51 protein-coding genes, 3 rRNA genes and 2 riboswitches (2 of these 56 cut by a window edge) are annotated in these 57,671 nt (G+C 30.6%); of the genes, 37 read left to right on the top strand and 17 right to left on the bottom strand.

The annotated features are described in order from the left end of the window. The 6 genes from pstB to treR form a co-directional block, all read left to right on the top strand. Positions 1 to 517: the 3' portion of a phosphate ABC transporter ATP-binding protein PstB gene (pstB, locus tag JWYL7_RS08910; protein WP_066071977.1), read on the top strand. It extends 236 nt beyond the left edge of the window; the window shows 517 of its 753 coding nt (coding positions 237-753); its start codon lies off the left edge, out of view; its stop codon occupies positions 515 to 517. A 15-nt stretch (positions 518 to 532) separates the two neighbouring features. Continuing rightward, positions 533 to 1,183 (top strand): phosphate signaling complex protein PhoU, encoded by a 651-nt coding sequence (gene phoU / locus JWYL7_RS08905; RefSeq protein WP_083528376.1) that lies wholly within the window; start codon positions 533 to 535, stop codon positions 1,181 to 1,183. Positions 1,184 to 1,531: 348 nt separating this feature from the next. Next, positions 1,532 to 3,040: an IS1182 family transposase gene (locus tag JWYL7_RS08900; RefSeq protein WP_066071974.1), complete on the top strand. Its 1,509-nt coding sequence runs from the start codon at positions 1,532 to 1,534 to the stop codon at positions 3,038 to 3,040. A 98-nt stretch (positions 3,041 to 3,138) separates the two neighbouring features. Then, complete coding sequence (gene treP, locus JWYL7_RS08895; RefSeq protein WP_066071972.1) at positions 3,139 to 4,572, top strand: PTS system trehalose-specific EIIBC component; 1,434 nt, start codon at positions 3,139 to 3,141, stop codon at positions 4,570 to 4,572. 61 nt (positions 4,573 to 4,633) lie between these two features. Beyond that, entirely contained in the window at positions 4,634 to 6,298 is a 1,665-nt protein-coding gene (gene treC, locus JWYL7_RS08890) for an alpha,alpha-phosphotrehalase (protein ID WP_066071969.1), read from the top strand. Between the two features lie 34 nt (positions 6,299 to 6,332). Beyond that, the gene (treR, locus tag JWYL7_RS08885) at positions 6,333 to 7,061 is read left to right on the top strand and encodes a trehalose operon repressor (RefSeq protein ID WP_066071966.1); all 729 of its coding nucleotides are present in this window, start codon (positions 6,333 to 6,335) and stop codon (positions 7,059 to 7,061) included. Here treR and JWYL7_RS08880 read toward each other — a convergent pair. Both JWYL7_RS08880 and JWYL7_RS08875 read right to left on the bottom strand, forming a co-directional pair. After that, on the bottom strand, positions 7,051 to 8,388 hold the full coding sequence (locus JWYL7_RS08880; protein ID WP_331722139.1) for a PTS transporter subunit EIIC: 1,338 nt from the start codon (positions 8,386 to 8,388) through the stop codon (positions 7,051 to 7,053). The two genes, treR and JWYL7_RS08880, sit on opposite strands and share 11 nt — an antisense overlap. A gap of 8 nt (positions 8,389 to 8,396) precedes the next feature. Next, entirely contained in the window at positions 8,397 to 9,572 is a 1,176-nt protein-coding gene (locus tag JWYL7_RS08875; protein WP_083528374.1) for a family 4 glycosyl hydrolase, read from the bottom strand. A gap of 176 nt (positions 9,573 to 9,748) precedes the next feature. On the opposite strand from JWYL7_RS08875, the gene JWYL7_RS08870 reads away from it, so the two are divergent. Genes JWYL7_RS08870 through JWYL7_RS08860 form a run of 3 tightly spaced genes read left to right on the top strand, consistent with a single transcriptional unit; the run spans position 9,749 to position 12,470 of the window. Then, positions 9,749 to 10,741, top strand: coding sequence for an ABC transporter substrate-binding protein (locus tag JWYL7_RS08870; protein ID WP_066071960.1), 993 nt, complete (start codon positions 9,749 to 9,751; stop codon positions 10,739 to 10,741). A 14-nt stretch (positions 10,742 to 10,755) separates the two neighbouring features. Next, positions 10,756 to 11,721 carry a FecCD family ABC transporter permease gene (locus JWYL7_RS08865; RefSeq protein WP_072280219.1) on the top strand — a complete coding sequence of 322 codons (966 nt, stop codon included), beginning with the start codon at positions 10,756 to 10,758 and terminating at the stop codon, positions 11,719 to 11,721. Further along, a complete protein-coding gene (locus JWYL7_RS08860) occupies positions 11,718 to 12,470 on the top strand; it encodes an ABC transporter ATP-binding protein (RefSeq protein WP_066071957.1) in 753 nt (250 codons plus the stop codon). Before JWYL7_RS08865 ends, JWYL7_RS08860 begins: the two co-directional genes overlap by 4 nt. 12 nt (positions 12,471 to 12,482) lie before the next feature. Here the strand turns inward: JWYL7_RS08860 and JWYL7_RS08855 are convergent, their stop codons facing one another. After that, positions 12,483 to 12,722 carry a hypothetical protein gene (locus tag JWYL7_RS08855; protein ID WP_066071954.1) on the bottom strand — a complete coding sequence of 80 codons (240 nt, stop codon included), beginning with the start codon at positions 12,720 to 12,722 and terminating at the stop codon, positions 12,483 to 12,485. Between the two features lie 212 nt (positions 12,723 to 12,934). Here JWYL7_RS08855 and JWYL7_RS08850 point away from each other — a divergent pair, with 212 nt between their 5' ends. The 8 genes from JWYL7_RS08850 (at position 12,935) to JWYL7_RS08815 (ending at position 22,068) form a co-directional block, all read left to right on the top strand. Then, on the top strand, positions 12,935 to 13,849 hold the full coding sequence (locus tag JWYL7_RS08850; RefSeq protein WP_066071951.1) for a M15 family metallopeptidase: 915 nt from the start codon (positions 12,935 to 12,937) through the stop codon (positions 13,847 to 13,849). Positions 13,850 to 13,934: 85 nt separating this feature from the next. Beyond that, complete coding sequence (locus JWYL7_RS08845) at positions 13,935 to 14,855, top strand: AAA family ATPase (RefSeq protein ID WP_066071948.1); 921 nt, start codon at positions 13,935 to 13,937, stop codon at positions 14,853 to 14,855. 11 nt (positions 14,856 to 14,866) lie between these two features. Next, positions 14,867 to 15,988, top strand: a complete 1,122-nt coding sequence (locus tag JWYL7_RS08840) for a DUF58 domain-containing protein (RefSeq protein ID WP_066071945.1) — start codon at positions 14,867 to 14,869, stop codon at positions 15,986 to 15,988. Further along, a complete protein-coding gene (locus JWYL7_RS08835; RefSeq protein WP_066071942.1) occupies positions 15,975 to 17,228 on the top strand; it encodes a hypothetical protein in 1,254 nt (417 codons plus the stop codon). The genes JWYL7_RS08840 and JWYL7_RS08835 overlap by 14 nt, the downstream gene beginning before the upstream one ends. A gap of 56 nt (positions 17,229 to 17,284) precedes the next feature. Continuing rightward, a riboswitch (cobalamin riboswitch) is annotated at positions 17,285 to 17,460 on the top strand. A 96-nt stretch (positions 17,461 to 17,556) separates the two neighbouring features. Next, positions 17,557 to 18,471: an ABC transporter substrate-binding protein gene (locus JWYL7_RS08830; protein ID WP_331721917.1), complete on the top strand. Its 915-nt coding sequence runs from the start codon at positions 17,557 to 17,559 to the stop codon at positions 18,469 to 18,471. Between the two features lie 31 nt (positions 18,472 to 18,502). Beyond that, positions 18,503 to 19,573: a FecCD family ABC transporter permease gene (locus JWYL7_RS10815; RefSeq protein WP_331722129.1), complete on the top strand. Its 1,071-nt coding sequence runs from the start codon at positions 18,503 to 18,505 to the stop codon at positions 19,571 to 19,573. Beyond that, positions 19,574 to 20,356, top strand: a complete 783-nt coding sequence (locus JWYL7_RS10810; protein WP_066071932.1) for an ABC transporter ATP-binding protein — start codon at positions 19,574 to 19,576, stop codon at positions 20,354 to 20,356. An 80-nt stretch (positions 20,357 to 20,436) separates the two neighbouring features. After that, the gene (locus JWYL7_RS08815; RefSeq protein WP_149683759.1) at positions 20,437 to 22,068 is read left to right on the top strand and encodes a flavin monoamine oxidase family protein; all 1,632 of its coding nucleotides are present in this window, start codon (positions 20,437 to 20,439) and stop codon (positions 22,066 to 22,068) included. Positions 22,069 to 22,079: 11 nt separating this feature from the next. Here JWYL7_RS08815 and JWYL7_RS08810 read toward each other — a convergent pair whose 3' ends face one another. Continuing rightward, positions 22,080 to 22,946 carry a tRNA 2-thiocytidine biosynthesis TtcA family protein gene (locus tag JWYL7_RS08810; RefSeq protein WP_066071926.1) on the bottom strand — a complete coding sequence of 289 codons (867 nt, stop codon included), beginning with the start codon at positions 22,944 to 22,946 and terminating at the stop codon, positions 22,080 to 22,082. A 203-nt stretch (positions 22,947 to 23,149) separates the two neighbouring features. On the opposite strand from JWYL7_RS08810, the gene JWYL7_RS08805 reads away from it, so the two are divergent. The 6 genes from JWYL7_RS08805 (at position 23,150) to JWYL7_RS08780 (ending at position 29,109) form a co-directional block, all read left to right on the top strand. Further along, on the top strand, positions 23,150 to 24,736 hold the full coding sequence (locus JWYL7_RS08805) for a GGDEF domain-containing phosphodiesterase (RefSeq protein WP_066071923.1): 1,587 nt from the start codon (positions 23,150 to 23,152) through the stop codon (positions 24,734 to 24,736). A gap of 90 nt (positions 24,737 to 24,826) precedes the next feature. Next, positions 24,827 to 26,359, top strand: a complete 1,533-nt coding sequence (locus JWYL7_RS08800) for a spore germination protein (RefSeq protein ID WP_066071920.1) — start codon at positions 24,827 to 24,829, stop codon at positions 26,357 to 26,359. A 1-nt stretch (position 26,360) separates the two neighbouring features. Beyond that, positions 26,361 to 27,521, top strand: coding sequence for a Ger(x)C family spore germination protein (locus JWYL7_RS08795; RefSeq protein WP_066071917.1), 1,161 nt, complete (start codon positions 26,361 to 26,363; stop codon positions 27,519 to 27,521). Positions 27,522 to 27,530: 9 nt separating this feature from the next. Then, positions 27,531 to 27,749 carry a hypothetical protein gene (locus tag JWYL7_RS08790; RefSeq protein WP_066071915.1) on the top strand — a complete coding sequence of 73 codons (219 nt, stop codon included), beginning with the start codon at positions 27,531 to 27,533 and terminating at the stop codon, positions 27,747 to 27,749. After that, complete coding sequence (locus JWYL7_RS08785) at positions 27,746 to 28,831, top strand: GerAB/ArcD/ProY family transporter (protein ID WP_066071912.1); 1,086 nt, start codon at positions 27,746 to 27,748, stop codon at positions 28,829 to 28,831. Before JWYL7_RS08790 ends, JWYL7_RS08785 begins: the two co-directional genes overlap by 4 nt. 71 nt (positions 28,832 to 28,902) lie before the next feature. Then, positions 28,903 to 29,109 (top strand): cold-shock protein, encoded by a 207-nt coding sequence (locus tag JWYL7_RS08780; RefSeq protein ID WP_066071910.1) that lies wholly within the window; start codon positions 28,903 to 28,905, stop codon positions 29,107 to 29,109. Between the two features lie 25 nt (positions 29,110 to 29,134). Here the strand turns inward: JWYL7_RS08780 and JWYL7_RS08775 are convergent, their stop codons facing one another. The 9 genes from JWYL7_RS08775 to ribD form a co-directional block, all read right to left on the bottom strand. Next, the gene (locus JWYL7_RS08775) at positions 29,135 to 29,881 is read right to left on the bottom strand and encodes a peptidylprolyl isomerase (protein WP_066071907.1); all 747 of its coding nucleotides are present in this window, start codon (positions 29,879 to 29,881) and stop codon (positions 29,135 to 29,137) included. Between the two features lie 107 nt (positions 29,882 to 29,988). Further along, positions 29,989 to 30,561, bottom strand: coding sequence for a manganese catalase family protein (locus tag JWYL7_RS08770; RefSeq protein WP_066071905.1), 573 nt, complete (start codon positions 30,559 to 30,561; stop codon positions 29,989 to 29,991). Between the two features lie 12 nt (positions 30,562 to 30,573). Then, the gene (locus JWYL7_RS08765) at positions 30,574 to 30,822 is read right to left on the bottom strand and encodes a spore coat protein CotJB (protein ID WP_066071902.1); all 249 of its coding nucleotides are present in this window, start codon (positions 30,820 to 30,822) and stop codon (positions 30,574 to 30,576) included. Positions 30,823 to 30,837: 15 nt separating this feature from the next. Beyond that, positions 30,838 to 31,002: a spore coat associated protein CotJA gene (locus tag JWYL7_RS10215; RefSeq protein ID WP_072280218.1), complete on the bottom strand. Its 165-nt coding sequence runs from the start codon at positions 31,000 to 31,002 to the stop codon at positions 30,838 to 30,840. A 108-nt stretch (positions 31,003 to 31,110) separates the two neighbouring features. After that, entirely contained in the window at positions 31,111 to 31,620 is a 510-nt protein-coding gene (locus JWYL7_RS08760; protein WP_066071898.1) for a ferritin, read from the bottom strand. Positions 31,621 to 31,709: 89 nt separating this feature from the next. Further along, a complete protein-coding gene (gene ribH, locus JWYL7_RS08755) occupies positions 31,710 to 32,171 on the bottom strand; it encodes a 6,7-dimethyl-8-ribityllumazine synthase (RefSeq protein ID WP_066071895.1) in 462 nt (153 codons plus the stop codon). Between the two features lie 2 nt (positions 32,172 to 32,173). Beyond that, positions 32,174 to 33,382, bottom strand: a complete 1,209-nt coding sequence (locus tag JWYL7_RS08750) for a bifunctional 3,4-dihydroxy-2-butanone-4-phosphate synthase/GTP cyclohydrolase II (RefSeq protein WP_066071892.1) — start codon at positions 33,380 to 33,382, stop codon at positions 32,174 to 32,176. A 13-nt stretch (positions 33,383 to 33,395) separates the two neighbouring features. Further along, positions 33,396 to 34,037, bottom strand: a complete 642-nt coding sequence (locus JWYL7_RS08745; protein WP_066071890.1) for a riboflavin synthase — start codon at positions 34,035 to 34,037, stop codon at positions 33,396 to 33,398. Between the two features lie 27 nt (positions 34,038 to 34,064). After that, the gene (ribD, locus tag JWYL7_RS08740) at positions 34,065 to 35,153 is read right to left on the bottom strand and encodes a bifunctional diaminohydroxyphosphoribosylaminopyrimidine deaminase/5-amino-6-(5-phosphoribosylamino)uracil reductase RibD (RefSeq protein WP_066071887.1); all 1,089 of its coding nucleotides are present in this window, start codon (positions 35,151 to 35,153) and stop codon (positions 34,065 to 34,067) included. A gap of 106 nt (positions 35,154 to 35,259) precedes the next feature. After that, positions 35,260 to 35,376: riboswitch (FMN riboswitch) on the bottom strand. 148 nt (positions 35,377 to 35,524) lie between these two features. Between ribD and JWYL7_RS08735 the strand changes: the two genes are divergently transcribed. Then, on the top strand, positions 35,525 to 36,391 hold the full coding sequence (locus tag JWYL7_RS08735) for a class I SAM-dependent methyltransferase (RefSeq protein ID WP_066071884.1): 867 nt from the start codon (positions 35,525 to 35,527) through the stop codon (positions 36,389 to 36,391). Between the two features lie 25 nt (positions 36,392 to 36,416). On the opposite strand, the gene JWYL7_RS08730 is transcribed toward JWYL7_RS08735, so the two are convergent. Together JWYL7_RS08730 and JWYL7_RS08725 are read right to left on the bottom strand one after the other, a co-directional pair. Next, complete coding sequence (locus tag JWYL7_RS08730; protein ID WP_331722128.1) at positions 36,417 to 37,877, bottom strand: alanine/glycine:cation symporter family protein; 1,461 nt, start codon at positions 37,875 to 37,877, stop codon at positions 36,417 to 36,419. A gap of 182 nt (positions 37,878 to 38,059) precedes the next feature. After that, positions 38,060 to 38,944 (bottom strand): TMEM165/GDT1 family protein, encoded by an 885-nt coding sequence (locus JWYL7_RS08725; RefSeq protein ID WP_066071878.1) that lies wholly within the window; start codon positions 38,942 to 38,944, stop codon positions 38,060 to 38,062. Positions 38,945 to 39,043: 99 nt separating this feature from the next. Between JWYL7_RS08725 and JWYL7_RS08720 the strand changes: the two genes are divergently transcribed. Next, positions 39,044 to 39,742 carry a peptide arginase family protein gene (locus tag JWYL7_RS08720; protein ID WP_066071875.1) on the top strand — a complete coding sequence of 233 codons (699 nt, stop codon included), beginning with the start codon at positions 39,044 to 39,046 and terminating at the stop codon, positions 39,740 to 39,742. A gap of 58 nt (positions 39,743 to 39,800) precedes the next feature. Next, the gene (locus tag JWYL7_RS08715) at positions 39,801 to 40,295 is read left to right on the top strand and encodes an SEC-C metal-binding domain-containing protein (protein ID WP_066071872.1); all 495 of its coding nucleotides are present in this window, start codon (positions 39,801 to 39,803) and stop codon (positions 40,293 to 40,295) included. A gap of 81 nt (positions 40,296 to 40,376) precedes the next feature. Here JWYL7_RS08715 and JWYL7_RS08710 read toward each other — a convergent pair whose 3' ends face one another. Beyond that, complete coding sequence (locus tag JWYL7_RS08710) at positions 40,377 to 41,255, bottom strand: sensor domain-containing diguanylate cyclase (RefSeq protein ID WP_331722127.1); 879 nt, start codon at positions 41,253 to 41,255, stop codon at positions 40,377 to 40,379. Positions 41,256 to 41,748: 493 nt separating this feature from the next. Here JWYL7_RS08710 and JWYL7_RS08705 point away from each other — a divergent pair. The 3 genes from JWYL7_RS08705 (at position 41,749) to rrf (ending at position 46,568) form a co-directional block, all read left to right on the top strand. Then, positions 41,749 to 43,362 (top strand): 16S ribosomal RNA (locus tag JWYL7_RS08705). Between the two features lie 136 nt (positions 43,363 to 43,498). After that, positions 43,499 to 46,416, top strand: a 23S ribosomal RNA gene (locus JWYL7_RS08700). A gap of 35 nt (positions 46,417 to 46,451) precedes the next feature. Beyond that, a 5S ribosomal RNA gene (rrf, locus tag JWYL7_RS08695) occupies positions 46,452 to 46,568 on the top strand. The 16S, 23S and 5S rRNA genes sit together here, the layout of an rRNA operon. 588 nt (positions 46,569 to 47,156) lie before the next feature. Here the strand turns inward: rrf and JWYL7_RS08690 are convergent. Further along, entirely contained in the window at positions 47,157 to 48,338 is a 1,182-nt protein-coding gene (locus JWYL7_RS08690; RefSeq protein WP_066071865.1) for a pyridoxal phosphate-dependent aminotransferase, read from the bottom strand. 326 nt (positions 48,339 to 48,664) lie between these two features. On the opposite strand from JWYL7_RS08690, the gene JWYL7_RS08685 reads away from it, so the two are divergent. The 8 genes from JWYL7_RS08685 to JWYL7_RS08650 form a co-directional block, all read left to right on the top strand. Continuing rightward, positions 48,665 to 50,995 (top strand): anaerobic ribonucleoside triphosphate reductase, encoded by a 2,331-nt coding sequence (locus JWYL7_RS08685; protein ID WP_066071862.1) that lies wholly within the window; start codon positions 48,665 to 48,667, stop codon positions 50,993 to 50,995. A 14-nt stretch (positions 50,996 to 51,009) separates the two neighbouring features. Then, entirely contained in the window at positions 51,010 to 51,528 is a 519-nt protein-coding gene (gene nrdG / locus JWYL7_RS08680) for an anaerobic ribonucleoside-triphosphate reductase activating protein (RefSeq protein WP_066071860.1), read from the top strand. 120 nt (positions 51,529 to 51,648) lie between these two features. Then, positions 51,649 to 52,758 carry an ABC transporter ATP-binding protein gene (locus JWYL7_RS08675; protein WP_066071857.1) on the top strand — a complete coding sequence of 370 codons (1,110 nt, stop codon included), beginning with the start codon at positions 51,649 to 51,651 and terminating at the stop codon, positions 52,756 to 52,758. Positions 52,759 to 52,823: 65 nt separating this feature from the next. After that, complete coding sequence (locus tag JWYL7_RS08670; protein WP_066071854.1) at positions 52,824 to 53,579, top strand: PucR family transcriptional regulator; 756 nt, start codon at positions 52,824 to 52,826, stop codon at positions 53,577 to 53,579. An 84-nt stretch (positions 53,580 to 53,663) separates the two neighbouring features. Further along, positions 53,664 to 54,677, top strand: coding sequence for a LacI family DNA-binding transcriptional regulator (locus JWYL7_RS08665; protein ID WP_072280216.1), 1,014 nt, complete (start codon positions 53,664 to 53,666; stop codon positions 54,675 to 54,677). A 65-nt stretch (positions 54,678 to 54,742) separates the two neighbouring features. Next, entirely contained in the window at positions 54,743 to 56,002 is a 1,260-nt protein-coding gene (locus JWYL7_RS08660; RefSeq protein WP_066071848.1) for a sugar ABC transporter substrate-binding protein, read from the top strand. Positions 56,003 to 56,047: 45 nt separating this feature from the next. Next, entirely contained in the window at positions 56,048 to 57,256 is a 1,209-nt protein-coding gene (locus JWYL7_RS08655) for a carbohydrate ABC transporter permease (RefSeq protein ID WP_066071845.1), read from the top strand. A gap of 12 nt (positions 57,257 to 57,268) precedes the next feature. After that, on the top strand, positions 57,269 to 57,671 hold the start of the coding sequence (locus tag JWYL7_RS08650) for a sugar ABC transporter permease (RefSeq protein WP_066071842.1). It continues 434 nt past the right edge of the window; 403 of the gene's 837 nt are visible here — the first part of the coding sequence; the start codon lies at positions 57,269 to 57,271; its stop codon lies off the right edge, out of view.

The following is a 57,671-nucleotide window of genomic DNA, read 5'->3' as shown; positions in this document are numbered from 1 at the left end:
GGTTGCTTTAAGAAGTAGAATAGGTATGGTATTTCAAAAGCCAAATCCATTTCCAAAATCTATTTATGAAAATGTAGCATATGGTCCTAGACGCCATGGAATAAAAGATAAAAATAAATTAGATGATATAGTAGAAAAGAGTCTTAAAAAAGCTGCTCTATGGGATGAGGTAAAAGACAGATTAAATAAGTCTGCATTAGGTCTTTCAGGAGGTCAACAACAAAGACTTTGTATAGCAAGAGCTCTTGCTATGGAACCAGAAGTACTATTAATGGATGAGCCAACATCTGCGCTTGACCCGATAGCAACTGCTAAGATAGAAGAACTTGTTACTGAACTTAAAAATGATTATACAATAGTAATTGTTACACACTCAATGCAACAGGCTGCAAGAATATCAGATGAAACTGCATTTTTCTTAATGGGAGAACTAATAGAAATGGACAACACTCAAAAGATTTTTACAGCCCCAAGAGATCAGCGTACAGAAGATTATGTAACAGGAAGATTTGGTTAAAAAGGGGTGAATGTAGTGAGGACGCAATTTGTTAATGAAATGAAAAATCTAAACGAAAAACTTATCACTATGGGAAAAATGGTTGAAGATATAATTGAATTTTCAGTAAAAGCTTTAGCACGCCAAGATTTAGATGCTGCTAAAAAAGTATATGAAATGGATGATAAAATAGATGAAATAGAGCTTGATATAGAAAATCAATGTATGAGACTTATAGCTCTTCAACAGCCAATGGCAAAAGATTTAAGAGTAATTGGAACTATAATGAAAATAATTACAGATTTAGAACGAATGGGAGATCACGCAGTAAATATTGCTAAAGTGACATTACAAATAGGGGATGAACCACTTATAAAACCGTTGGTAGATATACCTAATATGGCAAGCTTATCTCAAAGTATGGTTAGAAAATGCCTTCAAGCTTTTACCAATGAAGATGTAAGACTAGCAAGAGAAGTTGCTTGCGATGATGAGGCTGTTGATGAAATATATGAAGATATATATACTGAATTATTAGAAATGATGATCAAAGATCAAAAAATTATAAACCAAGCTACTAGATTATTGTTTATAGCTAGATACTTAGAGCGTATTGCAGATCATGCAACTAATATAGGAGAAAGAATAATTTATATGGTAACAGGAGAAAGAGTAGAGATAAATTAAGAACTTAGATAATTATCTAAGTTCCAGACTGTTGACAAATTCAACTCAGGAAAGCTTTTTTGAAAATTTTTCAAAAAGCTTTCTTTATTTTTATGCTAAAATATAAATTAAGGCTAAAGCGTCCTCTAATGGAATGAGCGGCCTTTAAATTTCACCTTGAGATTTCTATAATCTCCATACATCCTGAATTCTAGAAACTTTGAAACTCGCAAGCTCAAACATTCAAAGTTTCTATAGCCTTCAGGATGTATGTCGATAAGAAATCTTTCAAGGTTCATTAAATCAGGCCTATCCATTCCATTTAGAGTCCGCTCTCTAAAAATACACATTTATATTGGAGTGATTTTTATGTTGCGAAAGCAAGATATGACAAATAGAGATCAACTTGTTTTTTTCTCTATTGATGAGCTTGTTCCTAAAGATCATCTACTAAGAAAAATTGATGCAGTCATGAATTTTGACTTTATATATGAACTTGTTAGTGAAATGTATTCTGAAGATAAAGGAAGACCTAGCATAGATCCTGTTGTACTTATCAAACTAGTTTTTATTCAATATCTGTTTGGTATTGGATCTATGAGAAAGACAATAAGAGAAGTAAATATGAACATCGCTTACAGATGGTTCTTAGGATATGGAATAAAAGATGAGATACCTCATTTTTCAACATTTAGTAAAAATTATGCTAGAAGATTTAAAAATTCGAATGTATTTGAAGAGATATTTGCTAAAATACTCAGCGAAGCTGTTGAAGCTGGATTTGTAGATCCGAAAGAAGTTTTTATAGATTCAACTCACATAAAGGCAAGTGCTAATAAGAAAAAAACTTATAAAGAAGAAGTTGTTAAAGAAGCAAAAATATATAGACAGCTTCTTGATGAAGAGATCGAAAAATCAAGAGCTATCCATGGTCAAAAACCTTTTAAAAAAAAACAAAACCAAGAAACAAAGTTAATTACAAAAAGTATAGTAGATCCTGATTGTGGTATGTTTCATAAAGGAGAGAAAGAAAGAGTTTTAGCTTATTCTGTTCATGCGGCATGTGATAAAAAAGGATTCGTATTATCGAGTATAGTTAGTGCAGCTAATGTACATGATAGTGTAGTATTTAAAGAACTATATGAAAATGTGAAATCAAAATTTACAGAAATATCTGCTGTCGCAGTAGATTCAGGATATAAAACACCATATATATGTAAAATTTTGCTAGATGATAATGTTACTCCAGTTATGCCGTATAAACGACCTATGACTAAAAAAGGCTTTTTTAAAAAGCATGATTTTGTTTATGACGAATACTATGACTGTTATATATGTCCAAAGGAAGAGATTTTAACCTATTCAACTACGAATAGGGAAGGTTACAAAGAATATGTATCAAATCCGCAAGTTTGTTTAAAATGTGAGTTTTTACATAAATGCACTTGTAGTAAAAATAATAAAAAGGTAGTATGTAGGCATGTTTGGGAAGAATACCTAGAAGAAGCAGAGCATTTAAGACATACTACTTACAATAAAAGTATATATGCACTCAGATCACAGACTATCGAAAGAGTGTTTGCTGATTTAAAAGAAAAGCATGGACTGCGTTATACAACCCTTAGAGGAATAGATAAAGTGCGAATGCAGACCCTGCTTGCTTTCGCATGTCTAAATTTAAAAAAGCTGGCAAATTGGAAGTGGAAAAACTCCAAAAACCAGCTCATTTTTTCAATTTTTCTTAGCATAAAATATGTTTTTTCCAAATTAAGGGATAAATCATATGCAAGATTAAAAATTTGCCCTTTCGGGCAGATTGTTTTGTCTACAAACTGGAACTTAGATAATTATCTAAGTTCTTTTTTTGTTGTTGACTAACCTGTACGAACAAGTTATAATATAAATAAACATGTACGTACAGATGATGAAAACGAGAAAAGGTTTTCAAAGATAAAAAATATAAAGGAGGTCAGACTATGGCTAAGTTTTCTAATGAAGTAAAGCAGCTATTAGAATATGTTGGTGGCAAAGAAAATATAGCTGCAGTATCTCATTGTATGACTCGTATGAGATTTGTTCTTAATGACACAAGCAAGGCAGACGTAAAGAAAATAGAAGAAATGAAGATAGTAAAGGGAAGCTTTACTCAATCAGGTCAGTTTCAAATAATAATAGGAAATGAAGTATCTACATTCTATAATGAATTTGTATCTTATGCAGGTATAGAAGGAGTAAGTAAAGATGTAGCAAAAAAGGTTGCAACTAAGAACTTAAATCCTCTTCAAAGGTTAATTGCACATTTAGGAGAAATATTTGCACCACTTATTCCAGCGATAGTAGTTGGAGGTTTAATATTAGGTTTTCGTAATGTAATAGGAGATATAAAGTTATTAGAAGAAGGAACAAAGACATTAACAGAAACTTCACAGTTTTGGGCTGGGGTTCATCACTTTTTATGGTTAATAGGAGAAGCTATATTCTTCTTCCTTCCAGTTGGAATAACATGGTCTATATCTAAAAAGATGGGAACTACACAAATATTAGGAATTATACTTGGTATTACTTTAGTTTCTCCTCAGCTGTTAAATGCTTATGCAGTAGCAGGAGGGGCAGAAGCACCAGTTTGGGATTTTGGATTTGCTCAGATCAAAATGATTGGTTATCAAGCACAAGTTATCCCTGCAATGCTAGCTGGATTTGTTTTAGCAAATTTAGAATTAAAACTTAGAGATAAGGTTCCTTCATATATATCAATGATAGTTGTACCGTTTTTATCTTTAGTTCCAACTGTTTTATTAGCTCACGTAGTGTTAGGACCTTTGGGATGGAAAATAGGATCTTTTATTTCTGATATAGTATATACAGGACTTACTTCATCTTTTGGTTGGTTATTTGCAGCAATATTTGGTTTTGGTTATGCTCCACTTGTTATAACAGGTCTTCATCATATGACAAATGCTATAGACCTTCAATTAATGGGTGAGTTTGGTGGAACTAATCTTTGGCCAATGATAGCTTTATCAAACATAGCTCAAGGATCAGCTGTTTTAGGAATGATATATATTAATAGAAAGAATGAAGAAGAAAAACAAGTATCTATACCAGCTGCAATATCTTGTTATCTTGGAGTAACAGAACCAGCAATGTTTGGTATTAACTTAAAATATGTTTATCCATTCCTTGCAGCAATGATAGGATCTTCAGTAGCAGCTGTAATTTCAGTAGGTTCTGGAGTTATGGCCAACTCAATAGGAGTTGGAGGTCTTCCTGGAATATTATCTATTCAGCCACAACATATGCTAATGTTTGCAGTTGCAATGTTAGTAGCAATAGTAGTTCCATTTGTGCTTACTTTAGCATTTTCTAAAAAAAAATTAGCATCTAAAGAAGAAAATAAAGCTTTATCATAAAAAGGAGATTTTTATCTCCTTTCTTTTCTGTTTTGACATCTTAGTAAAAGGAGTAGATATTATGAAAGATTTTAGAAAAAGTGTAGTATATCAGATATATCCAAAGTCATTTAAAGATTCTAATAAAGATGGAATAGGAGATTTAAAAGGAGTAACACAAAAGCTTGATTATCTAAAAAACTTAGGAGTTGACTATATATGGCTTACTCCATTTTATATTTCACCTCAAAGAGATAATGGATATGATGTTGCAGATTACTACAACATAGACCCAAGATTCGGAACTATGGAAGATTTTGAAGAAATGGTTAAAAAGGCAAATGAACTTGGCATAGATATAATGCTTGATATGGTATTTAACCACACATCAACAGAACATGAATGGTTTAAAAAGGCGCTAAGTGGAGATGAAAAATATAAAAACTATTATATATTCAAAAAACCTAAAGATGGTAAAGAACCAACTAATTGGATATCGAAATTTGGAGGATCAGCTTGGGAGTATGTAAAAGAGTTTGATGAATATTATCTTCACTTATTTGATAAAACCCAGGCAGATCTAAACTGGAAAAATGAAGATGTAAGAAATGAAGTTTACGATATTGTGAACTTTTGGATAAAAAAGGGAGTAAAAGGATTTAGATTAGATGTTATAAATCTAATATCAAAACCGGATGAGTTTATAGATGATAATGAAGGAGACGGAAGAAGATTTTATACTGATGGACCATATATCCATGAGTATCTAAAAGAACTAAATAAGAATACTTTTGGAAAATATGAGGATATAATTACAGTTGGAGAAATGTCTTCAACAACAATAGATAATTGTATAAAATATTCAAATCCAGATGAAAAAGAATTATCTATGGTTTTTAATTTCCATCACTTAAAAGTTGATTATAAAGATGGAGATAAATGGACTTTGATGGACTTTGACTTTAAGAAATTAAAAGAAATCTTTAATACGTGGCAAACTCAAATGCAAAAAGGAAATGGTTGGAGTGCAGTATTTTGGTGTAATCACGATCAACCAAGAATAGTTTCAAGGTTTGGAGATGATAAAAAGTACCATAAAGAATCCGCAAAAATGCTTGGAACTTGTATTCATATGTTAAGGGGAACCCCTTATATTTACCAAGGTGAAGAATTTGGAATGACAAATGCCTATTTTGATGAAATAGATAAGTATAAAGATGTAGAATCTATAAATTATTACGATATATTAAAAGAAAATAATATACCAGAAGAAGAAATAATAAAGATACTTCAGGCAAAATCTAGAGATAACTCAAGAACGCCTATGCAGTGGGATAGTTCATCAAATGCAGGATTCACAGAAAAAGAGCCTTGGATATCAGTATGTAAAAACTATAAAGAAATAAATGCAGAAAATGCTCTTAAAGATACTGATTCTATATTCTATCACTATAAAAGATTAATACAACTTAGAAAAGAATATGATGTTGTAGCTTATGGAGATTTTAAAATGATACTTGAAGATCATGAAGATATTTTTGCGTATATAAGAGAATATAACAATGAAAAGTTACTAGTTATAAATAATTTCTATGGTAAAGAAACAAAATTTAATCTTCCTTTAGATTTAGATTTTAGTGATTACAAAGTTTCAATTTTAATATCCAACTATAAAGATTCAAAGTTAGATTTTACAAAAATGACATTAAGACCTTTTGAATCTATTGTATATCATCTTGAAAAATAAAATATGAGTTGCTAAAATATTCTCAGGTGATAATATGAACGCAAAATATCTGAACATTTATAATGAAATAGTAAGTCAAATTCAAAGTGGACAGCTTAAAAAAGATACTAAACTTCTTTCAGAAAATGACTATATGAGACTGTATGATGTATCTAGAGATACAATAAGAAAAGCTTTAAATCTCCTAGAACAAGAAGGATATATTCAAAAAATAAAAGGAAAGGGATCTTTTGTATTAGATATAAACAAGTTTGATTTTCCTGTAAGCGGAATAGTAACTTTTAAAGAGCTAGCCAAAATGATGAATGAAAAATCAAGGACGATTCTTGTAAGTTTAGACCTTGATTTAGCAGATTCATTTACTATGAAAAAGTTAAACATATCTAGTGAAGATAAGGTATGGAAAGTAGTAAGAGTAAGAGAAATAGGTAAAAACAAAGTTATATTAGATAAAGACTATATAAGTGAAAAGTTTGTTCCTAATCTTACTAAAGAAATATGTGAAGATTCTATATACGAATATATAGAAAATAGTTTAGGTCTAAAGATAAGCTTTGCTAAAAAAGAGATAACTGTAGAAAAGGCAACTAAAGAAGACAAAAAAAATTTAGATTTAAAAGAATATGACATGGTAGTTGTAGTTAAAAGTTACACATACTTAGATGATGCAAGTTTATTTCAATATAGTGAATCAAGACATAGACCAGACAAATTTAAATTTGTTGATTTTGCAAGAAGAAAAACACTCTATCCTAATGGATAGAGTGTTTTTGACTATTCATTAAATTTTCTATTTCTCCTCGAACTTGGGAAACTCTAAGACCAACTATAACTTGAAGATTATCTTTGGCTCTTACCACTCCTGAAGCACCTATTTCTTTAAATTTATTATCGTCAGCAACAAGAGAAGTATCTTTTACTTTAACTCTTAATCTAGTAGCACAGTTAGTTATACTTTCTATATTTGAGCTTCCACCTAATGCATCTAGGTATTCTCTAGCTAAATCTTTATCTATAGATTGTTTATTTTGTTTATAGTCTTTCTTAGTTGTAAGCTTAATTTCATTATCTCCTCTACCAGGTGTAGGATAGTCAAACTTTAATATTAAAGTTTTAAATAAGATTACATAAATTGCTGTAAAAGATAATCCTATAATAATTTGCATAATATATGTTCCGAAATGATTAGCTCCTAATGGAAGCCAGTTTTGGAATATAAAATCAATAAGACCTGTTTGGAAGTTTCCTGAAAGCCCAAATAAAAATGCTATTGAAGCCATAGTAGCTGATAAAACAGCGTGAAGAGCAAATAATAACGGAGCTACGAATAAAAATGTAAATTCAATTGGCTCTGTAATTCCAGTTAAAACAGCAGTTGCAACAGCTGGAACTATTAATCCTAAAACTTTTTTTCTGTTTTCTTCTTTAGCAGTCATATAAATTGCAATCCCAGCACCTGTAGCTCCAAAAACTTTCCCCATACCTGTTAGCATTAATCCGCCTTGAGGGAATAAAACAGATAACTTTTCAGTTGATGCTGCAAATTCAGGTAAGTTTTGTATCCAATAATTTATAGTACCACCATCTACAGCAACTGGTCCATAAAAAACAGGTCCATATATAAAGTGATGTAACCCAGTAGGGATAAGTATTCTTTCTAAAAATGTAAAGAACCAAACTCCTAAAACTCCTGAATTAACCATAAACACTTGCATACTGTAAATTCCACTTTGAATAATAGGCCATACAATAACAGTTATAATAGCGGCTACAATTGTTATTGGGAATAAAATAATAACAACTAAAGGAGTACCTCTAAAAATTTGAAGCATATTAGGAAGTTCTTTATCGTAATACTTGTTGTGAATCCATACAGCTAAAGAAGCACAAAGTATAGCACCAACAAGATTTGTATCAAGAGTTAAAACTCCCCCTATTTCAGTAAGTCCAAGAACTCCAGATTCATATACATCCACTCCAAATCTGCTACCAAAATGCTGTAAAATTCCACCTATAAAATAATTAAAGGTATAATATGTTATAAAACTAGTCAAACAAGCTCTACCAGATTCTTTTCTAGCAAGAGTAATAGGAATTCCTAATACAAAAATAGTTGGTTTTCTAAAAGACCTTTATAGAAAGTAGGTATTTTTCCTATAGCAAAAGGTTTAGGTCCATTTTTAGTAATCATAGCAGGAACTTCAACCATTGCATCATCAGGTAAATTAGAAATAATTCCGTTATTTTCAGTTATTACTATATAAATATCACAATTATTATAGGCAAGAGATGCTGCAACTTTAATCATATATCTTCCGTGTATATCAACTTCTAAGTGAGCGTTTTGGGTAGATTGATCAGCTATTATTTGATTACATAAGTTTTTAACCCTTTTTTCTCTACCATCGATTACCTGATTTGCTCTTGTATAATTTATATCTTCTTTTTTTACCATGTCTTGAGGATATAAATAGTATTGTAAATAAGTATTAGGAAGATATTCAGGAAAATCTTTTAACATTATTTGTACTTGTTTAAAAGTTTTTATCCAAGAAGGATCGTTTACAATTTCAGAATCCTCAGGAACAAATCCTTTGTTTAAAATACTATTTTTTATATCATCTGTAAGATCATTACCTTCTTTATCATATATTTTTGTAAACCATCCAAAATGATTTAACCCGAAATATTCTGGAACTAAGTCCCAAATTTCTTTTCCTAATATAGATGCATAACTTACCATGATTGCTGCAGGCATATCACAAATATTTAGGATCTTCTTATCATTTGGGAAAACTCTTCTTAGAGCCTCAGCAACTATTGCAGCAGGATTAGTATAATTTAAAATCCATGCATCAGGAGAATATTTACGTATATCATTTACAAGTTCTATCATATCAGATATTGATCTCATTCCGTAAGCCATACCTCCAGGGCCACAAGTTTCTTGCCCAACAACTCCATATTTTAGAGGTATTTTTTCATCTTTTTCTCTCATTGAAAGGCCACCTGTTCTAATTTGAACAAATACAAAATCTGCATCCTCAAAAGCTTCTTTTTTATCAGTAGTATATTTGAACTGCTTAAGCTCAGGATATTTCTCTTTAAGTATAACTTCGGTAGCTTTAGAAACCTTTTCCTGACGGTCATGATCAATGTCATAAAAAGTAAGACATTCTAGTGGAAAATTATCTTTTTCGGCTATTAAACTCATAACCATTCCTAGGGTATAGGTACTACCAGCTCCAGCTATTACTAGTTTTTGTCTTTTCATATTTATCCTCCTTTAATCATAAAAATTAAATCAATATGTATTATATTTGTATTAATATTTATATTACAAATTTAATACATTTATGAAACAATGTCAACAAAAATAAGTATATATATTGAAAAAAGTGCAAATATTGATTATTCTTTTTTAGAAAAATAATTTTAAGGGGTGAAGGTATGAAAAAAATATTGATATTATTTATTACAATTAGTATGGTGGTATTTTCAGGGTGTCAAAATGAAAGTGTAGTTAATGAAAAAGATGAACCAATAAGGGTAGTAGATTTTAGAGGAAAAGAAATAGTTTTAGAAAAAGAAGCCAAAACAATTGCAGCTATGCTAGATAGTGCTCTTACTACATTACATATGTTAGGAATTAAAGATGAAGTTGTGGCAGTTGATAAATGGACTTATGATAGTCCTGGATTTGAATATACAAAAAAGATAGATGAAAGATTTGAAAAAGGACAGGTAGAAGCTGTTACATCAAATATAGAAAAAATAGTATCTTTAAAGCCTGATATAGTAATAATATGGGCAGAGCATGAAGATATAAAGGCATTAGAAAATGCAGGACTTAAAGTTTATGGAGTACAAATAAATTCATTTGATCAAACTTTTAAAATGGTAGAAGATTTAGGAAAGATTACAGGAAAAAATGAAAGAGCAAGAGAAATTATAGAATATACAAAATCTGAGATAAAAAAGATAGAAGATATAGTTAAAACTATAAATGAAGAAGATAAACAAAGGGCGTTATTTATATGGGGACCTACATTTTTAGATATAGCAGGAGGAGACAGTACAGGAAATGATATTATAGTTTCAGCAGGAGGAATAAATGTTGCAAAAGATATAAACTTAGAGCACCCAATAGCAAACATTGAACAATTAATATCGTGGAATCCAGATGCCATTATAATGTGGTATTCAAAAGCTTTAAGTGAAGATGATGTAATAAATTCAAATCAATTAAAATCAATTGAAGCAATAAATACAAATAGAGTATATATGCTTCCAAACTTTTTTTACTGTGACCTTTGGACTGTAAAGTATCAATATTCAGTTAAAGCAGTTGCAAAATGGCTATATCCAGAACTATTTAAAGATATAGATCTTGAACAAGAAAAACAAATAATGTTAGAAAAACTATATAACTTTAAGTTTTAGGCGGATGATATAAATTGAAGTTAAAATATATACTTATAATTTTATCTCCTATTCCAATAATGGCAGCATCATTAATGGTAGGGCCTTATTCTTTATCTTTTAAAGATATACTATTATTATTTCAAGGCAAATTATTAGATAATCAGGCACATATAATTTTATTTCAAGTTAGGCTGCCAAGAATCTTATTAGCTTTTTTATCAGGTATGGCTTTTTCAGCGTCAGGAGCAGCATTTCAAGCTATATTTCACAATCCTTTAGTAGATTCGTATATTCTTGGATTAGGCTCAGGAGCAGCATTTGGTGCAGCTTTAGCCATTACATACTTAAATATACCAGCACAGATAGGGGCATTTATATTTGCACTTTTAGCAGTTGTATTAGCTTACTTTGTTTCTAATAAAGGAAGCTTAGTATCACTTATATTATCTGGAATGATGATTTCTTCAGTTTTTACAGCAATGTTGTCTATAATTCAAATATTTGCAGATCCATTGAAAGTTCAAAGTATAGTATACTGGATGATGGGAAGTCTGCATACAGCTAATTGGGAAAAAATATATTCTTCTTTGCCATTTATGATAATAGGAGTTTTTATTTTAATAAATAAAAGGTGGAAGCTAAATATTTTATCACTAGGAGATAGAGAAAGTAAAAGTCTTGGGCTTGATTATAAAAAAGAAAAAATAATAGTAATAATAGCAGCTACAATGCTTGCATCTTCAGCAGTATCTGTAAGTGGAATTATAGGACTTGTAGGACTTATGATTCCTCATATTATTCGAATGATAATAGGGCCAGATAATAGATTAGTTATTCCCTTAGCTATATCATTTGGAGGTGCCTTTTTAGTTTTAGTGGATACTATATCTAGAAACATAGCTTCATATGAAATACCAATAGGAATATTTACTACAATATTAGGGGCACCATTTTTTATATATCTTTTAAGAAAAACTAAACTAGGTGGATGGCAATGATAACTTTTGAAAATGTAAGTTTATCTTATGGGAAAAAAGAAATACTAAATAATTTAAATTTTTCTATAACAAAAGGGAAAATTACATCTATATTAGGTCCAAACGGGTGTGGTAAAACAACTTTACTTTCATCTTTTCAAGGAAATGTAGATATTAAGGGAAAGATATATATAAATGGGATAGATATAAAAAAATATAAATTTAAAGATCTAGCAAAAATAATTTCATTTGTTCCTCAAACATACCCAATATCGTTTCCGTATTTAGTAAAGGATATGATACTTAGTGGTAGAACAGCACATATAAAAAATATACCAACTCGAAAAGATGAAGATATAGCAAAACAATATATCAATATGCTAAACCTTTCTGATATAGAAAATGTACCATATACACAAATAAGTGGAGGCCAAAGGCAATTAGTATTTATAGCAAGAGCATTGTGCCAAGAAACAGATATAATAATACTTGATGAACCTACTTCATATCTAGACATAAAAAATCAAATCCTAGTTATGAGTATAATAAAAAAATTACAAAAAAAACTAAATAAAACTTTTATAATGACATTACATGATCCAAATTTAGCATTATCTTATAGTGATGAAGCTTTAATGTTTCAAGAACAAACAATAATCAAAGGAATATCAAAAGAAATAATAAATCCGTTAAACATAAAAAAATCATATGGTATAAATGCTCAAAAAATAGAAATAGACAAGATTACATTTTTATATTATAAGCCATAGAAAAACTATGGCTTATAATATTTTTCTTAACTTGTCATGACTAAATTCTTTTATCAACTTATTTTTATGCTCATCTACATAAAGCAATCTAATATTATCATCTTTAATTTTTAAAACTCTACCCTTTATTTTACTTCCTATAACATTTACAGGTGAATTTAAGCTTAGTTTTTTAATATTTGATGAACTACAGTATGTACACTTTTCAAAGTCACTAAAAATTCTTTTACATTCAATGCAATAATAAAACATACTAAACCCTCCATTTCATTTTTTATAACACATAGGAAATTATATACTTTAATAAATTGTAAAAAAGTTATAATTTCCGTAATGTGTTTAAACAAAGACTTTGTTTATAAATATATATTCCATAAAAATAGTTAAATACCAATATTTTTAGAATATATCATTAAAATTAAGTGGAAAAACTAAGAAAAACACATAAAAAGGAGTTATAAACTATGAAAAAAGTAATTATATTTTTATGTTTAATTTTCTTAAATGGATGTAACTCAAGAGAAGCTATAAAAAATATAGATAACATAGAAGATAAGCAATACAAAACTACTATGAAACAAGATATATTATCTATAATGATGGCGTATCCTGGATATATAGTCGATATAAAAGTAGAAAACGACAATGTATACTTAATAACTAAGGGAAATCAAAAGATAATATATGATCACAAAACACAAAAAAGTGATGAAGAAAAACTGAATAATCCATCTATTAAAGACGTTCTAGAACAAATATATCCCCTCAACGACATAGATACCTTGCCTGAGCAGAATTTTAATCCAGGAAGAGTAAGGCTATACTCTTTATTAAAAGAAGTTTATGGACATACAAAAGAGCAAATAGAATCAAACCTAGTAAATGTAAAATGTGGATATAGAAATTATCCATTTAACAGCAAAAATAATGCTGCAAAGTCACTAGAAAAAGCAATGAAAGAAGTTTCTCTTCTTGCAGAGCAATCTTATCACATAAGAAACTGTTTATATCCGATAAGTGGAACGTATAATTTTAGATATATTGCAGGAACTAATAGATTAAGTCCTCATGCATTTGGAATAGCAATAGATCTTGCCAGAGATAATAGAGATTATTGGAAATGGGCATCTCGAGAACAAGGGCAAGCTAGGTTAAGCTCTTATTCTAAAGAGATAGTTAGAATATTTGAGAAAAATAATTTTATATGGGGTGGAAAATGGGGTTATTTTGATATACTCCATTTTGAGTATAGGCCAGAGCTTATAATAAAGTCTAGATACTTTAGCAAGAAAGAATCTAATGGTATTTGGTATGAAGGTGTTCCTTTAAATGAAGAAATTAAAAAATATATACAGCTGATAGATAGTAAACTAGAATAAATTGCCCGAATTTTTCGGGCAATTTTGATTTAAAAAAATATTCAAAAAGACTATAATAAAACTATAAGTTTAAGGGGGGGGAAAAATGAGTGTATTTAAATTGATAAAAGAGAATGTAAGTAAAGTTATAGTTGGAAAAGATGATATAATTGATTTAATTTTGGTTTCATTGATAAGTGGTGGGCATGTCTTGCTTGAAGATGTTCCGGGAGTAGGAAAAACTACTCTAGCAAAGACTTTAGCAGGTTTGATAGATTGTAACTTTAAAAGAATACAATTTACTCCAGATCTCTTACCATCTGATTTAGCTGGAATAAATTTTTTTAATCAGAAAACATGTGATTTTGAGTTTAGAAAAGGGCCTATATTTACAAATATACTCTTAGCAGATGAGTTGAATAGGGCAACTCCAAGGACACAATCAAGCCTTTTAGAATGTATGGAAGAAAGACAAGTTACAGTTGATGGAAAAACCTATAACTTAGATAAATTATTTATGGTAATAGCAACTCAAAATCCAATAGATACATATGGGACATTTGTTTTACCTCAAGCCCAACTTGATAGATTTTTTATGAAAATAAAGATGGGGTATCCAAATAAGACTGAAGAATATAGAATATTAGAATTGTCTAGAGGAGAACAAAAAAAAGATATAAAACCTATATGTAATAAAAGTGATATCATAAATATGCAGTTAGAGTTTGAAAATGTATTTTTAAGTGAAGATATAACTAATTATATATTAGAAATAATATCTTCAACTAGAAATCATGAGTTAATAGAACTAGGAGTAAGCCCTAGAGGAACTATAGCTCTTTATAAGGCTTGTAAAGCTTATGCATACATAAATGAAAGAAACTATGTAATTCCAGATGATGTAATATATTTATCTAAGTATGTACTTTCTCACAGAATACAAACTAAAAAGCACAAAAGCATAGATGAATTTGCATTAATAGAGGATATAGTATCAAAAATACCAGCCCCTGTAGAAACAATATAAGGAGAAAATATATGGTAAATATATGGCTTATTATAATTTTATTTTTATTTATACTATTTCAAAAATATTTATATTCAAAGTATATATTCAGTAACATAGACATAGATAGAAAATTTAAAGATAATCATATATTCTGTGAAGAAACTACAGAGTATGCTTTGTCTATAAAAAACAATAAGCTGTTACCTGTTACATACCTAAATGTTATTGAAAGGTTTCCAAAGGAAATTCAGTTTGAAAAGTCAAATATTAATTCTAAAGGTGATAAATTAAAGTATAAAAGAGAAAGTGTGTTTTCAATTATGCCTTTTGAAAAAGTAACTAGAAGATATAATATAAAAGCTACAAAAAGAGGATATTATGAATTGTTTGATAAAATAACATTAATATCTACTGATATATTTGGAAGTAATGAATATGTAAAAGATATATATTTTTACGAAAGATTAATCGTCTATCCTAAAATAATAGATATAAAAAACATATTAAACTCTTTAAATACGCTTCAAGGAGAATATATAGTAAAAAGGTGGATAATAGACGATCCGTTAATGATATCAGGTATAAGAGATTATACAAGTGTAGATTCTATAAAAAATATAAACTGGAAAGCAGTAGCTAAAAACCAAAAGTTAAAGGTCAATACATATGACTATACGTCTGATAAAAAGATAATTTTAGCATATATATTAGAAGTTCACGATTATATAGCAAGTAAGGAAGATCTAGAAAATATTGAAACAGGAATACAAATAGTAGCTTCAATAGGAATAGAATTTATAAATCAAGGAATAAAAGTCGGTTTTACTACAAATGCCTTTTGTAAAGAAGATGAAAATATTTTTATATATCCAAGCAATAATAAAAGTCAAATATCAAATATCCTTACAGCATGCTCGAAAATAACAGATTATAAAAAATATAGTGTAAAGGAAACAATACAAAAAATACAAAACCAATTTAACTTTATGTATGATTTAATTCTTGTTACAAATAACTGTACACAAAGATTATTAAGTGAATTAGAATCATTTAATGATAAAAAGTTTACAGTAATAACAGTAGATAACAAAGAAAATATTGAAAAGAGCAACATAAACTTAATTTCATATAGAGGTGATGATTATTTGTAGAATTTTTTCTGTTTTATCAGAATCTATTTTTTATTATATAGTATTTGTATTTTTAAGTTTATTTTTAAATTTGAACATAGAAAGTGTAAATATAGTGTATTTTATATTTTTTTCATATATATCTTTTATAAGTTTTAGATTAAATAAATATGCAGCAGCTATAATAGGCCTGATTTTTAGCATTATTATAAGTTTTATTTTTTTAGATAACTTTAACCTAGCAAACAAGATATTGATTTTCTTTGTATTTTATATACTTTGGTATTTATCAGTGAAAAATATGTATTCTAAATTAGAAGATATACATTCAGTACAAAAATTTAATATTAAAACATACATACTTATTTTTTTAAATTTTCTAGTATCGATACTTGATAAAAATATATCACCAGATATAGTAACTTTAAGCACTGTATATATAATCATAAGTCTTATTGTTTTAAATATATTGAAAAGTATAAAGTACAAAATAAATAAAGTTAATAGAGCAATAGATATATCATTAGTATTTTTTATTATTCTTTTGTCATTTTTAAGCAAAAACTTTCTGATAAAGATTACAAGATCAACCTTTATGATAATTTTTAATATTTTGTCATATTTTTCATATTTTCTAAGAGCTATTTTAATAGATTTTGCTACATTCATCTCTAAGTATCTATTTTTCTTTTTAGAGTCAAAACAAGATATACAAAGTCATCACACAGAAAATATATATAATAATGATGTTATTTTAAATAATAACAAATCTGAAATATATGTGTTATTTTTAAATATACTCATTTTAATAATAATAATTTTAGTTATTTTAATTATTTTTTATCTCATAACTAAATTAATAAAAAACATACAAAAAGATGATAGACAAAGTTATAAAGAAGATAGAGAATTTTGCTTTGATATAAAAACTATAAAATTTTTAGATATTAAAAATACTAAAGATTCATTAAAAAGAAAACTAAGCAGAATATTAACATCAGACATAAACGAAAAGGTTAGATATGAATATTATAAATTAATAAAAATGCTTTACAAAAAAAATTTTATAACAAGTACATATACGGCTAGAAATATAAAAAAAGTACTAGATTCATTAATGCCCGATAATATTGAAGACATACAATGGATTACTACTATGTATGAACAAATAAGATATGGATCTAAAAATCCTACAAATAAAGAAGTTGTGATGTTTAAAGAAAAAATAAATATTATACTCAAAAATTTAACAAACATTTAAAATATGGTAGAAAAAAGATAAAAATCTGATATAATAAAATTGAAAATATTTAAAAAATTAATAGGGTGGTATATGGTGCCCTAGAGGGTTAAAAGGGAAAGTGGTGAAATTCCACTACAGCCCCCGCTACTGTAATTGGTGATGAAATCCAAAAAAGCCATTGGGAAACCGAGAAGGCTGGAGAGTAAGATGATCCATAAGTCAGGAAACCTGCCATATACTTTTGAGCCATAATCTTCGGAGGGAGGATGATAGGAATATATAAATGTTTCTTCACACCCCTGGTGTGTTTTTTTATGTTTAAATAAACTATAAGGAGGAGTTTGATTTGAAAAAACTTGTAAGCATTTTGTTAACGTTTTTTGTATTGGTATCATTTGTTGGATGTTCTCAGGTACAGGAAAATAATAGTGAAACTAGTTCGAAATATCCTATGAAAATAGTAGATAATTATAATAGAGAAGTTATATTAGAATCAGAACCTGAAACTATAGTATCTATAGCTCCTAATATAACAGAAATTATATTTGCACTTGGAGCTGAAGATAAATTAGTAGGAAGAACAGACTATTGTGATTATCCACAAAAGGTAAGTGAAATAGAATCAATAGGAGGTCTTGCAGATCCTAATATAGAAAAAATAGTGGAACTAAATCCAGATTTAGTTATAGCATCTACCCATTTTAGAAAAGAAGACTTAGAAAAATTAGAAGAAGTTGGGATAAAGGTTGCAGTTTTATATGGACAAGATAATATTGAAGGTGTATATGATATTATAAAAAGAGTAGCTCAAGTTGTAAATAAAGAAGAAAAAGCACAACAAATAGTAAGCTCTATGAAAGAAAAAGTTGAAGATATCGCAAATAAAGTTAAAGATAAGGAAAAACCAACTGTATATTACGTAGTAGGATTTGGGGAATATGGAGATTATACAGCTGGTAAAGGAACTCTTATAAGTCAATTAATACAAATAGCTGGTGGAGAAAATGTTGCAGATGACGTTGAAGGATGGCAATACAGCATAGAAAGACTTTTAGAGCATGATCCAGATATTTTAATATGCTCAAAATATTTCGATTCGAAAAAAGGAATACAAGAGGCTAATGGATATAAAGATCTTACAGCTGTAAAAGAAGGAAGACTATTTGAAATAGATAATAATTTACTTGATAGACCAACACCAAGGATTGTAGATGGACTTTATGAGCTTGCAAAAATTATGCATCCAGATTTATTTAAATAAGGAATCTTTTAAAGATTCCTTTTAAATATTTTTGAAAAGAGGAATTTTTATGGCATTTATAAATAAAAAGAAACATTATAAGGCTTTATTTTTAATATGTTTAGTAATGCTTTTTTTCCTTATTATATTATCAAGTACATTAGGTGTAGCTGATATATCAATAAAACAGGCTGTTTATATTCTACTGAGTAAAGTACCTGTAGTTAGAAATTTTATTAACCTAGAAAGTATAAAGCCAAATCACATAATAATAATACACAATATAAGATTACCTAGAATACTACTATCTTCTTTAGTAGGTATGGGACTTTCGGTTTCTGGAGTTGCATTTCAAGGAATGTTTAAAAATCCTATGGCAGATCCATATATATTAGGGGTATCTTCTGGAGCAGCTTTAGGGGCTACAATAGCTATAATATTGAATTTTCAATCATTATTTATGGGATTTAACTTAGTAACTACTATGGCTTTTATTGGAGCTATCAGTTCAGTTTTTATAGTTTATAGTATAGCAAGAACAGGGAATAAAATTTCTACAGTAACTCTTTTACTAGCAGGTGTAACTTTAAGTTTTTTGATATCATCTATAATATCAATAATTATGATATTTAACAGGCAACAAGTAGATAAAATAGTATTTTGGATAATGGGGAGCTTATCGTCTGCAAGTTGGAAATATGTAGGAACAATACTACCATTTGTTATACTAGGATATTTTGTAATTTATTTGTTTTCTAAAGATCTCAATGTTATGTTAACAGGAGATGATAGCGCAAGAAGTTTAGGAATAGAAGTTGAAAAAACAAAAAAAATAATTCTTTTCACAACATCTTTGGTAGTAGCAGCAAGTGTGTCTGTAAGTGGAGTTATAGGATTTGTAGGACTTATAATTCCACATGCAATAAGAATTTTGATAGGTCCAGATCATAGAGTATTAGTTCCGTTTAGTGCATTAGGAGGAGCTATATTTATGATAATTTCAGATACTCTTTCAAGGACTTTAATTCCACCAAATGAAATACCTGTAGGAGCTATAACATCTTTATTTGGAGCACCATATTTTATATATCTTTTAATTAAAAGCAAAAAGCAGGTGAAGTAGATGGTTAATATAGACAATTTAAGTTACAGTTTTGAAGATACAAAAGTATTAGATAATATAAATTTAAATATAGAAAAAGGAAAATTTTATAGCATAATTGGGCCTAATGGATCGGGAAAGACAACTTTATTTAAGAACATATCTAAAGCATTACAGGTACCAAGAAATACTATATTTATAGAAAATAAAGATATAACAAGAATTGCTAGTAAAGATATGGCAAAGAAAGTTTCGTGTGTGCCTCAAGATACTAATATCGAATTTGATTTTTCTGTTATAGATATAGTTTTAATGGGAAGAACTCCATATCTTAGAATGTTTCAAGATGAAACAGATGAAGATATACAAATAGCAAAAATGGCAATGGAAATGACAAATACATGGCACCTTAAAGACAAAAAAATAAATCAAATAAGTGGTGGAGAAAGGCAAAGAGTAATAATAGCAAGAGCAATAGCTCAAAGTACTCAGATTATTCTTCTAGATGAACCTATATCAAATCTTGATATACACAATCAGATAGAAATACTAGATACAATAAAAAAATTAAACAAAGAAAAAAATTTAACAGTAATATCAATACTTCACGATCTAAACCTTGCATTAGCATATAGTGATGAGATATTTTTATTAAATAAAGGGAAAATAGTATCAAAAGGAGATCCTCATAAAGTATTAACAGAGGAAAATATAAAGAATGTTTACAATATGAAAGTTAATATAATAAAAAATCCTTTAACAGGAAATCCATATATAATTCCTGTGTTTAACCAATTTATATAGAAATTTTAATATTTTCTCGAATAAATTTATCATCTTTCCTATATATATTAGTTGAAAACCATATAGGGGGGATGTATATTATGAAAGATAATATTCAAGTATTAAATCCAACCAAAAGACAAAGACACAAAATACTTAAGAATGCACTTAAAAATGCTAATAGATTAGAAGACTTTGAAAATATTATAAAATTGCTAGATATACCTGAAGATATTAAAACAATAGGAAAAATAGGTCAATTTAAAGATGTAAAGGTAGGAATAATAGGAGCAGGACTTGCAGGATTATCGTGTGCATTTGAGCTTAGAAAACTAGGATTTAATATAACTATATTTGACCCAATAGAAGATAGAGTAGGGGGAAGGGTTTATACTTATTATTTTGATAAAGAAAAAAGACTTTATGGCGAACTAGGGCCTATGCGCATTCCTATAAGTCACGAAGCTACATGGCATTATATAGATTTATTCAATTTAAATACACGTCCATTTATACAGTATAATGAAAATGGATTTATATATGTAAAAAATACTAGAGTTAGAAATGATCCAAGTGGTAAAAATGTAAAACAAAAAATATATCCAAAATTTAATCTTAGAAATTGGGAAAGAAATAGCCCTTGGACAGAACTTGCAGAGCGTGGACTTGTAAAACCTTTATATACTATACATCCTAACAATAGAAAAGATATATTAAGAGTAAAAAAACAATATAATCCACAAGTTTTATATTGGGATAGTCTAAATATACGCCAAGTACTCCAAATGTCAGGATTAAGCCAAGATGCTATAGATCTTTTAGGAAGATTAATGCCGCTTGCAGGATCGTTTTATTATATAAATTATATAGAAGTTTTAGAAGAAGAATATCCTCTTTATTTTAGTAGTCTTTACGAAATAGTAGATGGACTTTCTAAGTTACCAAATGCTTTTTATAAATCTTTAATATCTAAAGAGCCAAAGGAATATAATATAGATCCTAAATATTTAGGCAATGTAAATTTTAAGTTAGGAAACTATGTAGATGGAATATATAAATCAGATAAAGGTGATAAGGTTATATTAAGATTTAAAAATAAATCAGGAGATTGTCAAAAAGAAGAATTTGACTATGTTGTATGTGCAATTCCTTTCTCAACACTTAGAAATGTTCAGATATATCCGTCGTTTACAAATAGAAAAATGCAAGCTATAAGAGAGGTTAATTATTCTAATGCTCAAAAGACATTATTTCTTTGTAATAAAAGATTTTGGGAAGAAGATAAAATAGTAGGTGGAGGATCTTTTACAGATTTACCTATTGCATCGATATGGTATCCATCTTATGAAAGCAATGTCTTATTAGCATCATATAACTTTAATTTAGAATCTACTAGATTAGCAAATTTAGAAGAAAAAATAAGATTTGAAAGTATAAAAAGGCAAGTTGAAGAAGTTCATGGAAAAGATACTGGATATTTAGATGATATAGTTTATGATTATAAAACAATACAATGGGATAAAGAGCCTTGGTTTAGAGGTGGATTTTGTAGACTTACACCTGAACAAAAGAGAATATTTTCATATAGTGCAGCATCCCCTGAATACAACAACAGAATATTTTTTGCAGGAGAACATATATCACCAAATCATGGATGGATGCAAGGGGCACTAAGTACAGGTATGAAAGCTGCTAATGATATAGCAAAACAAATCAAAAAAGGATTAAGCTAGCTTAATCCTTTTTAAGTTTCATCATAAAAATCTAAATACGAATATTTTTGTCCATCTTTTTCCCATCCCAAGATAGCGTTCATATTTACATTTTGAGCTGCTTTAAATATAGACTTATCAACTTCACTAAAATTATCTTTAAGTTGCTTTATCATTTGCTTTATTTCATTACGTTTGCTACCTGTCTTTTTAGCTGCAACCATACAAGCACAGTTAAGTGGCCAGATACCACTGTTTTGCGTGAAACGTTCAATATCTTTTTCGCGTACATAATAAAGAGGACGTATAAGCTCAAGGCCTTCAAAATTTGAAGATTTTAGTTTAGGAAGCATAGTTTTAAAACTTCCTGCATATAAGATATTTAACATAGTAGTTTCTATAACATCGTTAAAGTGATGGCCTAATGCCAACTTGTTACATCCAAGTTCCTGAGCTTTTGAATAAAGAGCACCTCTACGCATTTTTGCACACATATAACAAGGATAATCACTAGCTATATTATCTATAATTTTGAATATATCAGATTCAAACAAATGAATAGGTATATTTAAGTAATTACAGTTATCTATTAGTAACTCTTTTATATTTGGATGATACCCAGGATCCATAGCTATAAATTCAAGCTCAAACTTTATTTGACCATGACGTTTTAACTCTTGAAATAGCTTTGCCATAAGGATACTATCTTTTCCACCAGATATACCAAGAGCTATTTTATCTCCGTCTTTAACAAGCTCAAAATCTTTTATAGCCTTAATAAATCTTGACCATAATTCTTTTCTATAGCGTTTTATAATACTTTTTTCTATTTCTTTAAGTGGCTTTCTTTCATTAAAAGGAACTAATATATCACAACCACTTCCAGCAATATTACTCATAAATATCACCTCACTTATCAGAAAATATTATAACACCTTTTAATCATTTTGTCTTTTAAAACTATTCATGAAACTTTATACCTAAGGTCTATAAAGGATTAAGTATGAATAATTTACTATATGTATTTTAGTAATTTATATATGTCTTGATCAATGGTAAAATATACTTAAAGACGATGACACAACCTAGGGAGGCGTAAAGGGTGAAAGACATTAATGGATTTATGTCTAATATTAAGAAAAAAGATTCAAAAAATATTTTAAAGACAGCCTTATTTATAGGGCTATTGTTAGTTGTTCAACTTGTAATTATACATTTTTCTAAAGAAAAATCTAAAGATTATATTCATTTTATTTATATTCCTATTATGGTATTAAGTTTAAAATATGGGTATTTAGGAGCTATATTAGGGATAGTTCTTGTATTGATTAATACTCAAGATCCTTTAGTAAATATATCTTTTGCTTTATTTGGACTAGCATCTTCAACATTTTCAAATCATATAGATAGTTCTAAAAAAGGTTTTGAAAAAGAAAATGAAGTTGGTTTAAGAAATTTTAATCTTATGTCTTATAGAATAAAACAGCTAAGCAGTGAAAATAAAAAATTTACTTTATTTTCAGTTGCACTACATAATCACAACAGCGTTGCTCTTACATTTGGAATAGAAAAAAGCGATGAATTTATAACTAGAGCTTTTAATATAATAAAAAAGAATTTACCTGAAAATTTAGATATATATAGGTTTTATACAAATAGATTTTATATACTATCTGAAAATACAAGCAAAAGCTTTACAGAATTTATAGTTAACACTATAACATCTAATTTACAACAACCAGTTCTTATAGATGATATACCAATATCGTTTCATCCACATATAGGAATAGCTTACAGTTTAACAAAAGAAGATGCACTAGATATATCTAGAAAAGCTACAATAGCATCAGAAAAAGCGATAGAAAAAGGAAAAAACTATGTTATATATAACAATACTCAGGATACTTTCCATAAAGAGAATTTTCAGTTGCTTTGGGATTTCCAAAGAGCATTAGAAAGAAAAGAGCTAAAGGTATATTATCAGCCTAAAATAAACCTTAAAACATTAAAATGTGAAGGATTTGAAGCCCTCATAAGATGGGAGCACCCAAAGAAAGGATTTATTTCTCCTATGGTGTTTATTCCATTGATAGAAAATACAACTTTAATACAAGATCTTACAAAGTTTGTTATAGAAGAAGTATTCAAAAAACTAGCACAATGGAAAAAGTCAGGAATAAATAAAAGCATAGCTGTAAACCTTTCATCTAATAATATAGAGGACGACTCAATACTTTTACATATAGAAAGTTTGTTAAATAAGTATGATATAAATTTAGATAATTTTCATATAGAAATAACAGAAAATACAATAATAAATGATTTTAACACAGCTTTAGCATTTCTTGAAAATGTAAGAAATAAAGGAATAAAGGTTTCTATAGATGATTTTGGTACTGGATATTCATCATTAAATTATCTAAACTTACTGCCTGTTGATTATATAAAGATAGATCATAAGTTTACTAAAGAATCATTGAAAAACAGTAAAAAGAAAAAAATAATAGAACACATAATAACACTCTCGCATGACCTTGATATGAGAGTAGTTGTTGAAGGAGTAGAAAACGAAGAATTACTAGAAAATATACATAAAATGAGAGCAGACTTTGCTCAAGGATATTATTTTAGCAAACCTATACCAGAAGAAGAAATGGATATTTGGCTACAAGAAAAGGCATTTGCATAAAGCTTTGGGATTTTCCCAAGGCTTTTTTGTTTATCTTTTTTTAAAGTTGTCAACAATAAAGTTTAGATTATTTCGAAAAGAGGTGATAAGTTGATTAGAAAAATAAGAGAAATGTTAAACAAAATCAACGAAAGTCCTAATAAAGATAAACAAATTATAGAATATATACCTAACGATATAGAAAAGATACAGGAAATATTAAATGACTTATTTGAAAATTGTGCTGATTTTGTTTTAAGACAAGTAACACTAGCTAATAATATAAAAGCTATAATAGCATTTATGGATGGAATTTCAAATAAACAAATTATAAATGAGAACATATTAAAAAGGCTAATGTGTATAGAAACTGAGAGATTTTGTATAGATAATATAAATGAAAGTATAGTAAATATAAGTCAATTCAAAAAAACTGAGTCTTTTCAAGAAACCATAAATGCAATTCTTTCAGGAGATACAGTTTTATATATAGATGGATATAAAGTTGCAATTTTGTATGATACAAAAACATGGGAAGCAAGAGCTGTAGAACAGCCAGATACAGAATCATCTGTAAGAGGTCCTAGAGACTCATTTACAGAAACATTATCAACAAATATATCACTCATAAGAAGAAGAATAAAAAGTACTAATCTAAAATTTGAAGTTATGAAAATAGGAAGAGAAAGCAAAACAGATGTATGTATAGTCTATATAGACAAGATAGTAGATAATGATATTTTAAGCACTTTAAAAAGAAGGCTTAGCAAAATAGATACAGATGCAATTTTAGATTCAGGATATATAGAACAGTATATAGAAGATGGTCCAAGTTCATTATTTCCTACAGTTGGAAATAGTGAAAGACCAGATAAAGTTGTATCAAAGCTACTAGAAGGACGAGTTGCTATAATATGTGATGGAAGTCCTTTTGTTTTAACAGTTCCTTATTTATTTATAGAAAGTATACATTCAAGTGAAGATTATTATTCAAAACCTTTTTTTTCATCTTATATAAGATTTATAAGGGCTTTAGCACTAGTTATAACTATTTTGCTTCCAGCAGTTTATGTGGCAGTAACTTCTTTTCATATTAACATAGTACCTATTGAGCTAATTATTTCAATGGCATCTTCTGCAGAAGGTATACCTTTTTCTCCATTTGTTGAATCTTTTATTATGATGATAGTGTTTGAAATATTAAGAGAAGCAGGAATAAGAATGCCAAGACCTGTAGGACAAGCTGTTAGCATTGTAGGGGCTTTAGTTATAGGTGAGTCTGCAGTTAATGCAGGATTTGTTAGTAGTTCTATGGTAATTATAGTTTCACTAACTGCTATATCAAGTTTTATAGTTCCTTCTATGAATGATGTTGTAGCAATTCTTAGGTTAGTATTTTTAGTATCTGCAAATATATTAGGTCTTTTAGGTATATTTTTAACATTTATGTTAGTTATTTTGCATTTGTGTTCTTTAAGATCATTTGGAGTTCCATATTTATATCCGTACTCTCCTTTAAATATTATAGATATGAAAGATGGACTTATAAGGGTGCCTATTTGGATGATGCTAACAAGACCAAATATATTTAGTAAGAAAAATAAGTTTAGAATGAATACAAATATAAGAAAGAAAGAGGATTGATATGATAAAAAAAATATTAACTGTAATAACAATTATATCTATGTCAATAGGCTTGACAGGTTGTTGGAATAACCATCCTCTAAAGGAAAAAGCAATAGTTGTAGCAGTAGGACTAGATAAGGCAGAAGATGAATTAATAGAAGCTACTATTCAATTAGCTAGACCTAATTTACTTCAGCCAGATCAGCCTACTGTTCAAAATGCAGTTAAAGTAGTTTCTTCAAAAGGTGAAACTATATTTGAAGCTGTAAGAAATGCACTTTTAAGTATAAATGAAAAACCATACTATGGGCACAATCAAATAATAATTATAAGCGAAAAGATAGCTAAAGACGGTATACAACAATATTTAGACTTTTTTGCAAGAGATCACGAGCCAGGACTGAAAAGTTATGTTCTTATAAGTAAGGGAATTTCTGCAAAGGATGTTCTTCACGCAAAGAGTATGTTTGAAAGCATCCCAGCATTATATATAAAAGATATAATAGAAAACTATAAATACGTTGGAAAAATAAAAGCTATGAATTTAGGTGAGATTATAAAAGAATTAAATTATCCTGAAAACAGTCCTTCAATAGGTGTTATACAGCCTCAAGTTGAAGAAGCTAAATTTATAGAACATATGAAAATAGGGGGTGCAGCAGTATTTAAGGAAGATAAGTTATATGGATATTTAAATGAAATAGAAACAAGATCTCTTTTATTTGTAAAAGACGATATAGGAAGCGGTATAATACAAATGAAAAATCCTCTTCAAGAAAGACATAAAGTAGCACTTGAAATTATAAGAGCAAAGACTAATAAAGATGTAGAATTAAAAGGAGATAGCTACAAATTTATAATAGATATAAAAATGGATGTGAATTTAGCAGAGCAACACGGAAGAGGAGACTTAACAAGTGAACAAGCTATAAAGATGTTAGAAATAGAAGCTCAAAGAGTTATAAAAGATCAAATAAGGGAGATGTTAAGTAAAATTCAAAAAGAGTATCAAAGTGATGTAGTAGGTTTTTATAAGACGCTTAGAAGAAAATATCCTGATATTGCAAAAGAATATATAGATTATTGGGAAGAGGAGTTTTCGCATGTTGAAACAGATATAAATGTAAAGGTTAATGTAAGAAGAACAGGACTTATAGGGCAGACTATAAGATCTATGTAGGAGGGGAATATGGTATTAGGTTTGATAGCAGGCTTTATTATAGCTATTTTTATAGATTTATTAGAATTATTAAGATCAGATGATAAGCCTAAAATTATAATTATATATTCACTTTTAATAATAATAGCATTTACAACAAGTTTATTACAAATAATAGATAAAGCACCTCCTAGCCCCGCTGTATTTATAACAAAGATAGTCGAAAGTATAGTAGGAGGGATAAAGTGATAAAAGATAATAAAATATCAGCTTCACAGCTTATGTTTTTAGTTATAGCATTTTTATTTTCTGATTACTCTATTGTAATGCCATCAAGAAATGTAAAGCAAGATATGTGGTTAGCATTTATTATTGCAGCAGTTATAGGAACAATTTTAATAACTATATACTTATATATTTATAAATTAAATCCTTCTAAAAATCTTATACAAATATTAAAAGAGCATTTCGGAAGCATAATAGGAAGTATAATAGGATTATTTTATGTATGGTACTTTCTTCATTTAGCTGCACTAATAACTAGAACATCTTCTGAATATATGGTCGTAACAAATTATCCAGAAACTCCAGCTACATTTATAAGTATATTATATGTTCTTGTATTAGCTTATGGGATTAGAAAAGGAATAGAAGTTATAGCAAGGGCAGCAGGTATATTTGTTCCTATACTTATATCATTAGTTGTATTAACTATGTTTCTTTTGATATCAGAATATAATGTAAAAAATGTCCTACCTTTTTTAGAAGGAGGAATAATGCCTGTTTTAAAAGCATCTTTTTCAACTGTAACATTTCCATTTGGAGAAGCAGTTGTATTTCTCATGATATTTCCAAGTATTAATAAAGACAAAGAAGTATTTAAGGCTACATATTCAGGAATTTTTCTAGTAAGCTTAGTTTTACTAGCTATAATACTTAGAGATATTTTTGCTTTAGGTTCAGATATACTTAATATACATGTGTTTCCACCACATACAAGTGCTAGTTTAATCCCTTCTGTAGTACTTGATCCTATAGTATCTGTGAACTTGCTGTTTGGTGGAGGAGGAGCTACTATACTTTGTATGTATGCAGCAATAACAGGTATTGCACAAATTTTTAATTTAAAAGAATATAAAGTTTTAGTTTTGCCTATATCTTTATTTGTAATATCTTTATCTGCATGGCTTTATGATAGTTATCCACAGCTTGTAGCTACAGCAGCAAAACTACATCCTTATTATGCGATGCCATTTCAGATAATAATACCAATAATATTATTAATAATATCTATGATAAAAAACAAGAAAACTCAAAAAAGTGAAATATGAAATATGTGGAATATATAAAAGATAAAATAAAGCAAATAATAAAAGTAAAATAGTTATTTTGGAGGTTATGTATGAGAACAGGAGTAGTTAAATGGTTTAACCCAGAAAAAGGTTTTGGATTTATAACATCAGATGAAGGGGAAGACATATTTGTTCATGTATCTGCTATAAAAGAAAAAGGAGAGAAGAAAGATTTAGAAGAGGGTCAAAATGTTTTCTTTGATGTAGTAAATGGAGTTAAAGGTCCTCAAGCAGCTAATGTAAGAAAGATATATTAAAAAAGATGTGCAAAATGCACATCTTTTATTCGTTTACAACTATTTCATATTTTCCTTTTAATTCATTTATTTTATCTAAATATGCTTTTTCTTGCTTTTGAGCTATTAATTGTTGAGATATTTGATTTTTAACTTCATCAAATGTTTTATAACCAGCTTCTTTTTTATCAGAAAGCTTTATTATGTGATATCCAAATTGAGTTTTTACAGGATGGCTTATTTGACCTATATTCATGCTAAATACAGCTTCTTCAAACTCAGGAACCATTCTTCCTCTTGGGAATATACCAAGATCTCCTCCTTGAGCACTTGAAGGACAATTAGAATATTTTGTTGCAGCTTCTTCAAAAGAAAGCCCGCTATTTATTTCATCTATTATTTCATTAGCTTTTTCTTGAGTATCTACAAGTATATGACTTGCTTTAGCCATTTCTTCAGATTTAAATAAGTCTTTATTTTCCTCATAATATGTTTTTAATTCTTCATTAGTTACAGTTACATTCATAACTACTTTGTTTATAGCATATTGTTTTAAAAAGCCTGCTTTTATTCTTTCTATTTCTTTTATGTATTCAGGATCTTCATTTAATTTGTTATCGATAGCATCTAAATAGAAAAGCTCCTGATTAACTAGCTCTTGAAGTAGTCTTTTTTGTCCTTCTTCAGAGTTAAATTGCATTAAAACTTGAGGATTAAGACCTTTTTTAAAAAATTCAAAGTCATCTTTTGTGATTTGCTTGTTTCCAACTTTAGCTAAAACAATGTTTTCCATAGATAAAATCTCCTTTTCAAAATATTTGTTTATGTTATCATAACACATATAAAAGTTTTGTGTCTATAAAAAGCAAAACAAAAGCATAGGAAACCCTATGCTTTGTGTTAATAAATTTTTTTGCTATCTAAATATTCATATGCATCTCTTAAAGCTTCTCCGAATCTTTGATAATGGATAACTTCTCTTTGTCTTAAGAACCTAAGAGCATCTATTAAGTCTACATCGTCAGTTAGATTAATTAGGTTTTCATAAGTTGCTCTAGCTTTTTGTTCAGCAGCCATATCTTCGTGTAGGTCAGTTATAGGGTCAGAAGTTGATTGAAGGTAAGCTGCTGTCCAAGGAATTCCATTAGCATCTTGAGGATAGACTGCATATCCGTGTTGAACATATTGACCTCCAAGACCAGCTTTTTCAAGTTCTTGAGGAGTTGCATCTTTTATTAGTTGGTAAAACATTACATTTATCATCTCAAGATGAGCAAGTTCTTCAGTACCTATATCAGTAAGAAGGGCAGCTGATTTTCTTGTAGGCATTGTATATCTTTGGCTTAAGTATCTTATAGCAGCTCCTAGTTCTCCGTCTGGTCCTCCAAATTGTGTGATTATATATTTTGCCATTTTTAAATCCTTATTTTTTATTTTAACAGGATATTGAAGTTTCTTTTCGTAAATCCACATAAATTTACCTCCTTATTCAGTTTCCCATGGCCAAGGTTCATTTACCCAAGAGAAAGGATATTGATTAAAAGAAGTTCCGAAATTACTAAAAGGTCCATAGTTCATCTCATATAATCTTTTAAGATTCATAAGTTCTTGTACAAGACAATTGTAATCTCTAAGAGCCATTTGATTATCTGGATACATATCTAAATATAAGTTAAGATCTACTGCTGCAAATTCGACTTCTTGAATTTTTCTTAATAAATCTTCTTTTTTCATATCTTAATCCTCCTATTATTTTTTGAGTTTTTTCTTTTTATAAGGTTGATATAAGTTTGGAAAAACACTTCCTCTTTTTAGAGCTTCATCAAGAGAAATCATTCCTATATAAGGTTGAGCATGAACATATGCTCTAGCTAGTTTTTTTTGAGTATTCATATTCATAGATTTATAGTTCATCACTGTACCTCCTTTATTTATTCCTCAATATATCTTATACACCCCTTATATAATTGGTGATTATAAACAAAATAAAAAAAGCTATGGTACCATAGCTTTTTTGAAAAATTATTCTGTTGGAATTGGAACGAATACCCTTTTTGCAAGTTCAGAATCTAGCATTAAAATTCCAGCAGGATCTTCTTTTAAAAGTTTTATTTTATTTAATATTTTTTCCATACTTTCTTCTTCTTCAGCTTGTTCATTTATATACCACTGAAGGAAAGCACTAGTTGTATAATCTTTTTCTTCAATAGCAAGTGCAAGTATATCGTGAATAGATTTTGTTATAAACTTTTCATGCTCTAGTGCAAGCTGTATAACTTCTTTAGGACTTTCAAAATCAATTTTAGGTTGAGGTATAGACTGAAGCTCTACTTTTCCGCCTATTCTGTGTATATAGTTGAATATTTTGTATGCATGAGCTCTTTCTTCTTGAGCCTGAACGTTGAAAAAGTTAGCAAATCCATCTAGATTTTGTGATGCAAAATATGCTTCCATAGATATATAGATGTATTCAGATTGAAATTCTCTAAATAGTTGATTATTCAAAGCTTTGATCATTTTCTCAGTTGCCATAAAATTCCTCCTTATAATAAATATATTATCTCACAGGTATAATATACCCAATAAATGAAGCCTTAATCACATGATTAAGGCTTTTGATGCTATAATATATTTATTAAATTTGCCATTTCTATTGCTACAGTAGCAGCTTCATATCCTTTGTTTCCTGCTTTAGTTCCAGCTCTTTCTATAGCTTGTTCTATTGTATCTGTAGTTAAAACTCCAAATATAACAGGTATATCTGTTTCTAAAGATACACAAGCAACTCCCTTAGAAACCTCGTTAGATACATAATCAAAATGAGGAGTAGCTCCTCTTATAACAGCTCCAAGACAAATTATAGCATCGTATTTTTTAGAGCTTGCCATTTTCTTAGCTATTAAAGGGATTTCAAATGCTCCTGGAGCCCAAGCAATTTCAATATCATTTTCATTAGCCCCATGTCGCTTTAGTGAATCTAAAGCACCAGACAAAAGCTTTGATGTTATAAATTCATTAAATCTTCCAACAACTATTCCAAATTTTAAACCATTACAAACTAAATTTCCTTCATAAATTTTCATTTTTATTCCTCCTTAAATTCAAGCATATGTCCTAATTTTTGTTTTTTAGTTTTAAGATAATCTATACTTTCCTTACTATTATTTATCTGTATAGCAACTCTATCTACAACTTCTAATCCATAGCCAGAAAGACCTGATAATTTTTTTGGATTGTTAGTCATAAGCTTTATTTTTTTAACTCCAAGGTCTAAAAGAATTTGAGCTCCTATACCATAATCACGCATATCATCAGGAAATCCTAGGGCCAAATTAGCATCAACTGTATCCAACCCTTTATCTTGAAGAGAGTACGCTTTTAATTTATTTATAAGGCCTATACCTCTACCTTCTTGTCTCATGTAAAGAAGAATACCTCTACCTTCATTTTCTATTTTTTTCATGGCATAAGCAAACTGATCTCCACAGTCGCACCTTAAAGACCCAAAAGCATCACCTGTTAAACATTCAGAATGAACTCTAACTAAAACAGGCTCATCAGTAGAAATATCACCTTTAACAAGAGCTATATGATGCTCATTGTTCAACTTATTTATATATCCAAATGCTTTAAAGTTACCATATCTAGTAGGCATATTAGCACAAGCTACCCTTTGGACTAAGCACTCATTTTTTCTTCTATATTTTATAAGGTCTGCAATTGTAATTATCTTTAAGTTGTGAATTTTAGAAAACTCAATAAGTTCAGGAACTCTAGCCATAGTTCCATCGTCATTCATTATTTCGCAGATAACTCCAGCAGGATAAAGGTTAGCAAGCTTTGAAAGATCAACAGCAGCTTCTGTATGTCCTGCTCTTTTTAAAACTCCTCCAGGAGTATATCTAAGAGGGAATATATGTCCAGGTCTTTTAAAATCATTAAAAGTACAGTTTTCATCTATAGCTTTAAGTATAGTTAAGCATCTTTCGCTAGCAGATATTCCAGTAGTTGTATCTATATGATCTATAGAAACTGTAAATGCAGTTTCATGAGGATCTGTATTATTACTTACCATTTGAGGTAAATCAAGTTCTTTTAGTCTTTCTTCTATAATAGGCATACATATAAGACCTCTTGCATACTTTGTCATAAAATTTATGCTCTCAGGTGTAACTTTCTGTGCTGCCATAACAAGATCGCCTTCATTTTCTCGGTCTTCATCATCTACGACTATAACCATCTTTCCATTTTTTATATCTTCTATCGCTTCTTGTATAGTATTAAACTTATACATAAATATCCCCCCATTATAAAAATCCATTTTCTTTGAGAAATTCTAAACTTATATCACTCTTTTTATTAGAAAAATTTAAAAGTTTTTCGATGTACTTTCCAACTATATCGCATTCGATATTTACAAAATCTCCTACATTTTTGTTAGAAAGAGTAGTTAAGGTTTTAGTATGAGGAATTATAGATACTTTAAATATATTTTTCTCAACACATGCGACAGTTAGGCTTATTCCATCTATACATACAGATCCTTTATAAATTATATATTTCATTATATTTTCATTAGCATTTATAGATATCCAAGTAGCTATATCATCTTTTTTTATATCACATATAGTACCTATTCCATCTATATGTCCAGTTACTATATGTCCACCAAATCTATCCCCTAATTTCAATGCTCTTTCAAGGTTTACTTTATCTAATTTTTTTAAGTATTTTAAATTAGTTTTTTGGATAGTTTCTCCCATAACATCAGCACTGAAGCTTTTATTATCATAATTTGTTACAGTAAGACATACTCCATTTGTACTTATGCTATCTCCTAATTTTAGATTACCTAGGACTTTATTGCATTTTATAACAATCTTTGAAGAATTACTGAAATTTTCAATAGATTCAACTATACCTATTTCTTCTACTAATCCTGTAAACATTAATATCAATCCTTTCTCAAAGCATAGCTAAACTTTTTTGGGGTATGCCTGGATCATAATATCGTTATCAAACATCGATACAGTCACATTTTCAAGCTCTATGGCATCTTTTATATAATCTTTTCCTAATCCACCTACAGGTGTTTTAGCAAGAGTTCCTCCTATAATTTTGGCAGATACAAAAGAAATTACTTTATCTACTAAGTTTTCATTCAAAGCAGTATAGTTTAAAGTAGATCCTCCTTCTAGTAAAATACTGTCTATCTTTCTTTTACCAAGTTCTTTCATAAGAAAAGAAAGATCTACCTTATCGTCTTTAGCAGGAGTTATTATAATTTCAGCTCCTTTTTGTTTAAGTTTTTCTATGTTTTCATCTAAAGCAAGGTTAGTTGTAGCTATTATGGTTTTAGATTCATCAGATAAAACATTAGAATCTAAAGGCGTCTTGCAATAAGTATCAACTATTATTCTAATTGGATTTTTAGATCTTTTATTAAGTCTTGTTGTAAGGTAGGGATTGTCTAAAATAACAGTATTAACTCCAACCATTATTGCAGAAACTTTATGCCTTAAATGATGAACATATTTTCTTGAGATATCATTACTTATCCATTTAGAATCTCCTGTTTTAGAAGCTATCTTTCCGTCTAAAGTCATAGCAGTTTTTAATATACAAAAAGGAATATTTGTAGTTATATATTTAATAAAAATTTCATTAAGTTTTTTAGCTTCATCTTCTAAAACTCCAACTACTACTTCTATGTTGTTTTCTTTTAATATTTTTATTCCATTTCCAGACACTAAGGGGTTTGGGTCAACCATACCTATTACAACTTTTGATATTCCTTTTTTAACAATTTCATAAACACAAGGTGGAGTTTTCCCAAAATGAGAGCACGGTTCTAAATTTACATACATAGTAGATCCTTTTAGATCTGAATATGAATTTTTTATTGCATCAATTTCAGCATGATCATATCCATAGTGTTTATGATATCCTTGACCTATTATTTGACCATCTTTAACTATAACAGCACCAACTAAAGGATTTGGATTTGTATAGCCTATTCCCAATTTAGCAAGACTTAAAGCCTTTTTCATATACTTATAATCCATTACATCACTCCTAATTTTGATCACAACTATGTGTTATAAAAAATGCCCTGAGAAATATATTCTCAGGGCATAATAAACATAAAAGTATTTACTATAAACACTTTTTTTATTCCTTCTTCCATCCAGACTATACTGTCGGCCTTGGAATTACACCAAGTCTGCTACAAAGTAGCTCGCGGGCTATACCGCCGGTCGGGAATTTCACCCTGCCCTGAAGGAAAATATTCTATTGTAATTAGACATTAACATATAAAAAAATAGTTGTCAATATTTTCAGAAATATATTTATAAATATAAAACCTTTTTGTTGCTTGAAAGGGTATAATATATATTATATAATAACATGATCGATGAAATATGGAGGGTTTGATATGTTAATTGCAGATAAATGGAAAAGTTATGAACTTATAGATACTGGAAATGGTGAAAAATTAGAAAGATGGGGAGAGTACATATTAAGAAGGCCAGATCCTCAAATTATATGGCCTATGGAAAAAGAATGGTCTTTATGGAAAGATCCACATGCACATTACCATAGAAGTAATCAAGGTGGAGGACACTGGGAGCACAAAAAGAAAATGCCCCAAAGGTGGACAATAAAATATAAAGATCTTTCGTTTTATATAAAGCCAACTGGATTTAAGCACACAGGACTTTTCCCAGAACAAGCAGCTAACTGGGACTGGATAATTGATAAAATAAAAAATGCAAACAGACCTGTAAAAGTACTTAATTTATTTGCTTACACAGGTGGAGCTACGGTAGCTGCAGCTTATGCTGGAGCAGAAGAAGTATGTCATGTAGATGCTTCAAAAGGAATGGTAACTTGGGCTAAAGAAAATATACAGCTTTCTAACTTATCTCATAGGAAAGTTAGATTTATAGTAGATGATGTTATAAAATTTGTAAACAGAGAAATAAGAAGAGGAAGAAAGTATGATGCAATAATAATGGATCCTCCTTCTTATGGAAGAGGGCCAAGTGGAGAAGTGTGGAAGATAGAAGATGAGCTTTATAATCTTATACAACTTTGCACAAATGTATTATCTGATGATCCATTATTTGTTCTTGTAAATTCATATACATCAGGATTTTCACCTAGTGTAATAGAGAATATATTAAAGTTATCTGTTGGAAAAAAGTATAAAGGAAATATATATTCGGGAGAAATAGGACTTGTTGCTACAAAAACAAACTTAGTTCTTCCATGTGGAATATATGGAAGATGGGAAAAATAAAAAGCAGGCACATGCCTGCTTTTTATTAGTTAGTCTTTTTTGCATTATATTTTAGCCAGAAATCAGCATTTTTAATTCCAAGTTTAACAGGATCAAACACTGGGTCTTTTCCTTGAGATACTTGCTCTTCGTAATCTTTAAGAGTATCAAATGCTGGTTTTCTAAGAAGGATTATAGCTATTATGTTTAGCCATGCCATTAAACCAACACCTATATCACCTAGTCCCCAAGCAAGTTCTGCAGTTCTTATAGCACCATAGAATATAGAAGCAAGTAAAGCAACTCTTAGTGCATTTATTAAAACCTTGTTGTTACCCTTGTTTATTAGGTAAGCAACATTTGTTTCAGCTATATAGTAGTAAGCCATTAATGTTGTGAAAGCAAAGAAGAATAATGCTATAGCAACAAATGCACTACCAAATGATGGGAATAAAGTTTCAACAGCTTTTTGAGTATAAGCTGGACCTATAGCAACTCCAGGCATATTTTCAACTAAGAATCCACCATCTGGATTTACTATATTGTACATACCTGTAATTAAGATCATAAATCCTGTTGCAGAGCAAACAAATAATGTATCTATATATACAGAGAATGCTTGAACTAAACCTTGTTTAGCAGGATGAGAAACTTCTGCAGCAGCTGCAGCTTGAGGCCCTGTACCTTGACCTGCTTCGTTTGAGTATATTCCACGTTTTACTCCCCAAGATATAGCCATACCTATTATACCTGCAAGAGCTGGCTCAAGAGCAAAAGCACTCTTAAATACTAAAGCTATAACTTCTGGTAATTTAGTTATATTAACAATTATAATTATAAGTGCAACTAATATATATCCAATAGCCATGAAAGGAACTATGATTTCAGCAGCTTTACCTATACGTTTAACTCCACCAAAGATTATAACTCCTAAAAGTAAAACTAATATAGAAGCAGTTACATAAGGACTAACTCCAAAAGCATTATTTATACCAGCTGCTATACTGTTAGATTGAACTCCCGGAAGGAAGAATCCCATAGCAACTACTGTTGCAACTGCGAATGTAATAGCATACCACTTCATACCTAAACCTTTTTCGATATAGTATGCAGGACCTCCACGGTATTCTCCGTCTTTTTCTACTTTATAAACTTGAGCTAAAGCAGATTCAACATAAGCAGAACCAGCGCCCAGGAAAGCGATTGCCCACATCCAGAAAAGTGCACCAGGTCCACCCATAGCTATAGCTGTAGCAACCCCAGCTATATTACCTGTACCAACACGGCCAGAAACTGAAAGAGCGAAAGCTTGGAAAGAAGAAACTCCTTTTTCAGAATCTGAACCTTTAAATAATAATTTTACCATATCTTTAATATGGCGTACTTGGAAAAACTTCATCTTGAGAGAAAAATAAAGACCAGTAATAAGACACAAATAAACAAGTGCGTCACTCCATATGATGCCATTAAGAGTATCTACTATTTGAGTCACAAAACTCACCCCCATAAATAATTTTTTATATTATATAGAAAACTATATAGTTTTCTATATATATCTTAAGGATTTTAAATATGAATAAATAATATCACAATTTTTTAAAAATTTCAATATTTAAAAAATTTAGAAAAAGTTATTTGGTTTAATATATATTCATTATTTCTTTAAAATATGAAAAAAGGTAGGAAAAGCTACCTTTTTTTATTTGAATATACCATCTCTATATTGTGGTAAATATTGTAATTTTTATTTTTCAAACTTTCAAAATAGCTTATTATATCTCCAAAGAATGGAATATTTTCTCCTAGATATTCTTTTTCTATTTCTTCTCTTTTTATATTCACAACGCATGATTTAAAATGTTTTTCTTTACAACTTTTACATTGAGTCAATATTTGAGCTAATTCGTTTTGATAATATTTATTTCTTTTAATAATGTTAATTTTTATTATAGATATGACTAAAGCAGAAATAATCAACAGATAAACCAGGATATTTAATGGAGTTATATATTTTTGGGCAAGATTTGAATAAAGACCTAAGCTTCCGAAGAATAAAAATACAAAAGAAGCTATAATTTTCATTGTAACTTCAGGTATTTTTTTTCCTAAAATTTTTCCTGCAACTATGCCCATTCCTCCAGTAAATACCATAGCACTTACAGTTCCTAATAATACTAATATAGGAAAAGAAGAATTTGCTCCTAAAGTCATGGCCGTCAGTTGAGTTTTATCGCCAAGTTCTCCTATGAAAAACGCTAGGGCAACTGTTATAATAGGTCCATAATTAGACTTAGTATCTTCATTTTCAGATTCATAATCTATTTTAAGCGACCATAATCCAAAAAAAATGAATAGCAAAGAAGCTATTAACTGAACTGTATTTATTGGAATAACTTTACTTATGTAATTACCTATAGCTATAGCTATTCCGTGATTTATAAACGATCCTATAAATATTCCTAAAAGAACATTTAATGGAGAAAATTTAGATGCAAAAGCAAGAGCTAAAAGCTGGGTTTTATCTCCCATCTCAGCTAGCGTAATCAGAGAAAAGGCAGTCAAAAATTCTTTCAAAACATATTCCTCCTTAGTTTATTTATATAATTATTCTTTGATTTAATTTATTAATTAATACATAATTAGTATTATACACTATTTGTAAGAAATGGAGTGATGAATTTGCATTATTACACAGGTTTTTTTATAGATGAGCCTTTAGGAAATAATATTTTTTCATATAGTAAAAGAAAAGTTAAAAAAATATATATACCCCCTTTAAAACAAGGCACTGTAGAAGATGTAAAGATATCAGACAATATAGCATTTTGTGAAATAGAAGATGAAAAAGAAATAAAAGCTAATGGATTGGATTGTTTCATAGAATACAACCTAGAAAATAAAAAAATTTATATATTTGACAATCATAACCACGCCTTTTATTTTTGGGTCAAGTCACTAAAACAAAACCATTTCAATAAAGGTTGTAAACTAGTTCATATAGATCAACACAAAGATATGAGGGAACCTGAAGAATACATACAAAGTATAGAAAGTTTAAAAGAAGTATTTGAATATACAAATTATAAGTTAAATGTTGGCAACTTTATAAAACCAGCCTTAAATCTTGGAATATTTTCAGATGTTTTAATTATAGACAGTTTAGCTAGCTTTAAACTAGATATAAATGATGAATTTGTACTAGATATAGACTTAGATATTTTTTCAAAAGATATGGACTATATAGATTACGATTTTAAGATGAACAAAATAAAACAGTTAATAAAAAAGTCAAACGTAATTACAATTGCCACAAGTCCGTTTTTTATAGATCAAACTTATGCTATAAAAATACTTAGAGAAATATTTTCTTGAAATAAAATATTTATTTGGTATAATATATCATTAGCTTATAAAACAAAGGAGGATAATTATGAGTTTGTTTGAAAAGTGGAGATCACTTTGCGAAAATTTATCTAGTCAAGAAGAAATACCGTTTTGGGAAGATTATTTTAGAAAAGAAACTAATATATATAAGCAGATACTTAAAGAAAAAATGCAAGTAGTAGAAGGAAAAGTATCAGATCTTGCTGATAAATATAATGTAAGCAACGAAGAATTTATGGGATTTTTAGATGGTATAAGTGAAAGTTTAAAAAATGAAATAAGCTTAGAAACTATACAAGAAGATACAAATATAAAAATAGAAATAGACTTTGAAAAACTTTACTACAATATGGTAAAAGTAGAAGCTACTTGGCTTTATAACTTAGATGAATGGGAAGGTATATTACCAAAAGAAAAGAGAAAAGAAATAGAAAAAGAATACAAATCTTCAAAAACTATAGTGAAGGAAGATAAAATAGGAAGAAATGAACCATGTATATGTGGAAGTGGAAAAAAATATAAAAAATGTTGCGGAAAATAAAAAATAAATGTATAAACTTTTAAAAAGGGGGTATTATATAAATACAACTAAATATTTAATCAATCTCCCCCTAAAAGACTTCTACCCCCCAATAGAAGTCTTCTTTTTTTGAGTATACATTTTAATATCTACTTCTTTTAAAAGCTCATCTAAAGAGATTTCGTTATCATACTTAAATTCCTTCAATCCAAAACTAAAATCCACTATATTTTCTAATTGTAGTTTAATAGAATTTATTTTAGCCTTTGCATTTTCTTTATTCATATTTTTAAAGAGTAAGACAAACTCATCTCCGCCTACTCTTGCAAATAGATCAGAATTTCTTATATTTTTATTTACTACATAGCAAAACTTTTTTAAAACTTCATCACCTTTAAAATGTCCATAAGTATCATTGATATATTTAAAGTTATTTAAATCGATATATACTAGGGTATAGACTATTTTTTTATCTATACACTTAAAATTTTCACAAAAGAATCTTTTGTTCATTACACCTGTGAGTGAATCAAAATTAGCATATTCTTTAAGTTTGTTTAAATAAATTATATTTTTCATGGCCATTTCGAGTTCGTTTTTTATATATACAGTTAATTTTAAATCTTCATCAGAAAAAGATGAATATGAAACACAAGAATCTATATTAACAATTCCAAAAAAAGTAGAATCTATATATAAAGGTACTGATATAGTAGATTTAATATCTAAGGCTCTTATTTTTTTTAATGAGGTATATTTTTCTGAAGATATATTAAGCCTATCGTATTTTTCTGGATTTCTTATTATACTAGCTTCTTTTAATTTATTTTCTTTATATAAAAATAGTTCTTCTACTTTAAGTTTTACATTTTTGAGTTTTTCAAAATCAAATCCTATACATGCTTTAAATTCCATGTAATTTTCTTTTGGATTATATATAAGTATAGACCCCTTAGATGCATCGTCTATTAGATCAATCAAGTGCTTTAAAATGAATTCATACATTTCATCTATAGAATCAGCATTATATACTAATTTATTTATTTTATATATTATTTGTTTAGTTTGATTTAATTTTTATCAGCATAGTAGGACAAACGTTTATTTTTAAAATACAATACAAATACTATAAAAAGTAAAACTAGTATAGCTATATCATACATAAAAAATATCATTCCTTTACAGTTATATTAAATTTATTATAAAAATTATATCACTAGGCTTTGAAAACAAAAATAATTTTATGCGATTATAAACATTTACAATTTATGTATTTTTCTATTAGAATTATATGAGCTTGTTTTTATAGATATTAGCGTATTGAAAAGATAATATTTTAAGATTTAAAAAAATATCAAAAAAGTGTTGACTCACAATTTAAAAGGTGATATATTATTACTTGTCGCAAGGACAAGTAAATGAACTTTGAAAATTAAACAGCAGGTAATTAAGCCAGTTACTAAATATAAAAGTTATATTTGAGAGTTTGATCCTGGCTCAGGATGAACGCTGGCGGCGTGCCTAACACATGCAAGTCGAGCGGAGATAGTGTTTAACACTGAGTATTTATTTAAAATGCTATCAGCTAGCCGCGTCAAGCATGCGATAGCGAGCTTTTCGCAAATTATGAATAACACATAATAAGTATTGAGTGTTAAACACCATCTCAGCGGCGGACGGGTGAGTAACGCGTGGGTAACCTGCCCTGTACACTTGGATAACACACCGAAAGGTGTGCTAATACAAGATGATATCAAAGGAAGGCATCTTCTTTTGATCAAAGCTTTTGCGGTACAGGATGGGCCCGCGTCCCATTAGCTAGTTGGTGGGGTAACGGCCTACCAAGGCGACGATGGGTAGCCGACCTGAGAGGGTGATCGGCCACACTGGAACTGAGACACGGTCCAGACTCCTACGGGAGGCAGCAGTGGGGAATATTGCACAATGGGCGAAAGCCTGATGCAGCAACGCCGCGTGAACGATGAAGGCCTTCGGGTCGTAAAGTTCTGTCCTTGAGGAAGAATTCTGACGGTACTCAAGGAGGAAGCCCCGGCTAACTACGTGCCAGCAGCCGCGGTAATACGTAGGGGGCTAGCGTTATCCGGAATTACTGGGCGTAAAGGGTGCGTAGGCGGCCCTTCAAGTCAGAGGTGAAAGGCTACGGCTCAACCGTAGTAAGCCTTTGAAACTGTTGGGCTTGAGTGCAGGAGAGGAGAGTGGAATTCCCAGTGTAGCGGTGAAATGTGTAGATATTGGGAGGAACACCAGTTGCGAAGGCGGCTCTCTGGACTGCAACTGACGCTGAGGCACGAAAGCGTGGGGAGCAAACAGGATTAGATACCCTGGTAGTCCACGCCGTAAACGATGAGTGCTAGGTGTCGGGAGTTACCCCTCTCGGTGCCGTAGTTAACGCATTAAGCACTCCGCCTGGGGAGTACGCTCGCAAGAGTGAAACTCAAAGGAATTGACGGGGACCCGCACAAGCAGCGGAGCATGTGGTTTAATTCGAAGCAACGCGAAGAACCTTACCTAGGCTTGACATCCCTTAGACAGCTCCTTAATCGGAGCCTTCCCTTCGGGGACTGAGGTGACAGGTGGTGCATGGTTGTCGTCAGCTCGTGTCGTGAGATGTTGGGTTAAGTCCCGCAACGAGCGCAACCCTTACTTTTAGTTGCCAGCATTAAGTTGGGCACTCTAAAGGGACTGCCGAGGATAACTCGGAGGAAGGTGGGGATGACGTCAAATCATCATGCCCCTTATGCCTAGGGCTACACACGTGCTACAATGGCCAGTACAGAGGGCTGCAAGGTCGTGAGGCTGAGCTAATCCCTTAAAGCTGGTCTCAGTTCGGATTGCAGGCTGAAACTCGCCTGCATGAAGCTGGAGTTGCTAGTAATCGCGGATCAGAATGCCGCGGTGAATACGTTCCCGGGTCTTGTACACACCGCCCGTCACACCATGGGAGTCGGGGGCACCCGAAGTCAGCTACCTAACCGCAAGGAGGGGGCTGCCGAAGGTGAAATCGATGACTGGGGTGAAGTCGTAACAAGGTAGCCGTATCGGAAGGTGCGGCTGGATCACCTCCTTTCTAAGGAGTTTTACCTGCTGTTTGATTTTGAGAGTTTAGCACTTTGTTAGTGTGCACTAGCACTTTGAGCAACGGAAATCTTTGATTTCGTTGGCGATGTGCTTTAGCACTTTGAAAATTGCATAGCATTAAAGCTGGTCAAGTTATTAAGGGCGCAGGGCGGATGCCTTGGCACCAAGAGCCGATGAAGGACGTGGTAAGCTGCGATAAGCTTCGGGGAGGTGCAAGCAACCTTTGATCCGGAGATTTCCGAATGGGGAAACCCACCTAGAGTAATGTCTAGGTATCCTTAGATGAATACATAGTCTAAGGAGGGGAACCAGGGGAACTGAAACATCTAAGTACCCTGAGGAAGAGAAAGAAAATTCGATTCCCTAAGTAGCGGCGAGCGAAAGGGGATTAGCCCAAACCTATAAAGCTTCGCTTTGTAGGGGTTGCGGATATGCTCTTTAGAAAGTTAGTAGTGTAGTCGAAGAGGTCTGGAAAGGCCCACCACAGAAGGTAACAGTCCTGTAGATTAAACACGAAACCTTTTGAGCATACTCCAGAGTACCACGGGACACGTGAAACCCTGTGGGAAGCAGGGGGGACCACCCCCCAAGGCTAAATACTACTTGGTGACCGATAGCGCATAGTACCGTGAGGGAAAGGTGAAAAGAACCCCGGGAGGGGAGTGAAATAGAACCTGAAACCCTGTGCCTACAAGCTGTGGAAGCACATTTTTAGTGTGACCGCGTACTTTTTGTAGAACGGGCCAACGAGTTACGGTAAGTAGCAAGGTTAAGGACTTAAGGTCTGGAGCCGCAGCGAAAGCGAGTCTTAAATGGGCGTTTTAGTTACTTGCCGTAGACCCGAAACCAGGCGATCTACCCATGGACAGGATGAAGCGAAAGTAAAATTTCGTGGAGGTCCGAACCCACGCACGTTGAAAAGTGCGGGGATGAGCTGTGGGTAGCGGTGAAATTCCAATCGAGCTTGGAGATAGCTGGTTCTCCCCGAAATAGCTTTAGGGCTAGCCTCGAGCTTAGAGAAAAGGAGGTAGAGCACTGACTGTCCTAGGGGCCCTTTGGGTTACCGAAGACTATCAAACTCCGAATGCCTTATTCTTTTGCTCGGGAGTCAGACTATGGGTGATAAGATTCATAGTCAAGAGGGAAACAGCCCAGACCGTCAGCTAAGGTCCCTAAGTATGAGTTAAGTGGAAAAGGATGTGGGATTGCACAGACAACCAGGATGTTGGCTTAGAAGCAGCCATTCATTTAAAGAGTGCGTAATAGCTCACTGGTCGAGTGATCCTGCGCCGAAAATTACCGGGGCTAAAACTCATCACCGAAGCTACGGCATCCGTAAGGATGGGTAGGGGAGCATTCTCTAAGGGCTGAAGCTAAACCGTAAGGATTAGTGGACTTTAGAGAAGAGAGAATGTTGGCATGAGTAGCGAGACGTGGGTGAGAATCCCACGGGCCGAAAACCTAAGGTTTCCTGAGGAAGGTTCGTCCGCTCAGGGTTAGTCGGGACCTAAGCCGAGGCCAATTGGCGTAGGCGATGGACAACAGGTTGAGATTCCTGTACCACCAATTACCGTTTGAGGGATGGGATGACGCAGAAGGATAGGCTATCCTACCGCTGGTCGCGTAGGTCCAAGCATCAAGGGAGTTAAGATAGGCAAATCCGTCTTAACATATCCTAAGGTGTGATGGGGAGCGAATTTAAGTAGCGAAGTAGCTGATTTCATGCTGCCAAGAAAAGTCTCTACCGAGGTAAGAGGTGCCCGTACCGCAAACCGACACAGGTAGGTGAGGAGAGAATCCTAAGGCCAGCGAGGGAACCCTTGTTAAGGAACTCGGCAAAATGACCCCGTAACTTCGGGAGAAGGGGTGCCTCGTTAGGGTGTATGCCCGAGGAGGCCGCAGAGAATAGGCCCAAGCGACTGTTTACCAAAAACACAGGTCTCTGCTAAATCGAAAGATGATGTATAGGGGCTGACGCCTGCCCGGTGCTGGAAGGTTAAGGGGATGTGTTAGCTTTTGCGAAGCACTGAACTTAAGCCCCAGTAAACGGCGGCCGTAACTATAACGGTCCTAAGGTAGCGAAATTCCTTGTCGGGTAAGTTCCGACCCGCACGAAAGGCGTAACGATTTGGGCACTGTCTCAACAAGGGACTCGGTGAAATTGTAATTCCAGTGAAGATGCTGGATACCTGCGACAGGACGGAAAGACCCCATGGAGCTTTACTGTAGCTTGACATTGGATCTTGATACTACATGTACAGGATAGGTGGGAGGCCAAGAAGCCGGGACGCCAGTTTCGGTGGAGCCATCCTTGGGATACCACCCTTGTAGTATTGGGATTCTAACCACAGGCCGTGAATCCGGTCTTGGGACACTGTCAGGTGGGCAGTTTGACTGGGGCGGTCGCCTCCTAAAAAGTAACGGAGGCGCCCAAAGGTTCCCTCAGCACGGTCGGAAATCGTGCATAGAGTGTAAAGGCAAAAGGGAGCTTGATTGCAAGACATACAGGTCGAGCAAGGACGAAAGTCGGGCTTAGTGATCCGGTGGTACCGAGTGGAAGGGCCATCGCTCAACGGATAAAAGCTACCCTGGGGATAACAGGCTGATCTCCCCCAAGAGTCCACATCGACGGGGAGGTTTGGCACCTCGATGTCGGCTCATCACATCCTGGGGCTGTAGTAGGTCCCAAGGGTTGGGCTGTTCGCCCATTAAAGTGGTACGCGAGCTGGGTTCAGAACGTCGTGAGACAGTTCGGTCCCTATCCGTCGCAGGCGTAGGAAATTTGAGAGGAGCTGTCCTTAGTACGAGAGGACCGGGATGGACATACCTCTGGTGCACCAGTTGTCACGCCAGTGGCACAGCTGGGTAGCTATGTATGGACTGGATAAGCGCTGAAAGCATCTAAGTGCGAAGCCACCCTCAAGATAAGATTTCCCACTTTTTAAGGTAAGACCCCAAGAAGACTACTTGGTTGATAGGCTCAAGGTGTAAGCGCAGCAATGTGTTTAGCTTATGAGTACTAATAGGTCGAGGACTTGACCAAAAATGCTATGCAGTTTTGAAAGTGCTAATATATTATGTGGTTACTATAGCAAGGAGGATACACCTGTTCCCATTCCGAACACAGAAGTTAAGCTCCTTTGCGCCGATGGTACTTGGAGGGAAGCCTCCTGGGAGAGTAGGACGTAGCCACATATTTTTTTTAGAAAATATTAGTGGAAAAGTCTGCATCTTTATCTTAAAATAAGGATGCAGACTTTTTTTATAATACATATACATATATAAAAAATAGGAGGTAAATATGAAAAAGGGTGTAGCAGTATTGAAAGCAAAATAGAAAAAGCAAGGAGTTTAACTGAAAAAGGAAAATATGATGAGGCTATTAAAATATACAAAGAAATAATAAATGAAGAGCCTGGATTTGATAAGCCTTATATTGAATTATCAAATATATATAAAGTTAAGGGATTTTTGAATTTGATAGAAGATACCTTAAAAGATGGAATAGAAAATAATATTTATATCAAATGAACAGGTAAGTAGTATATTTTTCAATGATGGTACACAAGTTCTTGGAATAAATCTTGAAGCAGATTATGATTCTATCATATCAAAATTAGGAAAACCACTTAAAGAGTGGGACGATAATGAGTCAGATTTTACAGGGTACACTTTATTATATGAAATAGGAGATTATACATTATACTTTAGGGATTCTGAAAAAAACAACAAATATTATCTTCAGGTGAAAAAGTAAAGATGAAGCATTCAGCTTCATCTTTTTTAGGTTAAACTGTTAATAAACTTGTCTATTCTGTGGATACCTTCTATAATATCATTTTCACTACAAGCATATGAAATTCTAATATAATCATCTATTCCAAATGCTATACCTGGAACAGCAGCAACCTTTGTATTATCTAATAGTTGTTCACAAAACTCTATTGAAAGGCTTTGTTTAAAATTAATTTTATCTTTTAGTTTAGAAATATCTATAAATACATAAAAGGCACCTTGTGGATAAATATAATCTATATCTTTTATATTAGATAACATAGAAATTACTAAATCTCTACGTTTTTTATAAGTATTTACCATTTTGTTTATTACCTTTTTATCATGCTTTAAAGCTCCATATCCTGCCCATTGAGATATCGTAGAAGGATGCGAAACTAAATGTCCTTGAACAATAGAAATAGCTTTAGCTAATTCCTTGCTAGATGCTGAATATCCAAGTCTTAATCCAGGCATAGATGCAGATTTAGAAAGACCATTTATAGTGATAGTAATTTCTTTAGCCTTATCTGATATAGATGCTATGCTTACGTATTCGTTTTCATAGCAAATTCTTTCGTATATTTCATCAGATATTATATATAGATTGTTTTTAATACATACATCAACTATATCTTCAAGTTCTTTTCTAGAGTAAACAGCTCCTGTTGGATTAGAAGGATTGCATATAAGAAGGATTTTAGATTTAGGTGTTATACACTTTAAAATATCATCAGGCTCAACCTTAAAATTATTTTCCTTGTTTGTTTCTATAAATACAGGAACTGCACCTACTAGCTTTACCATCTCTGGATAGCTTACCCAATAAGGTTTTGGAATCAAAACTTCATCTTGATAGTCAAGCAAAGATATTAAAGTATTGGTTATAGCGTGCTTAGCACCACTTGAAACAACTATCTGATCAATATCATATGATATATTGTTTTCGCTTTTTAATTTATCACAAATTTCTTTTCTTAAGTCTTTAACTCCAGATACCAAATCATACTTAGTTTTATGTAAGTTTAAAGCCTCTATAGCTTCTTTTTTAGCAAGATCTGGAATATTAAAGTCAGGTTCTCCTATGCTTAAGTCTATTATATTTTCTCCCTTTTCTTTTAATTGTGAAACCTTAGAACTTATTCCAATTGTAAAAGATGGGGTTATATAACTAAGTTTTTTTGAAATCATAACTTCCTCCTCATATTTATTATTTGTAACAAAATATATTATAACTTATAAATAAAAACTTTAAACAAAGTCTTGATATAAAAAAATTTTTGAGATATGAAAGCCTTAAAAATACTAAACTTCAAAAAAATGATATAGTAATTTCAATGCATACATGGTATTTGACTAAGTAAAATAAATTTGATAATCTATGTATAAGTTAAAAGTGAAAAACACCCTTTAACTGAGTTAAGGGGATTTTTTTTGGGTACATAATACTATATATTGTGGTGTATAATATGATATACACAATATAATGTATAGTAACAGAGCGGCGGAGGTAGATTATGGTAGATAAAGTTCAAAAAAGAGATGGTAGAGTTATAAACTTTAACAAAGAAAAAATAACAAGAGCTATATTCTTAGCTGCTTCAGAGGTAGCACAAAAAGAAGGAAAAGTACCTGACTATAATCTAGCAGAAGAATTAGCAGATAAAGTAGTAAGTTACATAAATAAAAAATATATAGATAAAGTACCGGGTGTTGAGGATATACAAGATGCTGTAGTTAAGATATTAATAGAGAATGGACATGCAAAGACTAGTGAGGCATACATTTTATATAGAGCAGAAAGAAGCAGAATAAGAAATTCAAAGACTAGACTTATGCAGGCAATAGAGAAAATAACTTTTTCAGATGCAAATAAAGCAGATATAAAAAGAGAAAATGCAAATATAGATGGGAATACAGCGATGGGAACAATGCTTCAATATGGAAGTGCTGTTTCAAAGGAGTTTTGCAAAACATTTGTTATAAAGCCAGAACATGCAATGTCTCATGATAGAGGAGATATCCATATACATGATATGGATTTTTTAAATATGGGTACATTGACATGCTGTCAAATAGATCCAATAAAATTATTTGATGGTGGATTTTCAACTGGACACGGATTTTTAAGAGAACCACAAGATATAATGAGCTATGCAGCACTAGCGGCCATAGTAATTCAATCTAATCAAAACGATCAGCATGGTGGACAAAGTATTCCTTTTTTTGATTATGGAATGGCAAAAGGGGTTATAAAGACATACAAAAAACTTTACAAACAGCACGTGTTAAACTTTATAGAATTTGAATATGGAAAAGACATAGAAAAGCTAGAAAAAGAATTTTCAGACTTTGTAAACGAGCATATAAAAAGTATAGATATAAATGAACACGACTTATTTATAGAAAAAATAAATGACATAATACAAGATAAAGAAAAGTCTAAAAAAATTCATCACTTTGCTGTCGATAAGGCATTAAAAGATACTGATAAAAGAACTTATCAAGCAATGGAAGGTTTTGTTCACAATTTAAATACAATGCATTCAAGAGCAGGAGCTCAAGTTCCGTTTTCAAGTATAAACTTTGGAACAGATACAACAAGTGAAGGAAGACTTGTAAGCAAAAATCTTTTATTAGCATTTGAAAGAGGTCTTGGAAATGGAGAAACTCCTATATTTCCTATATTAATATTTAAGGTAAAAGAAGGAGTAAACTTAAACGAAGGGGATCCTAACTATGATTTATTTAAATTAGCGTGTAGAGTATCATCTAAAAGATTATTTCCAAACTTTAGCTTTATAGATGCTCCGTTTAATCTTAAATATTACGAAAAAGGAAATCCACATACAGAAGTAGCGTATATGGGATGTAGAACAAGAGTAATATCGAATGTATGTGGCCCAGAAATAGTTACAGGAAGAGGAAATCTTTCTTTTACTACAATAAACCTTCCAAGATTAGGTATAAAACATGGTTTAGTAAATAAAGAAACTGCTGATATGGAAGGATTTTATAAAGAGTTAAACGAGAAAATGGATCTAGTGATAGAACAGCTATTAGAAAGATTTGAAATACAGGCATCGAAAAAGGTTAAAAATTTCCCATTTTTAATGGGACAAGGTGTATGGATGGATTCAGATAAGCTATCTAGCGAAGATACTATAAGAGAAGTAATAAAAAATGGTACACTAACAGTAGGATTTATAGGTCTTGCAGAGTGCTTAAAAGCTTTAACAGGCAAGCATCATGCAGAATGTGAAGAATCTCAAAGGCTAGGAATAGAAATAATTAAGACAATGAGAGAAAGGTTAGACTTAGAATCTAAAAAAAGAAATCTAAACTTTTCTTTAATAGCAACTCCAGCAGAAGGATTAGCAGGAAGATTTACAAAGATTGATAGAAAGTTATATGGAGTCATAGAAGGGGTTACAGATAAAGAGTATTACACTAACTCATTCCATGTACCAGTTAACTATAAAATATCAGCATACGATAAAATTCGAATAGAAGCTCCTTATCATGAACTTACAAATGCAGGACACATAACCTATATAGAACTTGACTCAAATCCATCTGACAACCTAGAAGCATTTGAAACAATAGTTAGAGCAATGAAAGATTTAGGAATAGGTTATGGAAGTATAAATCATCCTGTAGATAGAGATCCAGTTTGTGGATACAATGGAGTTATAGGAGATGTTTGTCCTAACTGTAATAGAAAAGATGGAGAAGATGGAATATATTTTGAAAGAATAAGAAGAATAACAGGATACTTAGTAGGTACAATAGACAGATTTAACAATGCTAAAAGAGCAGAAGTTAAAGATAGAGTAAAACACATATAACTTGAGGTGGTGCTATGAAAATAAGACTTGCTTCAGATTTAATTACTGATAGCATAGTAGATGGCCCTGGTCTTAGAACAGTAATATTTACACAAGGGTGTAAGCATAAATGCAAGGGTTGCCACAATCCTCAAACCCACGATTTTAATGCAGGTTTTGAAGTTAAGGTAGATGATATAATAAATAAAGTGAAAACTTTAAAACTGCAAAGAGGAATAACATTAAGTGGAGGAGACCCATTTGAACAAGCACAGCCTTTAATTAAAATATGCAAGGAAGCGAAAAAATTAAATTTAGATGTATGGGCTTATACAGGTTATACATTTGAAGAAATCATGAAAAATGATAACCCAAACCACAAAGACTGGATTGAGCTTTTAAAAAATATAGATGTATTGGTTGATGGACGATTTATACAAGAAAAGAAAGATATATCAATAAAATTTAGAGGATCTAAAAATCAAAGAATCTTAGACGTTAAAAGATCTCTTATCGAAAAAAGACCAGTTATCTTAAAACAATATCAAGACTAAAAGGTGGCATATGCTACCTTTTTGTTTTTAATATACAAATATATTTGTTTAAATTAACTATATAACAAAAATAGAAATTGTCTTAATATTTATATAAAATAAGTTTAAGGGGTGATATATATGGCGGGATTATTATTAAAAGATATATGTAAAGTTTATGAAAATGGATATGAAGCTGTAAAAAATGTTAATATAGAAATAAAGGACAAAGAGTTTGTAGTACTTGTAGGACCATCAGGATGTGGAAAATCAACAACTCTTAGAATGATAGCAGGACTTGAAGATATAACATCTGGAGAACTTTACATAGGAGATAGACTTGTTAATAATGTATCTCCTAAAGATAGAGATATAGCTATGGTTTTCCAAAACTATGCACTTTACCCACATATGAGTGTATATGATAATATGGCGTTTGGTTTGAAATTAAGAAAAGTACCTAAAGATGAAATAGATAAAAAAGTAAAGCAGGCAGCAGAAATATTAGATCTTTCTCACCTTTTAGATAGAAAACCTAAAGCACTATCAGGGGGACAAAGACAAAGGGTAGCATTAGGTCGTGCTATAGTAAGGGAGCCACAAGTGTTTTTAATGGATGAACCTTTATCTAACCTAGATGCAAAACTAAGAGGACAAATGAGAACAGAAATAAGTAGACTTCACAAAGAACTAGAAGCTACATTTATATATGTTACACATGATCAAGTTGAAGCTATGACAATGGGAGATAGAATAGTTGTAATGAAAGATGGAGTTGTTCAGCAAATGGATACTCCTCAAAAGATTTATGAAAAACCAAACAATATGTTTGTTGCTGGATTTATAGGAAGCCCACAAATGAACTTTATAGATGTAGATTTAAAAGAAGAAGGCGAAGACATTATAGCAACATTCGAAAACATATCTATAAAAATTCCTAAAGGAAAAGGAAAAGTATTAAAAGATAAGGGATATATAGGAAAAAAAGTGGTTATGGGTATAAGACCTGAAGATATACATGATGAAGAAATATTCTTAAGTGCATCTGAAGATACAATATTTGAAGCAGTTGTAGATATAAGAGAAATAATGGGAGCAGAAATATATGCTTATTTAAAAGTTGGAAATATACCTATAACAGCAAGATTTGATGGAAGGGCTAAAATAAATTCAGGAGATAAATTAAAACTTGCATTTGATGGCAACAAAATACATATGTTTGACAAAGAAACAGAGCTTAGCATACTATAAACTTAAAAAAGGATAGTTTATTTAAAATAAACTATCTTTTTTTCAATACATAGGAAGGAGATAAAATGAAAGATCTTATTAAATTTTTAGAAGAAAAAATAGATAAAAAAATAAACATATATGAGTACGATGAAAAGCTAAAGGATAAGTACCAAGAAGTAAAATTTGATGGAAAAAAATATTTAATAGAAATAAAAGAAAAAGAATATCAAAGCATAAAAGGACATACATATATACTAAAATGCAATGAAAATCAAAAAGAGGCAATAGATATATTAAAAAACTTATTTTTAGAGTGCAGTATATACAAAAAAGAAGACTATATAATCCTTGTATCAGATCAAAAAAATATAGATACAAAAAAGATAATAGATATTTTAGAAAGTGAAGTTTATGTATCTGTAAAAATAGTATACATAGGATACATAAGCGATATAGATCAGCTAAATATTAGATTAAATGTAGCAAAAGATATAATAAAATACACTCAAAGAACAAACGAAAAAAGAGGAACATTTAAACTGAGAGATTTTATAAAATATGATATACTTTCAAGCCTTGAAAATGATAAGATAAAAAAATATATAAGTTATATATTTGAAGAAAAAGATATATCTTTACTTGATAAAGAAACAATAAAAACAGCACTTGAATTTATAAATTGTGATCTTAACATAGCCAAGACTTCTAAAAAGCTGTATATACACAGAAACACTTTAATTTACAGACTAGATAAAGTAAAAGATATCCTAGGGCTTGATTTGAGGAAATTTGAAGATGCATTTTATTTTTACATAGGAATATTTTTTTGGAGAAAATAAAAAATATATTGATTTATCTAAAAAAATCTAGTATCATATAATTACAAAAGATGATGCAAACGGTTGCACAAGGAGGGGATCTAAATAAAAAAATCAGTAAACATAAAAGATGTAGCAAATTATGCAGGCGTTTCTCCTTCAACAGTATCTAGGGTTATATCTAACGATGAAAGAATAACTGAACCTACAAGACAAAAGGTTATACACGCTATGAATATCTTAGGATATTATCCAAATGTAATAGCCAGAAGTCTTGCTAATAGAAAAACTAATACAATAGGACTTATTATGCCATCATTTTCAGATATGCTGTTTATAAATCCATTTTTTCCTGAAGCTTTAAGGGGAATAAGCAGTGTATTATCTGAAAACTCTTATGATATATTAATGTCTACTAATAGTAAACATAAGGAAGAATTAGAATCAATACAAAAGTTTATAAGAGGAAAAAGAGTAGATGGAATAATACTTATGAGTTCTAGAGTAAAAGATGAATGCATAGAATTTTTAAAACAATCAAAATTCCCTTTTGTAGTTATAGGATCATCACTAGAATACAATGATATAAATTTTGTAGATAATGACAACGAAAAAGCAACATATGATATAACAAATTACCTTATACAAAAAGGATGCAGCAATATAGCATTAATAGCAGGAAGTATAGATTTAGTAGTTACTATAAACAGACTTTCTGGATATAAAAAAGCTCTACAAGAAAACGATATACAAATAAATAATGAGTATATAGTAGTTGGAGAGTTCTTAGAGGAAAGTGGTTATATATCAGCTAAAAGGCTTTTAAGTTTAGAAAATATACCCGATGCAATAATAGTAGCAGATGATATTATGGCACTTGGAGTTATAAAAGCTATAAAAGAAAAAAATCTAAAAATACCAGAGGATATATCTATAGCAAGCTTTAATAATAGTATATTAGCAAAAACTTCAACTCCAACACTTACATCTGTTGATGTTAATCCTTTGAAATTAGGAATGAGTGCAGCATCTATACTTATAAATTCAATAGATAAAAATGATAAGTCAAAAAGTTTAGTAGTAGATTATGAAATTATTTTTAGAGATTCTACTAAGTAATTTTTTTTAGGCTTTATGCAAGCGATTGCATAATAATATATATTAAACTAAAGGGAGGTTTTAAAATGAAACTGCTTAAGAAATTAAGCATGATACTGTCAGTACTTCTTATATTTGCAGGAGTATTGAGTGGATGCTCTAATCAAAACGAGGTAAATTTAGAGGAATTAGAAAAGGAAGTTTCTAAGGAAATCAAGGGGGACATTGTATTCTGGCATGGTTGGTCAGGAGCAGAAGAAGAAACACTTAAAGAGGTAATAAAATTATTCCAAGACAAATATCCAGAAGCTAAAGTTAATCCTGTTCCAGTAGTATTTGAACAATTACAAGACAAATTAAAAGCTTCTATGCAAGCAGGAGAAGCTCCAGACTTATTCTTAGGTCCAAATGACTGGGTTGGAGTATTTGCAACGCTAAATCAAATAGAGCCTTTAGATGCTTATTTAGCAGATGTTAAAGACAATTATATAGAGTCAGGACTTGAAGCAGGAACATATGAAGGTATGCTATATGCTCTTCCTGAGTCTATAGAATCTCCAGTTCTTATATATAATGCAGACTTAATAAAAGAGGCTCCAAAAACTACTGATGAGTTAATAAAATTAGCAGTAGAACATACTAATGAAGCTGAAGGAAAATATGGATTTGTAATGGATATAAGCAATTTCTACTTTAACAAAGGTTTCTTTGCAGGATTTGGAGCAAATATATTTACAGATGAAAATGCAAACATAGGGTTTGAAACTGAGCCTACAGTAAAATACTTAAACTTCCTAAATACTCTAAGAAATGAAAAGAAAGTTATACCAAAAGAAATAGACTACAATGTTATGATGAGCCTATTTACAGAAGGAAAAGCAGCTATGATGATAAATGGACCTTGGTCTTTTGGAGATTTAGACAAATCAGGTATAAACTGGAGAGCAGCTAACTATCCAGTTATTTCAGAAACTAATAAAGAAGCTGAGCCTTTTATGGGAGGAAAAATGTTATTCTTACCTAAAGCAGCTAAAAATAAAGAAGGCGCAGTTGAGTTTATGAAATTCATGACATCTCCTGAAATATCAAAAATATTTGCAGAAAAAGCAGGTCACGTTCCAGCTAACAAAAATGTTGATTTAGGAGATAACTGGAAAATAAAAGCTATACAAGATCAAGTTAAATTTGCAAAACCAATACCAAGTATACCAGAGATGGCACAGGTATGGGAGCCAGCTCAAATTATGGTAGATGAAGTATTAAGCGGAAAACAAACTCCACAAGTAGCAGTAGAAAACGCAAGAAATACTATAATAAACAAAATAAAGGAAATGAGAGGTAAATAAAAAGGGGCCTTAAAGGCCCTTTTACTCTAAGAAAGGGAGATCAATATGGTTAAAAAAGATAATAAAATAGCATATTTGTACTTAATACCAGCTTTTTTGATAGTAATGATAATATCTTTTGGACCAATACTTTATGGGATATGGCTATCGTTTTTAAATGTAAATTTATACACTATGGGAGAAGAAAATAGAATAAAAGAAATACAAAGTAATATGGAAAATACAATTAATATTATAGATGCTGCTAAAAAACAAAACAGACAAGATTTAGTTAAAAAATACGAAGAAAAACTTAAAATATACGAAGAGCAAAGAGATAATCTAACAAAATCTAAGATACAATCTGTAAAAAATACAATTTCAACACTTGAAAATGAAATAGAAAGATTAAATGAAAATAAGGACGATCCAAAGATAAATAAAAGAATAATAGAAAAACAAATACAAATAGAAGGATATAAAAATGAACTTGAGTATTTAAATGAAAGATTAGAAAATAAAGAATTTTACAAGCCTATAAAATTTGTAGGCCTTAGAAATTATAAAAGATCTTTACAGTCTTTAGATTCTGAATTTGTTAAGGTACTTTTTAGAACAATAATTTGGACAATAATAAATGTATTTTTCCATGTTACTATAGGAATATTCCTTGCACTGCTTTTAAATAGAGAAGATTTAAAAATGAAAGGACTTTATAGAACAATACTAATACTTCCTTGGGCTGTACCTCAGTTTATAACAGCTCTTATTTGGAAGATACTGTACCATTCACAGTTTGGATTTATAAATAAACTTTTAAACTCAGTAGGAATTCCAAGTGTTCCATGGCTTATAAACGAAAGATGGGCTTTTGTATCTGTTATAATAACTAATATTTGGCTAGGATTTCCATTTATGATATTAGTAGCAACAGGAGCACTTCAAAGTATATCTAAAAGTTTATATGAAGCAGCAGATATAGATGGAGCAACGCCTATGCAAAAGTTAAGACTGATAACTTTACCTTTAATAAAACCTACAATGATTCCAGCTACAATATTAGGTACTATTTGGACATTTACAAACTTTAACGTAGTTTACCTTATAACTGGAGGAGGGCCAAATAAGTCAACAGAACTTATAGCAACTTATCAGTATAATGCTTTAGTTGGAGGAAACTATTCATTAGCTGCTACTTATTCAGTTATAACATTTATAATCCTTGCAATATTTACAACTATAAATACAAAAGTATCAAAGGCCTTTGATGAATAAAGGAGTGATATTATGAAGAAAAAAATAAGTTTAGGCCTTATATTAAGCCATATAATACTGATTATAGCGTGTATACTTACAATAATTCCTATTTGGTGGGTTTTGAATACTGCACTTAGCAATAGAGTTTCGATTGCATCAACACAAATTTCGCTTATTCCTGAAGGCTTTACATTTAACAATTTTATTGAAGTATTTAGGAATAAAAACTTTACACTCTGGCTTAGAAACTCAATTATATTTTCGGTAGGAACAACTTTATTGACTTTATTTTGTGCAACCATAGCTGCATATGCATTTTCAAGATTTGATTTTAAAGGAAAAAAAGTTGGGCTTATGTTTTTTATAGTTTTAATGATGTTACCTATAACAGCTGCTATGGTAGGTCAGTTTAGAATTTTTAGAACATTTGGAC

The organism is Alkalithermobacter thermoalcaliphilus JW-YL-7 = DSM 7308 (genome assembly GCA_001584565.1).
GTDB classification, from domain to species: Bacteria; Bacillota; Clostridia; order Peptostreptococcales; family Peptostreptococcaceae; genus Alkalithermobacter; species Alkalithermobacter thermoalcaliphilus.
Note: the sequence above shows the minus strand (reverse complement) of the source record. Positions and strands in the feature narration are given on the sequence as shown.

What these genes read in the sequence shown, in the direction of transcription:
- JWYL7_RS08900 (WP_066071974.1), top strand. Translation starts at nt 1,532, where the DNA reads ATGTTGCGAAAGCAAGATATGACAAATAGAGATCAACTTGTTTTTTTC.
- treP (WP_066071972.1), top strand. Translation starts at nt 3,139, where the DNA reads ATGGCTAAGTTTTCTAATGAAGTAAAGCAGCTATTAGAATATGTTGGT.
- treC (WP_066071969.1), top strand. Translation starts at nt 4,634, where the DNA reads ATGAAAGATTTTAGAAAAAGTGTAGTATATCAGATATATCCAAAGTCA.
- treR (WP_066071966.1), top strand. Translation starts at nt 6,333, where the DNA reads ATGAACGCAAAATATCTGAACATTTATAATGAAATAGTAAGTCAAATT.
- JWYL7_RS08875 (WP_083528374.1), bottom strand. Translation starts at nt 9,572, where the DNA reads ATGAAAAGACAAAAACTAGTAATAGCTGGAGCTGGTAGTACCTATACC.
- JWYL7_RS08870 (WP_066071960.1), top strand. Translation starts at nt 9,749, where the DNA reads ATGAAAAAAATATTGATATTATTTATTACAATTAGTATGGTGGTATTT.
- JWYL7_RS08860 (WP_066071957.1), top strand. Translation starts at nt 11,718, where the DNA reads ATGATAACTTTTGAAAATGTAAGTTTATCTTATGGGAAAAAAGAAATA.
- JWYL7_RS08855 (WP_066071954.1), bottom strand. Translation starts at nt 12,722, where the DNA reads ATGTTTTATTATTGCATTGAATGTAAAAGAATTTTTAGTGACTTTGAA.
- JWYL7_RS08850 (WP_066071951.1), top strand. Translation starts at nt 12,935, where the DNA reads ATGAAAAAAGTAATTATATTTTTATGTTTAATTTTCTTAAATGGATGT.
- JWYL7_RS08845 (WP_066071948.1), top strand. Translation starts at nt 13,935, where the DNA reads ATGAGTGTATTTAAATTGATAAAAGAGAATGTAAGTAAAGTTATAGTT.
- JWYL7_RS08840 (WP_066071945.1), top strand. Translation starts at nt 14,867, where the DNA reads ATGGTAAATATATGGCTTATTATAATTTTATTTTTATTTATACTATTT.
- JWYL7_RS08835 (WP_066071942.1), top strand. Translation starts at nt 15,975, where the DNA reads ATGATTATTTGTAGAATTTTTTCTGTTTTATCAGAATCTATTTTTTAT.
- JWYL7_RS10810 (WP_066071932.1), top strand. Translation starts at nt 19,574, where the DNA reads ATGGTTAATATAGACAATTTAAGTTACAGTTTTGAAGATACAAAAGTA.
- JWYL7_RS08815 (WP_149683759.1), top strand. Translation starts at nt 20,437, where the DNA reads ATGAAAGATAATATTCAAGTATTAAATCCAACCAAAAGACAAAGACAC.
- JWYL7_RS08810 (WP_066071926.1), bottom strand. Translation starts at nt 22,946, where the DNA reads ATGAGTAATATTGCTGGAAGTGGTTGTGATATATTAGTTCCTTTTAAT.
- JWYL7_RS08795 (WP_066071917.1), top strand. Translation starts at nt 26,361, where the DNA reads ATGATAAAAAAAATATTAACTGTAATAACAATTATATCTATGTCAATA.
- JWYL7_RS08790 (WP_066071915.1), top strand. Translation starts at nt 27,531, where the DNA reads ATGGTATTAGGTTTGATAGCAGGCTTTATTATAGCTATTTTTATAGAT.
- JWYL7_RS08780 (WP_066071910.1), top strand. Translation starts at nt 28,903, where the DNA reads ATGAGAACAGGAGTAGTTAAATGGTTTAACCCAGAAAAAGGTTTTGGA.
- JWYL7_RS08775 (WP_066071907.1), bottom strand. Translation starts at nt 29,881, where the DNA reads ATGGAAAACATTGTTTTAGCTAAAGTTGGAAACAAGCAAATCACAAAA.
- JWYL7_RS08770 (WP_066071905.1), bottom strand. Translation starts at nt 30,561, where the DNA reads ATGTGGATTTACGAAAAGAAACTTCAATATCCTGTTAAAATAAAAAAT.
- JWYL7_RS08765 (WP_066071902.1), bottom strand. Translation starts at nt 30,822, where the DNA reads ATGAAAAAAGAAGATTTATTAAGAAAAATTCAAGAAGTCGAATTTGCA.
- JWYL7_RS10215 (WP_072280218.1), bottom strand. Translation starts at nt 31,002, where the DNA reads ATGAACTATAAATCTATGAATATGAATACTCAAAAAAAACTAGCTAGA.
- JWYL7_RS08760 (WP_066071898.1), bottom strand. Translation starts at nt 31,620, where the DNA reads ATGGCAACTGAGAAAATGATCAAAGCTTTGAATAATCAACTATTTAGA.
- ribH (WP_066071895.1), bottom strand. Translation starts at nt 32,171, where the DNA reads ATGAAAATTTATGAAGGAAATTTAGTTTGTAATGGTTTAAAATTTGGA.
- JWYL7_RS08750 (WP_066071892.1), bottom strand. Translation starts at nt 33,382, where the DNA reads ATGTATAAGTTTAATACTATACAAGAAGCGATAGAAGATATAAAAAAT.
- JWYL7_RS08745 (WP_066071890.1), bottom strand. Translation starts at nt 34,037, where the DNA reads ATGTTTACAGGATTAGTAGAAGAAATAGGTATAGTTGAATCTATTGAA.
- ribD (WP_066071887.1), bottom strand. Translation starts at nt 35,153, where the DNA reads ATGGATTATAAGTATATGAAAAAGGCTTTAAGTCTTGCTAAATTGGGA.
- JWYL7_RS08735 (WP_066071884.1), top strand. Translation starts at nt 35,525, where the DNA reads ATGTTAATTGCAGATAAATGGAAAAGTTATGAACTTATAGATACTGGA.
- JWYL7_RS08730 (WP_331722128.1), bottom strand. Translation starts at nt 37,877, where the DNA reads ATGGGGGTGAGTTTTGTGACTCAAATAGTAGATACTCTTAATGGCATC.
- JWYL7_RS08720 (WP_066071875.1), top strand. Translation starts at nt 39,044, where the DNA reads ATGAATTTGCATTATTACACAGGTTTTTTTATAGATGAGCCTTTAGGA.
- JWYL7_RS08715 (WP_066071872.1), top strand. Translation starts at nt 39,801, where the DNA reads ATGAGTTTGTTTGAAAAGTGGAGATCACTTTGCGAAAATTTATCTAGT.
- JWYL7_RS08690 (WP_066071865.1), bottom strand. Translation starts at nt 48,338, where the DNA reads ATGATTTCAAAAAAACTTAGTTATATAACCCCATCTTTTACAATTGGA.
- JWYL7_RS08685 (WP_066071862.1), top strand. Translation starts at nt 48,665, where the DNA reads ATGGTAGATAAAGTTCAAAAAAGAGATGGTAGAGTTATAAACTTTAAC.
- nrdG (WP_066071860.1), top strand. Translation starts at nt 51,010, where the DNA reads ATGAAAATAAGACTTGCTTCAGATTTAATTACTGATAGCATAGTAGAT.
- JWYL7_RS08675 (WP_066071857.1), top strand. Translation starts at nt 51,649, where the DNA reads ATGGCGGGATTATTATTAAAAGATATATGTAAAGTTTATGAAAATGGA.
- JWYL7_RS08670 (WP_066071854.1), top strand. Translation starts at nt 52,824, where the DNA reads ATGAAAGATCTTATTAAATTTTTAGAAGAAAAAATAGATAAAAAAATA.
- JWYL7_RS08660 (WP_066071848.1), top strand. Translation starts at nt 54,743, where the DNA reads ATGAAACTGCTTAAGAAATTAAGCATGATACTGTCAGTACTTCTTATA.
- JWYL7_RS08655 (WP_066071845.1), top strand. Translation starts at nt 56,048, where the DNA reads ATGGTTAAAAAAGATAATAAAATAGCATATTTGTACTTAATACCAGCT.